At 41.4% G+C, this 57,671-nt stretch carries 58 protein-coding genes and 1 other annotated feature (1 of these 59 running past the window's edge); of the genes, 50 read left to right on the top strand and 8 right to left on the bottom strand.

What is annotated here, in order from left to right:
* Together ytvI and ABEQ24_RS14025 are read right to left on the bottom strand one after the other, a co-directional pair.
* Nucleotides 1–48: the start of a sporulation integral membrane protein YtvI gene (gene ytvI / locus ABEQ24_RS14030; protein WP_430007364.1), read on the bottom strand. Its footprint begins 1,011 nt before the window's first position; only the first 48 of its 1,059 coding nucleotides appear in the window; it begins with the start codon at nt 46–48; the stop codon falls past the left edge of the window.
* 174 nt (nt 49–222) lie between these two features.
* Nucleotides 223–579, bottom strand: coding sequence for a YugN family protein (locus ABEQ24_RS14025; RefSeq protein ID WP_430007363.1), 357 nt, complete (start codon nt 577–579; stop codon nt 223–225).
* A 190-nt stretch (nt 580–769) separates the two neighbouring features.
* On the opposite strand from ABEQ24_RS14025, the gene ABEQ24_RS14020 reads away from it, so the two are divergent.
* Entirely contained in the window at nt 770–1,201 is a 432-nt protein-coding gene (locus tag ABEQ24_RS14020; protein WP_430007362.1) for a CBS domain-containing protein, read from the top strand.
* 299 nt (nt 1,202–1,500) lie between these two features.
* Complete coding sequence (locus ABEQ24_RS14015) at nt 1,501–2,538, top strand: CAP domain-containing protein (RefSeq protein WP_430007438.1); 1,038 nt, start codon at nt 1,501–1,503, stop codon at nt 2,536–2,538.
* 384 nt (nt 2,539–2,922) lie between these two features.
* On the opposite strand, the gene ABEQ24_RS14010 is transcribed toward ABEQ24_RS14015, so the two are convergent.
* The gene (locus ABEQ24_RS14010) at nt 2,923–3,405 is read right to left on the bottom strand and encodes a PaaI family thioesterase (protein WP_430007361.1); all 483 of its coding nucleotides are present in this window, start codon (nt 3,403–3,405) and stop codon (nt 2,923–2,925) included.
* 175 nt (nt 3,406–3,580) lie between these two features.
* Here ABEQ24_RS14010 and ABEQ24_RS14005 point away from each other — a divergent pair, with 175 nt between their 5' ends.
* From ABEQ24_RS14005 to ABEQ24_RS13990, 4 genes are all read left to right on the top strand, one after another.
* The gene (locus tag ABEQ24_RS14005; RefSeq protein WP_430007360.1) at nt 3,581–3,976 is read left to right on the top strand and encodes a YlbD family protein; all 396 of its coding nucleotides are present in this window, start codon (nt 3,581–3,583) and stop codon (nt 3,974–3,976) included.
* Nucleotides 3,977–3,990: 14 nt separating this feature from the next.
* On the top strand, nt 3,991–4,230 hold the full coding sequence (locus ABEQ24_RS14000) for a YlbE-like family protein (RefSeq protein WP_430007359.1): 240 nt from the start codon (nt 3,991–3,993) through the stop codon (nt 4,228–4,230).
* 98 nt (nt 4,231–4,328) lie between these two features.
* Nucleotides 4,329–4,751: a hypothetical protein gene (locus ABEQ24_RS13995; protein ID WP_430007358.1), complete on the top strand. Its 423-nt coding sequence runs from the start codon at nt 4,329–4,331 to the stop codon at nt 4,749–4,751.
* A gap of 62 nt (nt 4,752–4,813) precedes the next feature.
* Nucleotides 4,814–5,263, top strand: a complete 450-nt coding sequence (locus ABEQ24_RS13990; RefSeq protein ID WP_430007357.1) for a YlbF family regulator — start codon at nt 4,814–4,816, stop codon at nt 5,261–5,263.
* A 143-nt stretch (nt 5,264–5,406) separates the two neighbouring features.
* Here ABEQ24_RS13990 and ABEQ24_RS13985 read toward each other — a convergent pair whose 3' ends face one another.
* Nucleotides 5,407–5,739 carry a hypothetical protein gene (locus tag ABEQ24_RS13985; protein WP_430007356.1) on the bottom strand — a complete coding sequence of 111 codons (333 nt, stop codon included), beginning with the start codon at nt 5,737–5,739 and terminating at the stop codon, nt 5,407–5,409.
* Between the two features lie 105 nt (nt 5,740–5,844).
* Between ABEQ24_RS13985 and ABEQ24_RS13980 the strand changes: the two genes are divergently transcribed.
* Complete coding sequence (locus ABEQ24_RS13980; protein ID WP_070879159.1) at nt 5,845–6,117, top strand: YlbG family protein; 273 nt, start codon at nt 5,845–5,847, stop codon at nt 6,115–6,117.
* A gap of 294 nt (nt 6,118–6,411) precedes the next feature.
* Here ABEQ24_RS13980 and ABEQ24_RS13975 read toward each other — a convergent pair whose 3' ends face one another.
* The gene (locus ABEQ24_RS13975; RefSeq protein ID WP_430007355.1) at nt 6,412–6,792 is read right to left on the bottom strand and encodes a DUF7147 family protein; all 381 of its coding nucleotides are present in this window, start codon (nt 6,790–6,792) and stop codon (nt 6,412–6,414) included.
* Between the two features lie 518 nt (nt 6,793–7,310).
* Between ABEQ24_RS13975 and rsmD the strand changes: the two genes are divergently transcribed.
* Both rsmD and coaD read left to right on the top strand, forming a co-directional pair.
* A complete protein-coding gene (gene rsmD / locus ABEQ24_RS13970; RefSeq protein ID WP_430007354.1) occupies nt 7,311–7,880 on the top strand; it encodes a 16S rRNA (guanine(966)-N(2))-methyltransferase RsmD in 570 nt (189 codons plus the stop codon).
* A gap of 1 nt (nt 7,881) precedes the next feature.
* Nucleotides 7,882–8,364, top strand: coding sequence for a pantetheine-phosphate adenylyltransferase (gene coaD, locus ABEQ24_RS13965; protein WP_070879061.1), 483 nt, complete (start codon nt 7,882–7,884; stop codon nt 8,362–8,364).
* Nucleotides 8,365–8,501: 137 nt separating this feature from the next.
* On the opposite strand, the gene ylbJ is transcribed toward coaD, so the two are convergent.
* Nucleotides 8,502–9,713, bottom strand: coding sequence for a sporulation integral membrane protein YlbJ (ylbJ, locus tag ABEQ24_RS13960; RefSeq protein ID WP_430007353.1), 1,212 nt, complete (start codon nt 9,711–9,713; stop codon nt 8,502–8,504).
* A 174-nt stretch (nt 9,714–9,887) separates the two neighbouring features.
* Here ylbJ and ABEQ24_RS13955 point away from each other — a divergent pair, with 174 nt between their 5' ends.
* Both ABEQ24_RS13955 and ABEQ24_RS13950 read left to right on the top strand, forming a co-directional pair.
* On the top strand, nt 9,888–10,688 hold the full coding sequence (locus ABEQ24_RS13955) for a patatin-like phospholipase family protein (RefSeq protein ID WP_430007352.1): 801 nt from the start codon (nt 9,888–9,890) through the stop codon (nt 10,686–10,688).
* Entirely contained in the window at nt 10,678–11,697 is a 1,020-nt protein-coding gene (locus ABEQ24_RS13950; protein WP_430007351.1) for a SepM family pheromone-processing serine protease, read from the top strand. Before ABEQ24_RS13955 ends, ABEQ24_RS13950 begins: the two co-directional genes overlap by 11 nt.
* A gap of 42 nt (nt 11,698–11,739) precedes the next feature.
* Here the strand turns inward: ABEQ24_RS13950 and ABEQ24_RS13945 are convergent, their stop codons facing one another.
* Nucleotides 11,740–12,969, bottom strand: a complete 1,230-nt coding sequence (locus tag ABEQ24_RS13945) for a nucleotidyltransferase (protein WP_430007350.1) — start codon at nt 12,967–12,969, stop codon at nt 11,740–11,742.
* Between the two features lie 230 nt (nt 12,970–13,199).
* Between ABEQ24_RS13945 and ABEQ24_RS13940 the strand changes: the two genes are divergently transcribed.
* The 4 genes from ABEQ24_RS13940 to ABEQ24_RS13925 all read left to right on the top strand — a co-directional run bounded on the left by ABEQ24_RS13940 (nt 13,200) and on the right by ABEQ24_RS13925 (nt 15,586).
* Complete coding sequence (locus tag ABEQ24_RS13940; protein ID WP_070879066.1) at nt 13,200–13,721, top strand: YceD family protein; 522 nt, start codon at nt 13,200–13,202, stop codon at nt 13,719–13,721.
* Between the two features lie 76 nt (nt 13,722–13,797).
* Nucleotides 13,798–13,971 (top strand): 50S ribosomal protein L32, encoded by a 174-nt coding sequence (gene rpmF / locus ABEQ24_RS13935; RefSeq protein ID WP_029285043.1) that lies wholly within the window; start codon nt 13,798–13,800, stop codon nt 13,969–13,971.
* Nucleotides 13,972–14,105: 134 nt separating this feature from the next.
* Nucleotides 14,106–14,864 carry an enoyl-CoA hydratase/isomerase family protein gene (locus tag ABEQ24_RS13930; RefSeq protein ID WP_430007349.1) on the top strand — a complete coding sequence of 253 codons (759 nt, stop codon included), beginning with the start codon at nt 14,106–14,108 and terminating at the stop codon, nt 14,862–14,864.
* 107 nt (nt 14,865–14,971) lie between these two features.
* Entirely contained in the window at nt 14,972–15,586 is a 615-nt protein-coding gene (locus tag ABEQ24_RS13925) for an RsfA family transcriptional regulator (RefSeq protein ID WP_430007348.1), read from the top strand.
* 48 nt (nt 15,587–15,634) lie between these two features.
* On the opposite strand, the gene ABEQ24_RS13920 is transcribed toward ABEQ24_RS13925, so the two are convergent.
* On the bottom strand, nt 15,635–16,114 hold the full coding sequence (locus tag ABEQ24_RS13920) for an N-acetyltransferase (protein WP_430007347.1): 480 nt from the start codon (nt 16,112–16,114) through the stop codon (nt 15,635–15,637).
* A 218-nt stretch (nt 16,115–16,332) separates the two neighbouring features.
* Between ABEQ24_RS13920 and ABEQ24_RS13915 the strand changes: the two genes are divergently transcribed.
* The 35 genes from ABEQ24_RS13915 to ileS all read left to right on the top strand — a co-directional run bounded on the left by ABEQ24_RS13915 (nt 16,333) and on the right by ileS (nt 57,359).
* Nucleotides 16,333–17,670 carry an acetyl-CoA carboxylase biotin carboxylase subunit gene (locus ABEQ24_RS13915; protein WP_430007346.1) on the top strand — a complete coding sequence of 446 codons (1,338 nt, stop codon included), beginning with the start codon at nt 16,333–16,335 and terminating at the stop codon, nt 17,668–17,670.
* 58 nt (nt 17,671–17,728) lie between these two features.
* A complete protein-coding gene (locus ABEQ24_RS13910) occupies nt 17,729–17,944 on the top strand; it encodes an acetyl-CoA carboxylase biotin carboxyl carrier protein subunit (RefSeq protein ID WP_430007345.1) in 216 nt (71 codons plus the stop codon).
* 16 nt (nt 17,945–17,960) lie between these two features.
* Nucleotides 17,961–19,502 (top strand): acyl-CoA carboxylase subunit beta, encoded by a 1,542-nt coding sequence (locus ABEQ24_RS13905; protein WP_430007344.1) that lies wholly within the window; start codon nt 17,961–17,963, stop codon nt 19,500–19,502.
* Nucleotides 19,503–19,777: 275 nt separating this feature from the next.
* Complete coding sequence (locus ABEQ24_RS13900) at nt 19,778–20,659, top strand: 2-dehydropantoate 2-reductase (RefSeq protein WP_430007343.1); 882 nt, start codon at nt 19,778–19,780, stop codon at nt 20,657–20,659.
* Nucleotides 20,656–21,048 (top strand): DUF3397 family protein, encoded by a 393-nt coding sequence (locus ABEQ24_RS13895; RefSeq protein WP_430007342.1) that lies wholly within the window; start codon nt 20,656–20,658, stop codon nt 21,046–21,048. The genes ABEQ24_RS13900 and ABEQ24_RS13895 overlap by 4 nt, the downstream gene beginning before the upstream one ends.
* 88 nt (nt 21,049–21,136) lie before the next feature.
* Nucleotides 21,137–22,765 (top strand): bacillithiol biosynthesis cysteine-adding enzyme BshC, encoded by a 1,629-nt coding sequence (bshC, locus tag ABEQ24_RS13890; RefSeq protein ID WP_430007341.1) that lies wholly within the window; start codon nt 21,137–21,139, stop codon nt 22,763–22,765.
* Nucleotides 22,766–22,888: 123 nt separating this feature from the next.
* Entirely contained in the window at nt 22,889–23,320 is a 432-nt protein-coding gene (gene mraZ / locus ABEQ24_RS13885; RefSeq protein WP_430007340.1) for a division/cell wall cluster transcriptional repressor MraZ, read from the top strand.
* 91 nt (nt 23,321–23,411) lie between these two features.
* Nucleotides 23,412–24,344 carry a 16S rRNA (cytosine(1402)-N(4))-methyltransferase RsmH gene (gene rsmH, locus ABEQ24_RS13880; protein WP_430007339.1) on the top strand — a complete coding sequence of 311 codons (933 nt, stop codon included), beginning with the start codon at nt 23,412–23,414 and terminating at the stop codon, nt 24,342–24,344.
* Between the two features lie 36 nt (nt 24,345–24,380).
* Nucleotides 24,381–24,746: a cell division protein FtsL gene (ftsL, locus tag ABEQ24_RS13875; protein ID WP_430007338.1), complete on the top strand. Its 366-nt coding sequence runs from the start codon at nt 24,381–24,383 to the stop codon at nt 24,744–24,746.
* A 2-nt stretch (nt 24,747–24,748) separates the two neighbouring features.
* Nucleotides 24,749–26,953, top strand: a complete 2,205-nt coding sequence (locus tag ABEQ24_RS13870; protein ID WP_430007337.1) for a penicillin-binding protein — start codon at nt 24,749–24,751, stop codon at nt 26,951–26,953.
* A gap of 186 nt (nt 26,954–27,139) precedes the next feature.
* Nucleotides 27,140–29,080, top strand: coding sequence for a stage V sporulation protein D (locus tag ABEQ24_RS13865; RefSeq protein WP_430007336.1), 1,941 nt, complete (start codon nt 27,140–27,142; stop codon nt 29,078–29,080).
* A gap of 229 nt (nt 29,081–29,309) precedes the next feature.
* Nucleotides 29,310–30,776 carry a UDP-N-acetylmuramoyl-L-alanyl-D-glutamate--2,6-diaminopimelate ligase gene (locus tag ABEQ24_RS13860; protein ID WP_430007437.1) on the top strand — a complete coding sequence of 489 codons (1,467 nt, stop codon included), beginning with the start codon at nt 29,310–29,312 and terminating at the stop codon, nt 30,774–30,776.
* A 105-nt stretch (nt 30,777–30,881) separates the two neighbouring features.
* On the top strand, nt 30,882–31,856 hold the full coding sequence (mraY, locus tag ABEQ24_RS13855; protein ID WP_430007335.1) for a phospho-N-acetylmuramoyl-pentapeptide-transferase: 975 nt from the start codon (nt 30,882–30,884) through the stop codon (nt 31,854–31,856).
* A 1-nt stretch (nt 31,857) separates the two neighbouring features.
* The gene (gene murD, locus ABEQ24_RS13850; RefSeq protein WP_430007334.1) at nt 31,858–33,207 is read left to right on the top strand and encodes a UDP-N-acetylmuramoyl-L-alanine--D-glutamate ligase; all 1,350 of its coding nucleotides are present in this window, start codon (nt 31,858–31,860) and stop codon (nt 33,205–33,207) included.
* A 63-nt stretch (nt 33,208–33,270) separates the two neighbouring features.
* Nucleotides 33,271–34,371, top strand: a complete 1,101-nt coding sequence (spoVE, locus tag ABEQ24_RS13845; RefSeq protein WP_430007333.1) for a stage V sporulation protein E — start codon at nt 33,271–33,273, stop codon at nt 34,369–34,371.
* A gap of 108 nt (nt 34,372–34,479) precedes the next feature.
* Nucleotides 34,480–35,565 carry an undecaprenyldiphospho-muramoylpentapeptide beta-N-acetylglucosaminyltransferase gene (gene murG / locus ABEQ24_RS13840; RefSeq protein WP_430007332.1) on the top strand — a complete coding sequence of 362 codons (1,086 nt, stop codon included), beginning with the start codon at nt 34,480–34,482 and terminating at the stop codon, nt 35,563–35,565.
* 168 nt (nt 35,566–35,733) lie between these two features.
* Nucleotides 35,734–36,645: a UDP-N-acetylmuramate dehydrogenase gene (gene murB, locus ABEQ24_RS13835; protein WP_430007331.1), complete on the top strand. Its 912-nt coding sequence runs from the start codon at nt 35,734–35,736 to the stop codon at nt 36,643–36,645.
* Between the two features lie 148 nt (nt 36,646–36,793).
* A complete protein-coding gene (locus tag ABEQ24_RS13830) occupies nt 36,794–37,633 on the top strand; it encodes a cell division protein FtsQ/DivIB (RefSeq protein WP_430007330.1) in 840 nt (279 codons plus the stop codon).
* Nucleotides 37,623–38,321, top strand: a complete 699-nt coding sequence (locus ABEQ24_RS13825) for a DUF881 domain-containing protein (RefSeq protein WP_070879161.1) — start codon at nt 37,623–37,625, stop codon at nt 38,319–38,321. Before ABEQ24_RS13830 ends, ABEQ24_RS13825 begins: the two co-directional genes overlap by 11 nt.
* Nucleotides 38,322–38,333: 12 nt before the next feature.
* On the top strand, nt 38,334–39,053 hold the full coding sequence (locus tag ABEQ24_RS13820) for a DUF881 domain-containing protein (RefSeq protein ID WP_430007329.1): 720 nt from the start codon (nt 38,334–38,336) through the stop codon (nt 39,051–39,053).
* The gene (locus ABEQ24_RS13815; protein WP_070879087.1) at nt 39,053–39,415 is read left to right on the top strand and encodes a small basic family protein; all 363 of its coding nucleotides are present in this window, start codon (nt 39,053–39,055) and stop codon (nt 39,413–39,415) included. Before ABEQ24_RS13820 ends, ABEQ24_RS13815 begins: the two co-directional genes overlap by 1 nt.
* Before the next feature lie 217 nt (nt 39,416–39,632).
* Nucleotides 39,633–40,928 carry a cell division protein FtsA gene (ftsA, locus tag ABEQ24_RS13810; protein WP_430007328.1) on the top strand — a complete coding sequence of 432 codons (1,296 nt, stop codon included), beginning with the start codon at nt 39,633–39,635 and terminating at the stop codon, nt 40,926–40,928.
* Nucleotides 40,929–40,972: 44 nt separating this feature from the next.
* Entirely contained in the window at nt 40,973–42,127 is a 1,155-nt protein-coding gene (ftsZ, locus tag ABEQ24_RS13805; RefSeq protein WP_133311252.1) for a cell division protein FtsZ, read from the top strand.
* Between the two features lie 507 nt (nt 42,128–42,634).
* The gene (locus tag ABEQ24_RS13800) at nt 42,635–46,954 is read left to right on the top strand and encodes a S8 family serine peptidase (RefSeq protein ID WP_430007327.1); all 4,320 of its coding nucleotides are present in this window, start codon (nt 42,635–42,637) and stop codon (nt 46,952–46,954) included.
* Between the two features lie 484 nt (nt 46,955–47,438).
* Entirely contained in the window at nt 47,439–48,368 is a 930-nt protein-coding gene (gene spoIIGA / locus ABEQ24_RS13795; protein WP_430007326.1) for a sigma-E processing peptidase SpoIIGA, read from the top strand.
* A 55-nt stretch (nt 48,369–48,423) separates the two neighbouring features.
* Entirely contained in the window at nt 48,424–49,143 is a 720-nt protein-coding gene (gene sigE, locus ABEQ24_RS13790; RefSeq protein ID WP_430007325.1) for an RNA polymerase sporulation sigma factor SigE, read from the top strand.
* Nucleotides 49,144–49,217: 74 nt separating this feature from the next.
* Nucleotides 49,218–50,066, top strand: coding sequence for an RNA polymerase sporulation sigma factor SigG (gene sigG / locus ABEQ24_RS13785; protein ID WP_249042921.1), 849 nt, complete (start codon nt 49,218–49,220; stop codon nt 50,064–50,066).
* A gap of 130 nt (nt 50,067–50,196) precedes the next feature.
* Nucleotides 50,197–50,460 (top strand): YlmC/YmxH family sporulation protein, encoded by a 264-nt coding sequence (locus ABEQ24_RS13780; RefSeq protein WP_133311249.1) that lies wholly within the window; start codon nt 50,197–50,199, stop codon nt 50,458–50,460.
* 94 nt (nt 50,461–50,554) lie between these two features.
* Nucleotides 50,555–51,394, top strand: coding sequence for a peptidoglycan editing factor PgeF (pgeF, locus tag ABEQ24_RS13775; protein WP_430007324.1), 840 nt, complete (start codon nt 50,555–50,557; stop codon nt 51,392–51,394).
* Complete coding sequence (locus ABEQ24_RS13770) at nt 51,391–52,059, top strand: YggS family pyridoxal phosphate-dependent enzyme (RefSeq protein ID WP_430007323.1); 669 nt, start codon at nt 51,391–51,393, stop codon at nt 52,057–52,059. Before pgeF ends, ABEQ24_RS13770 begins: the two co-directional genes overlap by 4 nt.
* Before the next feature lie 20 nt (nt 52,060–52,079).
* The gene (locus ABEQ24_RS13765; RefSeq protein ID WP_070879097.1) at nt 52,080–52,517 is read left to right on the top strand and encodes a cell division protein SepF; all 438 of its coding nucleotides are present in this window, start codon (nt 52,080–52,082) and stop codon (nt 52,515–52,517) included.
* A 6-nt stretch (nt 52,518–52,523) separates the two neighbouring features.
* Nucleotides 52,524–52,787 (top strand): YggT family protein, encoded by a 264-nt coding sequence (locus tag ABEQ24_RS13760; RefSeq protein WP_133311245.1) that lies wholly within the window; start codon nt 52,524–52,526, stop codon nt 52,785–52,787.
* A gap of 65 nt (nt 52,788–52,852) precedes the next feature.
* A complete protein-coding gene (locus ABEQ24_RS13755) occupies nt 52,853–53,623 on the top strand; it encodes an RNA-binding protein (protein ID WP_430007322.1) in 771 nt (256 codons plus the stop codon).
* Between the two features lie 99 nt (nt 53,624–53,722).
* Complete coding sequence (locus tag ABEQ24_RS13750) at nt 53,723–54,229, top strand: DivIVA domain-containing protein (RefSeq protein ID WP_430007321.1); 507 nt, start codon at nt 53,723–53,725, stop codon at nt 54,227–54,229.
* Nucleotides 54,230–54,286: 57 nt separating this feature from the next.
* Nucleotides 54,287–54,513: a binding site (T-box leader), on the top strand.
* Between the two features lie 74 nt (nt 54,514–54,587).
* Entirely contained in the window at nt 54,588–57,359 is a 2,772-nt protein-coding gene (gene ileS / locus ABEQ24_RS13745) for an isoleucine--tRNA ligase (protein ID WP_430007320.1), read from the top strand.
* The last annotated feature ends 312 nt before the right edge of the window (nt 57,360–57,671 follow it).

The following is a 57,671-nucleotide window of genomic DNA, read 5'->3' as shown; positions in this document are numbered from 1 at the left end:
AACAGATAGAATAATGAGGAAATTTCGCTTATTAAGTATAGTAGACAATCCCTTGCTCCTTTCAATGCTTCTCTTTAAATTATAGTACGAAAGTACGGTTTGCAGAAAGGTTTTTTAAAGATTTATGAAAATATCATCCTCATTATGAGAAGCAAGAGGGGGATTGTATAAATTGATCAAATAAAAAAGCAAAAGCAGTTCATGCTTTTGCGTGCAGAATCATTAAACGATGCGGCCGACATCTTCTTTGAGCTGTTTGAGCAGCTTCTGGCTTGTACTTAAAACGGCATTTGGGAACGTTTCGCCTTCGCCGTATTCTACTCCGTGCGGATAATAGTGCTTGCCGAGAAGAGGTGTCATTAACTTAACAACGGCATGCTTAGCGCCAATATCGCCTTCTACTGCATATCCAGGGATGCGGAGATAAAATATTTCTCCTTTGTTTTCGAATTTACGATCATATGTAACACGTTCATAATCCCACTGACCAGCCCGGACGATGCCAAGCTCATCCATAATTTCATCAAGTCTTGCTAATTCTACTGTCAGACCATCCAGTCCAGTGTTTTCTAATTTCATTATGTATTCCCTCCTAAAACCTTATAACGGCATTTTCATTAGTAAAGCGCTTTAATGAACTCCACTTCAATCATAGTACGAATGCATGGAACTTTCAATCTTTACCTGATAATTTACATCTTTATCTTTTTTTAGGTCAAACTATTTTAGCAGAAAGATGATTTTTATTTACTTCTAAGGAGGTTTTTTTATGCAGAAGGTTCGAGATATTATGTCTAATGACATCCAGGCATGCACACCGCTTGATAATGTTTACGAAGTAGCGGTTAAAATGAAAGAATGGAATGTGGGATCCATTCCGATCATTGAGAACGATCAATTGCTCGGGATGATTACGGATCGTGACTTGGTTGTTAGAGGGATTGCAGAAAAACACCCCGGTTCTTATCAAGTGACAAAAGTGATGAGCGATCACATATTCACAATCAGTCCGGATGCATCTGCAGATGAAGCAGCACAGCTCATGGCAGAGCATCAGATCAGAAGGCTTCCTGTTGTAGAAGATGGACATATCGTTGGAATGGTATCGCTTGGGGATCTGTCCTTGAATCAATTGACAGACCAGCAGGCTGGCTCTGCATTAACGACAATTTCTGAAAAGGATGATCATCAGCTTCACTAAGCTGTTAAAGAGCATGCCATCATAGGGCATGTTTTTTTGCTATTTTCGCAAACCATGTTTTTTGTGGGATAATGGTAAAAGCCATAAGCGGAATTCAAGTAGAAGGGATTTGACTCCTGCTGGAAATAGAACTTATAAAAGTTTAAAATGAACATCTTATTTGAAAAATGCTGCTATTTTTGATTAAATGACCTATAAAAGGATATACTATCTGCCAATATTGTGAAATACTGTTTAGTAGTATAATGAATCTAATGGTTCATATAATGGTAGAAATGAGTGGCCTGGAGGGATTTAAACTGAGCAGTATATTAAAAACCATTTTTTTATTGCTGATTATTTTTATTACTTATATTCTTTTTATTCAATATGGAAATAATGAACCGATTAAACAAATAGATGAAAATGAACAAATCGCAAATGAATCAAATGAAGAATTAAATATGCCGGATTCAGGCGTTCTTTCTTTTGTTGGAAAATCATCGGGTGAGATCCTTGAAACACTTGGGGAACCTGCAAGGAAAGATCCTTCATCCTATGACTACGAATGGTGGATTTATAACCAGAATGATCAGCAGTACCTTCAAGTGGGTGTGCTTAATGAGAAAGTCGTCACGGTATATGCAATCGGCTCTGAGGTGAATGTGAAGCCTTATAAACTTGGGCAGCCTGTCGGGGAGGTTTTTAAGACTAATTCGATTTCTTCCAGTATCTCCATTGATTTTGACGGCAATTCCTATCGATTTGAAATGTCTGAAGAGGATATGAACACAAGGCCAATCGTAAAAATGGGCAATGTGTATGTTCAGCTTTATTTAGATAAATTTGATGGCGAACTATCAAGTATCAGAGCTTTAGATGAAGAAACACTTGTTAAGCAGCGTCCGTATGAAGTTGTTTACCGCGGAGAACTGATTCAGCCTAAAGAGCTTAATGCAGAAGAATGGAAGGCTGTAGAAATGGGAGCAGAAAATCAAATTCTTGATCTTACTAATATGATTCGTAGCCGTCACGATGTTCCTCCCGTAGAATGGGATCAAATGACTTCAGAGGTCGCCTTTTCGCACAGCAATGATATGCTTTCCAATGACTATTTTTCACATGAATCGCCTACCGCAGGGTCGCTTGCAGACCGTTTAAAAGAAGGAGAAGTAGCTTATCAGACAGCTGGAGAAAACATTGCAGCCCAATATATCGATGGAATAGCGGCTGTTGAAGGCTGGCTGAACAGCAAAGGACACCGTGATACACTGTTAAATCCAGATTTTACAAGGCTCGGTGTTGGTGTAAATGAGCTCTATTATACACAAAATTTCATCAGACCATTTAATGAATGATAATCACAGCAAAAAGACATCCAAGCGGGTGTCTTTTTGCTGATTGACATTTTCTTTTTTTGTGAATGGATGCAGGCTGCTTATGCTTTTTATCAGGCGTTTTTATTAGATAAGAAAGTATGCGGTTAGATGTCTGGCGCAAGCGCCCAATTCCTCGGCCAGAACGGATCCGAAAGTATTGGCAGGCGGATCCTTATCTGTTCGTCGGAGCTAAACGGGCACTTGCGCTTTTCTTGTAAGCACGTCTCTCAGCATACCCTTTACAGAGATGACAAACTTGAATTTCAGCTTGTTTATCACCAATATACGTTTCTGTGTTCTTGGATTATTTCTTGCAGAAATAGCACGTCTTTTTAAAAAATGGGAACATTTCTTTCTCCTTACTTATCGTTTAGGACGATCGATGATAAAAAAGCTCGCTGTACAATGAGCCATCAATTTTCCGTCATCCCGAAAGACTTTTCCCTCAGTCACAACCGTTTTGCTGCCTTTATGGATTAGTGAGGCTACACATTTCAGTTCATTGCCAATTCCTGGAGCAACATAATTAATTTTCATTTCAGAAGTAACGGCGGCAAGGTGCTCAGGCAAAACGTGATGGACAAGCGATCCCATTGCTGAATCAAGCAGTGTAGCTGTAATTCCTCCATGTACGATATTCAGGGAGTTCTGAATAATTGCCGTGTTGGGGATGGTTAATAGAAATTGATTTTCGGAATATTCGCCTTGTGCATGAAGCAATGCACCTATGTATGATCCATTTTCTTTACCCGCTTTCTTTTTAAGGCCTTCAAGAAACAGCTTTAAAACGGGAAAATCTTCTTCATTTAATTCCGTAAATAAGCGCATCAGTTCTTCCTGTTCCATCTCTCACCCAATCCTTTCTATTCTCCACTTCATCTTATCAGTCCTTCCAAATATTGTGCAATCAGGATTTTATCAATAATCTGTGCAGAAAAGGGTAAAGAGCGAAAATGGGCGAACCGTTTTTAGACGATTCAATAAAATATAGTAGGCGAAGGTAAGCAGAGGTGATCAGTTAATGACAGAAAAAAAAGAACATCCTTCAATTGGACAATTTAAAGAATTTGTTAAAAAACATCCTAAATTGATTACTGAAGTCAGAAAAGGCGAGAAGAAATGGCAGGAATTATTTGAAGACTGGTATTTGCTTGGTGAAAATGATGTTTCATGGGAAAAGTACAGAGATGATGCAGATAAGGCGGAAACTGCAGCAGAGGAGAAGTCTGATTTTATGTCCAGGATGATGACGGCTGTAAAAGGCATGGACGCCAATCAAATGAATCAGCATTTGTACAACATGAACAACACCATTTCATCCATTCAAAATTTATTTTCAACCTTTGGGCTTACAAAAGGCTCATCATCTAATCAGTCGAAAACACCAGGCAATCCCTTTTCCTTCAGAAAAGATTGAGCAGGAGAGACAGCATGAGAAAAGAAATTCAGGAAATGATTGCAGCAGACAATGAATTAAAGAAATTTTTGCGTGAACAGCCCCAATGGTACAGAAAGCTTGCCAGAAATCCTCAAGATACCGAATCCATGAAGCTTGCGATGATGAATTATTATCAAAAAACCATACCGCATAAAGTAGCCCAATTTTCAAATTCAGTGCAGATGGCTTCCATGATGCTTGGGATGTTTCAGTCAATGAGACAGCAGGACTGACAAAAAAGAAAGTCACAGCCATGACTTTCTTTTTTAGTCTGCTGAAAACATATTTGGAATAAAACTGGTGAAACTACCTCCATAAGGAGGCGTTGTCATTGATGAAACACTTTTTAATGCTGATTTTGTTTCTTGTATTTTTAACAGCCTGCACAAATGAAAAACCACGTCCAGAGGGAGATGCCGTTCCGATGGAAATCAGCATTGCAAAAAGGGATGCAATGGAAGCGGGTGCTCAGACAGGAAGACAGCTTTATGTCAATCATCATATTAAAGGGCAAAATGTGTACATAGAGTGCTTTGTTCCCAATTTTACTTTTTCAAATGAACACGGGAAAAAAATAAATGGCGAAGGATATATGAATCTGTATGTTGACGGAAAAAAAACGGATGAAATACATACAGCAGCATTTATTATTAAAGGTTTAAAAACAGGGACACATACGATTTCTCTTGAACTGCTGCACAATGATTCTTCGAAATATCATTTGAAAAAAACGTGGAATGTTACGGTTCAGTGAGACGCTAGCATTTACCATTCCGGCAAAAACATGTTAAAATATAGCTGGAGGTGATGCCGTCTATGTTTGCTACTATAGAAAGCGTCAATTTAATCGACGAAGCTGAGCTTCTTGGGTCGTTAGTTGTTGAGTCACAAATTGCGGAAGACTATCGCCGCACTTTAAATACATTAAAGAAAGATAAATCTGCACAAAAGGTGATCGCCAAATTTATAGAAATCAAGGACTTATACGAGGATGTCCAGCGGTTTGGCAAATATCATCCTGATTATAAGGAAATCACCAAGGTCATGAGGGAAGCAAAGCGAGAGCTTGACCTTCATGAAGCAGTCATTGCTTTTAAAAAGGCAGAGAAGGAGCTTCAGTCGCTGCTGGATGAAATAAGCGTCCAGCTTGGCAGAGCCGTTTCACAGAATATCAAAGTGCCAACAGGCAATCCATTTTTCGATACCGGATCAAGCTGCGGGGGAGGATGCGGCTCAGGCGGGGGATGCGGCTGTAAAGCATCTTAAAAAACGAGGCCAGTCCTCGTTTTTTAAGTTCCTTTTTTACTGTGAAAAAGTGTCCAGCTCACTAGGTCAAATCCTCATTCAGAACAGCTCCTCCGGTAAAGTCATAAAGACGTCTTTTCTTCAGGAACATTATCTGTCTGAACTTAATGGCCGCTTGCGCTTTTCTTAAGACGGATACAGTCCTCGCACAAATTGCCGCAGCAGAACATTTTTTCCTGAGGCACATAAAACCGGTGCCTGAATACATATAGGTTCGTGTCTTCCCTGACAAAGATGCATTCAAACGTAAGCCGTTTCCCATTCATAGCATAACGGCATTCTTTCTCAATCTTGAGCTTAATGTGAGCAAGTGATTCTGCGAAATTCATCTGAACATAGAGAAACGGAATACCGGCAGACTTTTTTATCCAGCATGTAAGATTTTCATCTTCGTTCATTCTATCTATAAATAATTGGACAGTCTGACTCAGGCTCACAGCAATCAGCTCCTTATGCAGAAAGGTTTTCATAGTGCGTATTGTAAAAAAATTAGAAAATTGGTACACTTCAAGTGGAGAATATAAAAAGGGAGATTATTTATGATGTTTGATAAGCGTCAAGGCATTATCATCTGGATGCATTCCTTAAAGCAAATTAAAATGCTCCGTAAATTCGGAAACATCCATTACGTATCCAAAAAATTAAAGTATGTTGTCTTATATTGTGACATGGAACATGTTGAACATACAATAGAGAAGGTGTCATCTTTTTCATTTGTAAAGCACGCTGAACCGTCATATAAGCCCTTTCTTAAATTGGAATTTGAATCAAAAATCGATAAAGCAAAAGAATATGACTATAAACTTGGTCTTTAGAAGAAAAGCGCAATCCTTTTTAGGATTGCGCTTTTTTTATGTATTCACGTTGAGGGATTTTGGCAGGCGGATTCTTATCTGTCATGCCTGGGCTAAACAGGCGGCTCCGCTTTTCGTATTGTCTAGCTCCACCGCCCAACTCCTCGGCCAGAACGGATCCGCCAAGAAAGGCAAAAAGCGCCTTTCCTGTCGGATCCTTATCTGTCTGCCTGCGCTAACCGGGCGGTTCCGCTTTTCGTTATTGTCCAGCTCCATCGCCCAACTCCTCGGCCAGAACGGGCGATTCCGCTTTTCTTATTGCCAAGGCGGCAAATACCTGTTCATTCTCAGGATTCCTGTGAGGTATTGAAAATACAATTCTTTTTCGGCAAATTGAGAAGAAGATTTGACGTCAAGTTCTATAATTGATTTCTCAAGTTTTTTTGCAAGATCTTCAAATAATTCACGGCGTTTGCTTTCTCCTGCGGAAATACCTTCAAGGCAAAGGTAGATGGCCTGGAATTGACCAGGGTCAGTCGGGTTCATCGTGACTGCAAATGATGACATGTTTCTTTCGTTAATCGTTGTATTAAGGATTAAAAATCTTGAAACACGATGAGCATTCGCCTGTGTGGTTTCGATTAATTCATACAGATCCGAATAGCCGGCTCCAAGTTCGATAAAGCGCTGTATCAAACTGAATTCCTCCTGTTCTTTCTTTCTCATCATAATGTAACATGTTTAAAATCAGTTAGATAGATGATGACCTATTTTTTATCAAGAAAAAAGTTTATAGAAATGTATAGTGTGAACTCGATTGGTGGATAATGTATAGTAACAACATCGAATCGAAGATGTTGTTGCCAACCGCGGAGAAGACTTACGTTTCCCCATAAGTTCTTCCTCCGGTTTCTCCTCTCCCTTTGCCTTCTGCCCAAAAAAAGTCTCTTTTTTTGGATTAGAAGGACCCTGCAGGTTTCCTGCGGGGTTTTTTTATGGACGTCATTCAAAGCTCTTAAGTATGTGTCCATATTATCCGTCATTTTAGGTATTAAGCACACCTTACTGCAGCTCCATGCGAGCGAAATCCTGTTTCCGCAAGCGTGAAGGAAAGAGTAAGACCCGCTTTTCAATATTGTCTCTGTCCACGCTCTGTGATACGATAAAACAGGCTAAATTCTAGCAGTAAAGACAAAATAACAGTGGTGAGAAAGATGAGAGTAGTATCAGGCAGCTGTAAAGGGCGGCCATTAAAAGCGGTGCCGGGCATGTCGACACGCCCGACAACTGATAAAGTGAAAGAATCAATCTTTAATATTATCGGCCCATATTTCGACGGGGGTCTTGCAGTCGATTTGTTTGGGGGAAGCGGCGGTCTTGGAATCGAAGCTTTAAGCAGAGGAATTGATAAATGCATCTTTGTCGACCGGGAAGCGAAAGCAGTTGCAACCATACATAAGAATTTAGAAGCCTGTCATTTTCAAAGTCAGGCAGAGGTCTACCGCAATGATGCAGAGAGAGCATTAAAAGCCATTGCGAAAAGAGAGCTGTCCTTTAAGTTGATCTTTTTGGATCCTCCGTACAAGCAACAAAAATTGAAAGCGCTTATCGAATTGATTGATTCATTTCGTTTAGTGGAAGATGGGGGCATTATCGTGGCTGAACATGATGCCGGGATTACATTGCCGGATGAGATTGGCTCTTATAAGCTCTCCCGCTATGAATCCTATGGTATTAGCGCTGTGTCCATCTATATACATAAAGAACAAGGGACGGGGGAGTAAAATGGCAAGCATTGCTGTTTGTCCGGGAAGCTTTGATCCTGTGACGTACGGACATTTGGATATTATTAAACGCGGGGCAAAAGTATTTGATAAGGTGTATGTTTGTGTGCTGAATAATTCATCAAAAAACCCATTGTTTAATGTGGATGAGCGCTGTGAGCTCTTAATGGAAGTGACAAAGGATATGCCGAATGTTGTGGTTGAATCCTTTAAGGGTCTATTAATTGAGTATGCAAACAGCAAGAATGCAAGCACGATTTTGAGAGGGCTGCGCGCGGTTTCAGATTTTGAATATGAAATGCAGATTACCTCCATGAACAGGGTGCTTGATCCTAACGTAGAAACCTTATTCATGATGACAAACAACCAATATTCATTTTTAAGCTCGAGTATCGTAAAAGAAGTGGCCAAATACCGCGGCGATATTTCAGAACTTGTTCCAAAAGCAGTTGAAAATGCGTTAAAACAGAAATTTAACAGATGAAAAAAGTGACCTCCTTGGCGTGAATGCGTTCTAAGAGGTCACTTTTTTATATGATGATAAAAATTAAAAAACGGATAAATTAGCAGGTGAATTTTATGAACACACTGATATTCCAATTTTGGCTCTGCTTGCTTAAGCTAATTCCTTGAAATAACCCGGCCTGCATAGATGAAAATGTATATAAGCAAAGAGATGATCGTAATCATCGGTCCAATTTCAGTCAGCAGGCTCCAGATGTACGCTAGAAGAACTGGAGTATCCTCTGTGAGAAAAACCGGAAGAACTGATACATTTGAGCCGGAAAGCTCCAAATAAACAGGCTTCCAGAAGATCCAGGCGAAGAAGGCGGCGTATACTCCCTGCAGTATTCGGGCGATAAAAAACGGGCGAAAACGGATGTCCGTCTCTGCAAGGATGCTTGCAACCTGAGCCTGAATCGACAGCCCGCTGAAGCCAAGCAAAAAGCTTGTCACAATCGCTTTTTGCAGCAGATCGGCACTTGCTGTACTTGCAAGCTTGCTGCCGAGTGTCATCTCAAACATGCCTGATACAAGCGGAACGCTGAGTTCAGCAGATAATTTAAAAAGAGCAAGCAATAAAGAGAATGCGACAGCAATAAAATCTGTAATCGATAAAAGGGATAAGAGTTTATTTAAAACAGAAAATAAAATAATGAATCCGCCAACCATAAGCAGGGTTTGAATTGATGAGAGTACAGCGTCGCCAAGCATTTTTCCGATCGGCCTTGTGTCATCCGTCCGGGTCTGATGCATCTGTTTGAAAGCTTCTCTGACAGACGGTCTTTTATAGTCTGTTTTTATCGGCTTCTCCAGTTCGCGTCCATGAAACCTCATGGTCAGTCCTACGGCCAGGTTTCCGGTATAATGAGCAGCAGCTAGCAGAAGGCCAAGAGCCTGATTATTGAAAAATCCAATCGCGACGGCTCCGAAAATAAATAACGGATTAGAAGAATTCGTGAAGGACACGAGCCTCTCAGCTTCAAGAGCCGTCAGCTGCTTTTTTTTTCGCATCTCTGCCGTCAGCTTTGCGCCTGCAGGGGAGCCGGATGCCCATCCCATTGCCCAGACAAAGCCCCCGATTCCCGGAACTTTAAACAGGGGTCTCATCACCGGTTCTAAAAGCACACCAATGAACCTGACAATCCCAAATCCGATCAGCAGATGGGAAAGGATGAAAAAGGGCAGCAAAGACGGGAAAACCACCCCCCACCAAAGCTCAAGCCCTGCTTTAGAAGCAGTATAGGAAACTTTGGGGCTGATAATCATAGCAAACGCAAGGATCATCAATGAAAATCCAAGCAGAAGTGTTTTTAATTTAGCTGCGTTCAAAATATGTCCCCCTCTTGCTTCTTTCTATACTTTTTAAAGCGGATAATGATAAAATATAGTCAAACTTTTCCGCAGGGTTGTACACTCTTTGATAGTTCAATATACGAGAATAGGGGACCATTTTAGACCATAGAATTGACTAACGGATGAATTGACATTAGAGGAGGCATCTCTTTGAAAAGAGAACCTAAAATTGGTCTCGCCTTGGGATCCGGCGGAGCACGCGGTTTTGCTCATCTCGGAGTATTGAAGGTATTAAGTGAAGAGGGTATTCAGATCAGCATGATTGCCGGAAGCAGCATGGGTGCACTGGTTGGCAGTTTTTATGCGACAGGGCTCGGATTTGAGCATTTATATAAGCTTGCTACATTATTTAAACGCAAATATTATTTGGATTTTACTGTGCCCAAAATGGGCTTTATTGCAGGAAACCGCGTTAAGGATTTTATAAAGGTGTTCACAAGAGGCAAGCATATAGAAGACTTGGATATTCCGCTGTCCATAGTAGCGACAGATTTATACGAAGGAAAAAAAGTGGTCTTTACAAAAGGGCCGGTTGCTGATGCAGTGAGGGCAAGCATTGCCATTCCCGGTATATTTGTTCCTGAAAAAATTGATGGAAAGCTTCTCATTGACGGCGGAGTGATTGACCGGATTCCTGTTTCGGTTGTAAAAGAGATGGGAGCTGACCTTGTCATTGCAGTAGATGTTTCCCATGTGAAAAAGACGGAAGAAATCACGTCCATTTTTGATGTCATTCTGCAGAGCCTTGATATTATGCAGGATGAGCTTGTCCATCACCGCAAAATTGCCTCCGATATTATGATTCGGCCGCATGTAGAGCAATATAGTTCAAGAGCATTTAAAAACATAAAAGAAATCATTGAGATTGGTGAAAACGAAGCAAGAAAGCATGTTTTCGAAATAAAAGAGCTGATTGAAAGTTGGAAGGGGTCACAGCAAGATGAAGAATAACAAAGTAGTCAGAGCCATTTTAATAGGAGTAATCCTCGCTGCGGTCCTGAATTTTATTAAACTCCCTTATTATGTAACAAAGCCGGGCATGGCAACTGAGCTAGAGCCGATTATAGAAGTGGATGGCGGATATGATGAAGAAGGAAGTTTTTCGCTGACAACCGTCGGTTTTGGAAGGGCAAATCTATTTTCCTACGTTCTCGCAAATGTCCTTCCATATCATGAGCTTTTGCCGCTTGAAGATGTCGTTCAAGAAGGTGAATCAGATGATGATTATTTAAATAGACAAATGCATATGATGGAATCTTCTCAGGAATCTGCTGTTTCATTAGCGTATGAAAAGGCAGGCAAAAAAGTGGACTACAAATTCCACGGCATTTATGTCATGCAGGTTGTTGAAGGGATGCCGTCAGAGGGCAAACTTAAAACCGGAGACCGCATTTTCAGAGTCGACGGAAAAGAATTTAAAACGGCAGAAGAATTTATCGCATACGTCAGCCAAAAGAAAAAAGGCGATAAGATAGATATTACATATGACCGGAATGGAAAAGAAGGCAAAACGGAAATAACAGCGGCCCAGTTTCCGGATAACAAAAACAAAGTCGGGATCGGAATCTCTCTTGTAACGGACAGAGAACTAATAACAGAGCCTGAGATTTCGCTTGATACAAGCAATATTGGCGGACCATCTGCAGGATTAATGATGACACTTGAAATTTATAATCAGCTGACAAAGGAAGATTATACAAAAGGCTATCATATTGCAGGCACCGGGACGATTGATGAAAAAGGAACAGTCGGTCCAATTGGCGGGATCTCGCAGAAAATTGTAGCAGCAGATAAATCGGGTGCAGAGATCTTTTTTGCGCCGAATCAAAATGGCATTGCTGCCTCCAATTATAAAGAAGCCGCTGCAACGGCCGAAGAGATTGACACGGATATGAAAATTGTGCCGATCGACACATTTGATGATGCTGTAGCTTATCTAAAAAAATTAAAAGAAAAATAAAAAGGTGACTTCATTGCGAAGTCACTTTTTATTTTAAGCAGCCTACAAAAACAGTTTTTCTGCTTCGTTGTATTGAATAGGTCTTGTTGAATATTCGCTGTGCATAAATTGAGAACGGATCGGTTCAGGAAAAACCATGCCATACACTGATGCTGCTTTTATATCCAGATCAAGGAGCGGGTGGCTGAATGCAGACAAAGTTGAAACGATCGGTTTATCAACCGTTTTCTTTATGCTGTTTAAATAAGCCCGCCCCTGTGAAGACATGCCCAGCAGTCTTAAATAAGGGGCTCCTTTATCATCAAGCTTCATTTGATCTTTGGTCGTTCTAGTTAAAATATGAAGACAAAGCCGCTGAAGTCTTGTCCATGTGTACCGTTTTGTTTTCAGCTGCTCCATAAAATCTTTAAAAGTTGCAGCCTTATGAATGAGCGATTTCACCCGGTTTTCAAGGCCTTCTTCGACTTCATAAATCTGCTTCAGTTCATCATGCGTCATCGTGCAGATTGTATATTTAAGAAATCCAAAGTAATCTTCCCATTGATGAAAGGTGTCAAAATCATGTTTATACTTTTGTAAATTGACCCAGGTGGTTTCAGGTACAAATGATTGAATATCTTTGTTTTCTTCTGAAAAGATAGCCTTGCGTATGCTTGTCGCACTTGCAATGGAGGTTTCATTAAATTCTTCATCATGGTAGCCTGCGGATGTCCGTTTAATCGTAAGGGGGAATATGGCAGAGCCCTGTTTCTGAATAGCTTTAACATAATGATAGCCTAAAATGTTGTTTGGCATCGATAAATCAAGTGTATGTCCGCCTGTGTCCAGTGACTGATAGGCCCTTGTCTGGGCACTTGGATAACTTATTCCCTGTTTCATATAATACTTAATAGCATCCTGATAGTCTGAATCAAGGTCTGCAAGTGTCTTTGCCGTCTCAAGGAAAGGCGTGATTTCTCCATTTTCACTTCCAAAGCAAACGGAATTGCATTTTAAGGCATCCAGTATGGAGATGGCCCCATCTGCGAAAATTTCTGCTTTTTGGGTCGCAAATGAATATGGCAGTTCAACGACAAGATCTGCTCCCTGCTGCAGGGCCATTTTCGCCCGGCTCCATTTCGAGACAAGTGCAGGCTCGCCGCGCTGCAAAAAATGGCCGCTCATTACAGCAATGACTGTATCTGCTTCCGCCTTTTCTTTAGAAGCCTGAAGGTGATAGAGATGCCCATTATGAAATGGATTATATTCAACTACTAGCCCGACTGCTTTCAAGAACATTCCTCCCTGATTTATTTTTTTCATTATTTTTCTAATTAAATCATGAAACGTGGGGTTCACGAAGTCAAGTTTCTGCAATAAAAATGGCTGAAAAACCTTTAAAATCAGCGAGAACATTTTGCATTAAAACAATATTCATGTATACTAAACACTGTAAAGAAAAAATATTGACAAATATTATTGCGAAAGCTATAATTACCTTTGTTGCCTTGAGGTGATACCATATGAAATGGTCTATTAATCAACTGAACCAACTGCAAAACAAGGGACTGCAAATTGATGAAACCGTCCAATTGACAGATATGAAAGGCGCGCTTTCTGAAATCCGTGAAATTTCACCTGTTTCAGTAAAAGGCAGAGCAGATCTTGGCTCTTCTAAAGCAACTTTTCATTTGACGCTGACTGGCACGATGATTCTCCCTTGTGCAAGAACGCTAGTGGATGTTCCATTTCCGTTCGAAATTCATACAACTGAAACGTTCTTATTAAAACCGAATGCCGACTTCGAGATGGAGGAAGATGTCCATCACGTTCAAGAAGATATCGTTGACTTAATACCTGTTATTAAAGAAAACATACTTTTGGAAGTACCGATGCAGGTTTTTAGCGATTCTGTTGAAGGAAATGATCAGGCTGCCCCGCAAGAGGGAAAAGATTGGAAAGTTATCTCTGAAGAAGATAACAAAAACAAGATTGACCCGAGACTTGCCGGCTTATCGAAATTCTTCGATGATCAAGACAGCTAATGCTATTGTTTAGCACTTATATATAGGCTGTTTTAAACACAAAGTTTTAATGAAACTCTGTAAGGAGGTGGGAATAATGGCTGTACCTTTTAGAAGAACTTCTAAAACAAGAAAAAGACTACGTCGTACACACTTCAAATTGCAAGTGCCTGGTATGGTAGCATGCCCAAACTGTGGTGAAGTTAAATTAGCTCACCGTGTATGTAAAGAATGTGGAACATACAAAGGAAAAGAAGTTGTTAGCAAATAATAACTTCATTAAAAACGCAAGGATCTCTGATCCTTGCGTTTTTTTTATGAAGATTAATAATAATATGCTCTAGTGCTTATCCAGCCCTTTCTATAAAATAAAAGGTATTCATCTATTTCTTTAGGGGGATTAAAGTGGGAAAAGTATCAGCAAGCGAGAGAAACGGGATATTAGAGATTAAAATTAACCGGCCGGAGCGCAGAAATGCAATTGATTATGATGTGATGAATGAATTAGAAGCGATTTTGACTGGAGCAGAAGGCAATGAGAGACTGCTCGCTGCAGTCATAACAGGCAGCGGCAGCAAGGCGTTTTGTTCAGGCGGTGATCTTTCTGTTTTCGGGAATATCACCACTGCTGAAGAAGCTCTGTATATGCTCTCTAAAATGGGGAATCTATTATACAGAATCATGACTCTTCCTGTGCCGACATTTGCTCTGATAAATGGAACGGCTGTAGGGGGAGGAATGGAAATAGCTGCTTCAGCTGATTTCAGACTAGTAAATGAAGAAGCTTCACTAGGATTTATTCAGGGAAATCAAGCGATTACTACCGGCTGGGGCGGAAGTGCGATGCTGTTTGAAAAAATGCAGCATGATAAGGCCTTATACATGCTCACAAGCGGAGAGAAAATAAATGCACATAAGGCAAAAGAACTTGGATTTGCTTCGGATGTTTTTCATTCTGATACATTTGAAACAGATGCTTATGAGTACATAAGAAAGGCTCTTATCCCTTATCCTGATGTGATTAGAGCGTATAAAAAAGGTCAGATTAATAAATGGGTCAGCTCGGGTCTGGAAAAAAGAATGCAAGAAGAAATCGCCAAGTGTGCAGAGCTTTGGGCAGGCGAAGAACACTTGAATGCTGTCAGGAAATTCTTTCAAAAGTAGGCAGTGAAAAAACAGCTTGTATCCCTGGGAATTCTGTCACGTTCGGTAGTCTATCTATTCTAGCAGGCGCATATGTATGTAAAAAATGCGCATTAGGGGGAAGAGTTATGACGACTACACGTCAGGATGCCTGGACTCAGGATGAGGATTTGATGCTCGCTGAAATAGTTCTCAGACAGATTCGTGAAGGCGGCACGCAGCTTGCAGCGTTTGAAGAAGTAGGGCAAAAGTTATCAAGAACGGCTGCAGCATGCGGATTCCGCTGGAATTCTTATGTGAGAAAGCAGTACAAATCAGCAATTGAAATGGCAAAAGCTCAGCGAAAGAAAATCCGCAAACAAGAGCAGGAAGAATCAGCTGACCTGGTTAAGCCTTCTTTGGAGATTGAACCGCAGAAGAAAGAAGCATACGGATCCCTGACTTTTCATGAAGTGATTTCGTTTTTAAAAACCTATGAAAATTCAGGCAGCGCAGCAGAATTAAAAAGCGAAAATGAAAAACTAAGTAAGAAAGTAACCCATCTTGAGCAGCAAGTTGAAAAATTGCAGGCTGAAAAAGAGACCATCCACAGTAATCTGAAGCTCGTAGAGGAAGATTATATGATGCTGATTGAGATGATGGAACGTGCAAGAAATATGGCTGTTTTGAGAGATGATGAACGCAGCCGCAAGGTGAAGTTTCAGGTAGACCGCAATGGAAATCTCGAAAGAGCTGAAAAATAAAAGAATGACCGCTTGAGCGGTCATTCTTTTATTTAACTGAACATTTTTTTAAGCGGGTTCTCCTTTTTGTTCGGAAACGCCTTCAGGATACCAGACAAGAGGGTTTTCCCCTTTATCGCGATCCATGTCATATGTCACGGACTCAAATCCCATTCTTGACCAGAATTCACCCGACTTTACTCTTGGATTGGTTTTGATCGGAACACCGAAAGATTTTGCATATTCAACAAGTGCCGTGCCATAGCCTTTGCGCTTATAATCAGGAAGCACTTCAAGCTTCCAAAGCTCCAAATAATCCTGTTTTGGGTCGAAATATTCATCGAACTTTTTATCGACGCGGTAAAGGCTCATGCGGGCAACGAGCTTTTCGCCAAAGTAGATGCCGTAAAATGGTGAATTGCTGTCATTTTCGATAATGTTATCCTGAAGATCATCCAGCATGGACAGCTCCTGCAGTCCGTATTCTTTAAACTTTTTAAATTCCTCTAATGTTTTATAATTAATAAGCAGTTTTTCTACCTTAAACATTGTTTTTCCCCCTTGCAGCCTCTGATGGTTGTTTATCATGCAGGTTTAAGATAAGAATACAAAATCTTAACAACATTTTAAAACTTACATCTATTATACCACGCAGAGAAGATTAGAAAAGAGTTTCGTGAGCGTTTTCATTTTAAAGCAGGAAATTTAAAGTTTATGAAGAAATGTACTCTGTGGGGATATTCTTTTACACCTTGGGAGGGGAGAAATTGAAGAAGATTTTAATAGCAAACCGGGGAGAAATTGCGCTTCGGATTATCCAAACATGCAAAAAAATGGGGATTGAAACAGTCGTCATTTTTTCTGATGCCGATGCGGAGCTGCCATTTGTTAAAGAAGCAGACTATGCCTTTAGAATAGGGGAAGCTCCTGTAGCGAAGTCCTATTTATTAAAGGATGAAATTTTAAATATTGCCGTCAGGGAACAAGTGGATGGCATTCATCCGGGTTATGGATTCTTATCTGAAAATACGGAGTTTGCTCAGGCGGCAGAAGAAAAGGGCATTAAGTTTATTGGTCCTGATGCAGAGACAATGGCTCTTATGGGAGATAAAGTTGCTGCTAGAAAAACCATGAAGGAAGCCCTCGTGCCAGTTGTGCCAGGAAGTGTTACAGGTATTTCTGCTGTTGAGGACGCCTGCTCCTTTGCAGGGGAAATCGGATATCCGGTGATGCTTAAAGCAAGCGGCGGAGGCGGCGGGATCGGCATGCAGCGGTGTGACGATGAAGCGGCTCTGATAAAATGTTTTGACTCAACGAAAACAAGAGCAAAAGCATACTTCGGAAATGATGAGGTTTTTATAGAAAAATTCATTGCAGATGCAAGGCACATTGAAATTCAATTATTTGGAGATCATCACGGAAATGTTGTGCACATGTTCGAGCGTGACTGCTCTGTTCAGCGCAGAAACCAAAAAGTGGTCGAAGAATCTCCATCTCCGCACCTGTCTGATGAGACAAGGGCCAAAATGTGCGAAGCTGCTATTGCAGCAGCAAAGCATGTAGGATACATAAATGCAGGAACGATCGAGTTTATTGTAGATGATAAAGAAAACTTTTATTTCCTTGAAATGAATACTAGACTGCAAGTCGAGCACAGGGTGACAGAAGGCGTGACAGGCCTTGATCTTGTAGAGCTGCAAATCCGCACGGCGGAAGGAAACGCGCTTCCTTTTACACAGGAGGAAATTACGAAAAACGGTCATTCTATTCAATTCAGACTATACGCCGAAGATCCGGTGAAATTCATTCCGTCACCCGGTTTAATTAAAGCGTTTACATTCAGTAAAATGAATGGGGTGGTTGTGGATATTGCCTATGAAGAAGGCAATACTGTCACGCCTTTTTATGACCCGCTGGTGGCAAAAATTATTGTAAACGGAAATAGCCGGGAAGAGACCATTGAAAAAGCAAGGACATTTTTAAATGATATGAAAATCGAGGGAATTAAAACTAACCTTCCTTTATTTATTAATATTTTATCGAATGAACAATTTAACCGCGGAAGATACAGCACATCCTTTTTACAGACAGCTGTTTTCGCATAAGTCAGAGTTTGAAAATAATCAATTTGCTTCACCACATCAAGAATGGAGGATTTTAAACATGATCGAAATTAAAGCAAGTATGGCAGGAACGGTATTGAATGTATTAGTGGCAGCAGGGGACGAAGTAACGGCAGGACAAGATGTGATCATGCTTGAATCAATGAAAATGGAAATACCTTTAGACAGCCCGCAAAATGGTGTTGTGGAAGAAGTAAAAGCCGAAACGGGCGATTTTGTTAACGAGGGCGATGTATTAATTATTTTAAATGCGTAAAGAGGAGGTATTTCCAATGTTGAAAACGGATGAATTGGTCAAAATCCTTAAAGAAAAGACAGCAGAAATTGAGTCCGGCGGACACCCTAAATATCATGAAAAGCTGCAGCAGCAGGGGAAATTGTTTGTAAGAGAGAGACTAAACCGTCTATTCGATAATGGAAAGTACACAGAGGATGGGAAATTTGCGAATAACCAGGCAGGCGACCTGCCATCAGACGGTGTTGTTACGGCCATCGGGAAAATCAATAATCAAACTGTTTGCGTGATGGCAAATGATTCTACAATCAAAGCTGGCTCTTGGGGGGCAAGAACGGTCGAAAAAATCATCCGTATCCAGGAAACAGCTGAAAAATTAAAAGTTCCCTTGCTTTATCTGGTAGATTCAGCCGGAGCAAGAATTACAGATCAGATTGATATGTTCCCAAATCGCCGCGGTGCAGGAAAGATCTTTTATAACCAGGTTAAATTGTCAGGGATGATCCCCCAAATCTGTCTGCTATTTGGTCCATCAGCAGCAGGAGGAGCATACATCCCGGCATTTTGTGACATTGTGATCATGGTCGAAGGAAATGCCTCCATGTATTTGGGATCTCCTCGAATGGCAGAAAAAGTCATCGGTGAAAAAGTCAGCCTTGAAGAAATGGGCGGAGCGAGAATGCACTGCTCTGTGAGCGGATGCGGGGATGTTCTTGTAAAAACAGAAGAAGACGCTATATTAGAGGCTAGAAGATATTTAACTTACTTTCCGCAAAATTATCAGCATGCTTCGATGACAGTTGAAGCAGTTGCTCCAAAGCAGGGCAGAAGGCTGTCTGAAATTGTCCCGGAAAATCAGAATGCACCATTTGATATGTATGAGTGCATTGACTCTCTTATAGACGAAGGAAGCTTTTTTGAAATAAAACGCTTATTCGCACCGGAAATCATTACAGGATTTGCCCGGATGGACGGTAAAGTTGTTGCGGTCATTGCCAATCAGCCCCGGGTTAAAGGCGGAGTATTGTTCGTAGATTCAGCAGACAAAGCAGCGAAGTTTATGCAGCTTGCGGATGCGTTTCATATTCCACTGTTGTTCCTTGCGGATGTGCCTGGCTTCATGATTGGCACAAAGGTAGAAAGAGCGGGAATTATCCGCCATGGCGCTAAGATGATTGCGGCCATGAGCTCTGCTACAGTTCCAAAGATTTCGGTTATCGTCAGAAAAGCATACGGTGCCGGCCTTTATGCAATGGCAGGACCGGCGTTTGAAACGGATTGCGTAATTGCTCTTCCTACAGCTCAAATTGCTGTTATGGGGCCTGAAGCTGCAGTTAATGCGATTTATTCAAATAAAATCAATGAAATTGAAGATCCGAAGGAGAGAATGAAATTTGTCCTTCAAAAACAGCAGGAATATAAAGAGAACATCGATATTTATAAGCTTGCATCTGAAATGATAGTCGATGACATTGTTTCCGCAGATGACCTAAGAGAGGAACTTATTTCCCGTTTCTCTTTATATGAAACAAAACAGCTTTCATTCAGCGAACGGAAGCATCCGGTTTATCCGGTATAATGCAGGAGGTAAAGCCAGCTTTCAGAGCTGGCTTTTCTTAATGGTTAGGAAAGGATAAAATTTGGCGCTTTGATGTCGGGCTCCATCGCCCAATTCCTCGGCCAGAACGGATCCGAAAGTATTGGCAAAAAGCGCCTTAACTTGCGGATCCTTATCTGTCATGACTGAGCTAAACGGGCGATTCCGCTTTTCTTAATTCCTGGTAGTTATATATGGGAAATACTTCTTTTCTTTGGTATCATTAAAGAATTAAGGGAAAACGGTGGGATGCGCTTATGGAGATAGGAATTATCGGTTCAGGAGCAGTCGGATTACTCAGTGCCGCATATTTAAGCAAATATCATGAAGTGACATTGTATACAAGACGCAAAGAGCAAGCAGGTCTTATCAACGATTCAGGAATAACCCTCGTGCGGGGAGATTGTCGTGAGAAGATAACAAATAACCTCAGAGCAGAAGACAGCCCCTCCTATAAAGAACCTCTTCTAATTGTAACGGTCAAACAATATCAGCTGGATTCTATCTTTGATGCCTTAAAAACGAGTCCGTCCAAAATGGTGCTTTTTTTGCAGAATGGCATGGATCATATCCCTTTGCTTCAAACACTGAAAGGACACCGCATTTTTGTGGGAACTGTAGAGCATGGCGCATTAAAACTGAGTGACAACAGTGTTAAGCATACAGGATTGGGCTGCATTAAGGTCAGTCCGCTTTATTCTGAAGATCGTTTAAAAGAGCTGCCTATCCTGCAAATGCAAATGGAGCATTTTCCATTTGAATATGTTAGAGGCTGGAACGAAATGATGTCCCGGAAGCTGCTTGTGAATGCCTGCATAAATCCTCTTACTGCTTTATTGCGGGTGCCAAATGGCGAGCTTGCTTCAAATCCGATGTATAATAAAATGACAGAAAGCGTATTTCATGAAGCGGTGAAAGTTCTGGCGTTTCAGAAAGGCCAAGAAGAATGGGAGCATGTCATGGATATATGCAGAAACACGGCTCAAAATCGGTCATCTATGCTGAAAGATATAGAAGAAGGCAGAAAGACAGAGATTGATGGAATCATTGGCTTTTTAATCAATCAGGCAAAAGCTGAAAAGCTTGAAGTTCCTGTACTGCATTTCTTATATCAGGCCATCAGGGGAATGGAAGGATGATTATAATCGATTCTATGATCAGTATTTTTGCATTTGCTGTTACACTTCCGCTGCTTAGTTTTTTCCTTCTGTTTCTTCTTTTTATTGTTATGACTAGCAGCAAAAAAAGAGCCTTGCTGCTTGCTGCGGACATTTGCGTGGTTTTATTTATATTCTCAATTTACTTCAAATTGCTTACATTATCACAAACTGTTTTTTACGGCGGCTTATTTTTCATCTGCCTCCTCATCTTGTTTACTGTTCTGCTTATCCTGATCAAATCACAATCGTCCATTACATTAACCATTGCATTTAAAAAATGCTGGCGTTTCTCCTTTTTACTTTTGCTGCCGCTCTCGACGTTTCTTACTGTATATGGAATCATTTCCGGAATCCTTGAGTATCTGTAAGATCTCAGGCAAACTTTTTTTATTTTCGGTGCAATAAATGCTATACTCTTCTCGGAAGCTTACATAACCCGGAAAGGAAGTTACACTAATGGAGATTACTGAACTCTCCCTTCGCCACACGAACCGCCTTGTGGAAGATTTGGTTCATGCAAGGTTAAATACGGTGGATTACTTTGATTACAAAATTACAAATCATGATGTCTATGAAAAGAGAATGAACGATTTAAAAAATAGAACGTTTGCAAGGGAAGAATTATCGGATTACCTTTTATCCTATCACCGTAAACATTTCCCTGAGAATGCTGCAGTGACCGAAAACATTGAACGTCTTAAACAGCCTGAGAGTCTTGTAGTAGTCGGGGGGCAGCAGGCAGGTTTGCTTACAGGGCCGCTTTATACAATACATAAGATTATTTCCATTCTCGTCCTATCAAAGCAGCAGGAAGCAGAGCTTTCTGTTCCCGTCATCCCGGTTTTCTGGGTTGCAGGCGAGGACCATGATTTTGCGGAAATCAATCATTTATTTGTATCGCAAAATCAAGTCATAAAAAAGAAAGCGATCAAACACACGCAATCTGAAAAAATTCCTGTTTTTCATAAAGAGCTTGATCAGAAGGAATGCTGGAATTGGATCTGCTCCGTTTTTGAAACCTTCGGTGAAACTGATTATTCAAACATGCTGATGGAAAGTCTCAAACAAACATTAAGTACTTCAAAAACGTATACTCAATTTTTTGAAAAGCTTACATATGAAATGTTTTCTGACTACGGACTTGTTTTGATGAACTCAGCCGATCCTGATCTGAGAAAGATAGAATCGCCATTTTTCCAGCAGTTCATCAGAAAAAATGAAGAAATGTCAGAAGCGCTTGAAGCACAGCAGGAATTGATAAAAAAAGCGGGCTATCAGCCTATCATTGCATCAGAAAAGAACAGTGCCAATCTGTTTTATCATCATGATAATCATGAACGCTCTTTGCTTTTGCGTTCAGAAGATAAAACATTTTCAGTGGAAGATAACGTAACGTTTTCTGAAGAGGAACTGAGGCACCTTGCTGAACAATGTCCTGAAAGGCTGAGCAATAATGTTGTCACAAGACCGTTAATGCAGGAATGTCTCCTGCCGACCCTTGCATTTATTGCAGGACCAGGGGAGCTTGCTTATTGGGCGGAATTGAAGAAAGTGTTTCAAGTTTTGAATGTTGAAATGCCGCCTGTCGTTCCAAGACTGAACATCACCATTTTGGAACGCTCAATTGAAACAGACATAATGGATGTGGAGATGGGGATTGAAGATGTTTTTACTCGAGGTGTTGAAAAAACTCGTGAAGAATGGGTAGCCAAAAGAGAACCGTCCTGTATGTCACCAAAAATTGAAGACACCAAAAAGCAATTTGAACAGATTCACCGTGAACTTCGCGAGTCGGCTATGACAATTGACAAAAGCCTGGAGCCGTTTTTAATGAAAAACGCGTATTTTATTCAAGCTCAGCTCGATTTACTGGATTCTCATATCGACAAGAAGATTCAACAAAAACATCAGGTGGAAATGGAAAAATTCACAAGAATCGGGAAATCTCTTAAGCCTAATGACGGTTTTCAGGAGAGAACGTGGAATATTTACTACTATTTGAATAAATACGGTCCAAATTTTTTAGACGAAATCGTGCAGCTTCGCTATTCTTTTAACAATCAACATAAAATTGTCAAAATTTAAATAACGATTTTCTGAAATCCTGTGGAATACAGGGTTTTTTTTTATGAAAAGAACGTGTAGAATAAGAAGTGGGGAGAAGTGGGGGGAAGTGGTGACTGAGAGAAAGAAAGTGGGGCGACGGACATGTTCATGGGTGAATATCATCATACGATTGATGCAAAAGGCCGCATGATTGTTCCTGCCAAGTTCCGGGAAGAACTCGGAGAAACTTTCGTCATCACAAGAGGACTTGATCAATGTTTGTTCGGTTATCCAATGAGTGAATGGAAATTGATCGAAGATAAGCTTAAAGCTCTCCCGTTAACAAAAAAAGATGCACGTGCGTTCACCCGGTTTTTCTTTTCAGGGGCTGTTGAATGCGAGCTTGATAAGCAAGGCCGCATTAATTTAGCAGCACCGCTTTTGCACTATGCAAAGCTTGAAAAAGAGTGTGTTGTTATCGGAGTATCAAATCGGATCGAGTTATGGGATAAGGCAATTTGGGATACATATGTGACTGAACAGGAAGATTCATTTGCCGAAATTGCTGAAAATATGATTGGTTTTGATATATAATGGTCTCTTGTGCAAACAATGAGTAATAAGGCATTCCAACATCATATTTAAATATCCCAAACAATCGACTCTGATAAAGGTGGTAACAGCAATGTTTCAACATAAAACAGTATTATTGCGCGAAACAGTAGACGGATTAAACATTAAAGAAGACGGTGTATATGTAGACTGCACCTTAGGCGGAGCAGGGCACAGCTCTTATCTGCTGTCCAAGCTGTCTAAGGATGGCCGCCTCTTCGCTTTTGATCAGGATGATGCAGCCCTCTCGCATGCTAAAGAAATTCTTTCAGATTACGCGGGACAAGTTACATTTATAAAAAGCAATTTCAGGTATTTAAAAGAAGAACTGGAAGAATTAGGTGTAGCTGAGGTAGACGGCATTTTATTTGACCTTGGCGTATCATCGCCGCAATTAGATACACCTGAGAGAGGCTTCAGCTATCACCACGATGCACCTCTTGATATGAGAATGGATCAGCATGCCAGTATTTCCGCATTTGATGTAGTGAATCACTGGACATATGAAGAGCTGGTCAAAATTTTCTTTCGTTACGGAGAAGAAAAGTTCTCAAAGCAGGTAGCAAGAAAAATAGAAGCAGCAAGAGAAAAACAGCCAATCCAAACAACAGGAGAGCTCGTGGAATTAATTAAAGATGCAATTCCTGCTCCAGCAAGAAGAAAAGGCGGGCATCCTGCCAAACGGATTTTTCAGGCGATCCGAATTGCGGTAAATGATGAACTGAAAGTATTTGAAGAAGCGATTGGACAGGCAGTTGACCTTATCAAACCAGGCGGCAGAGTAAGTGTCATAACGTTTCATTCATTAGAGGACAGAATTTGCAAAACAGCGTTTAAACAAGCTGCTGCATTACCGGAATTACCTCCCAACTTGCCGGTTATACCGGATGAATTTAAACCTAAAGTGAAACTGATCACAAGAAAACCAATCGTGCCATCAGACGAAGAACTCGAAGAAAACAACCGGGCAAGATCAGCCAAGCTTAGAATTCTGGAAAAACTATAAAGAAATTTTTAAAAAAATCAGAGGGGGTTTTGGTTCATGAGTAATTTAGCAGTGAAATTACAGCAGCAAAGGCAAGAGCAGCACAAACAAATGCCCGAGCAGCAGCAAACGGTCGTCATTACAAGAAGACCAACCATAACAATAGGGGAAAAAGTGCTTATCGTCGCTTTCTTATCTGTCCTCTTATTTGCAGCCGTCCAAATTGTCTCAAACAGTGTCACTGTTTATCAGTCAAACATCGCGATTCAGAAGATTGAGGCTCAAATAACAGATCAGCAAAAGATTAATTCTGACTTGTCTGTTCAAGTCAAAGAATTAAGCACATACGAGCGAATTATGGCTGAAGCAAAAAAGCAGGGGCTTAACCTTAATCCAGACAATGTGAAAGCTGTTAACGAATAATCATGATACAGCCAAAAAATATCAATATGAACAGAGGAGCAGCAATATTAACTTTAATATTTGCATTGCTCTTTTTTGTCTTAATCATCAGATTCCTTTACTTGCAGACAACAGGAGAAGTAAATGGAGAAATTTTAGCTGCACGTGCACAAGAGCAGTATGAACGGAAACGCAGCATTGAAGCAAGCAGAGGGGCCATTCTTGACAGAAAAGGTGAAGTGATTGCTCAGGATACTTCTACTTATACGCTTATTGCGGTGCTTGACGACAGTATGACAACAAGCGCGAAGAATCCTAAGCACGTCGTTGAACCAGAAGAAACAGCAGAAAAGCTTGCTCCAATACTCGAAATGGAAGAAAGCGAAGTTGAAAAGATCTTAACTAAAGATGCATTTCAAGTAGAGTTTGGTCCTTCAGGCAGAAATATCAGCCATGAACTAAAAGTGAAAATTGAAAAAATGAAACTTCCAGGTATTGCTTTTACACGAGATACCCACCGTTATTATCCGAACGGCACTTTTGCATCACACTTAATTGGATATGCACAAAAAGATGAAAAAACCAAGAAAACAGTTGGGATGTTCGGGATCGAAAAAAGTCTTGATAAATATCTCCAGGATAAGGATGGCTATAAAGTTTATGAAGCGGACAAACAAGGTTTTACCCTGCCTAATGGTGATGAGAAAATTGTAGCTCCGGAAAATGGGAATACTGTTCATCTGACATTGGACCAAAAAGTTCAAACTTTCCTGGAAGATGCAATGAATGAAGCTGCACAGGAATATGAACCAGAGAAGATAATTGGGATTGTGGCTGATCCAAAGACTGGGAAAATTCTCGCAATGGGACAGCGCCCGAGCTTTGATCCGAATGTCCGCGATATCAACAATTATTACAATGATGCTGTTGCCTACCCATTTGAGCCAGGCTCGACGATGAAAATCTTCACGCTTGCAGCTGCCATTGAAGAAGGCGTATTTAACCGCAATGAATTGTATCAATCGGGAGCCTATAAAGTCGAAGGCGGAAGAATCCGCGACCATAATAAGACAGGCTGGGGAACCATTTCTTTCCTCGAAGGTGTTCAGCGCTCATCCAATGTAGCGATGGCCATCCTTGCAAAGGAAAAGCTTGGGCCTGATCGATTTATGCAGTATATGAGCAAGTTTGGCTTAAATGAAAAAACCGGAATTGATCTGCCGAACGAGGCAAATGGCAAGTTCAACTATAAATATGATATTGAAAAAGTAACGACCGCATTCGGGCAGGGTTCAACAGTGACTCCGATTCAGCAGGTGCAGGCAGCGACTGCAATCGCAAACGGCGGAAAGATGATGAAGCCCTATATCATTGATAAAATTGTGGATGTTGATCATGACAAAGTGATCAAACAAAATAAGCCGGAAGTGGCAGGCACACCTATTTCTGAAAAAACGTCAAAAGAAGTGCTCGACATTCTGGAAACCGTTGTCAGTTCGGAAAAAGGCACAGGAAAACCGTACCAGATTGAAGGGTATGAGGTAGCTGGAAAGACAGGAACAGCTCAAATTGCAGGAAGTGACGGGAAATATTTAAGCGGCCGGGATAATTTCATTTTTTCATTCCTTGGAATGGCGCCAAAAGAAGATCCGGAACTCCTTGTTTATGTTGCAGTACAGCAGCCTAAGCTGAAAGACACAGAAACAGGATCCATGCCTGTATCATCCGTTTTTAATACGGTTATGAAAAACAGTCTGCAGTATTTAAAAATCCAGCCTTCCGAAGAAGCGGAAGAACAGCCTAAGAAAACAGAAACTGAAATTGGGGCTGAAGTTCCGTCCTTTATTGGTGAAAATACAGCTTCAGCTGAAAAATGGCTGAAATCAAACAATATCCAGCCGCTGATCCTTGGGGCTGGCAATGAAATTGCCGCTCAATATCCTGAAGCAGGCACAAAAATGATCGTCAATGAACGTCTGCTTTTGAAGACCGATGGGAAAGTGACAATGCCCGATTTAAAAGGATGGTCATCCAGGGATGTTATGAAGCTTGCTAATTTCCTTGATCTTAATCTTAAGATAAATGGAAACGGCTATGTTGTATCTCAAAATCTCTCTAAAAATGAGACGGTTAAAGAAAACGATCAATTAATTGTCAAACTTGAAAGCCCCAAAAAGCCAAGCAGCGGAGAAAATGAACAGGCTGATGATGAAGAAGAAACTAGGTAGCATATCAAGCTTGGTCAACATTGTTGACCAAGCTTTTTAGATTGAAATTTAAACGGCAAAAGGCTGTGGCTAATGAAAGAAAGTTATCTGCGGCAAGTCACGGACTTCTCTCAATTCCAACAAGTTCTAGATGGTTCTGTACAAGCATATATTTGAACGAGCCTGAATAAGGAGGAGTATAAATATATGCGCGTTTCAAATGTGACTGTCAGAAAACGTCTGGCAATGGTGCTGCTATTTGGTTTTTTGATTTTTATTATCATCGATATCCGTCTTGGATACGTTCAGTTCTTTATAGGGGACAAATTAACTGCTCTTGCTAAGGATTCATGGAGCAGAAACATTCCGTTTGAACCTGAACGGGGAGAGATCCTTGACCGGAACGGCGTCAAGCTTGCAACGAATATGAGTGCTCCGTCCGTCCTTGTAGTGCCGAGACAGGTCGAAGATCCGGCAGATACGGCTGAAAAGCTTGCTTCTGTTTTAAATATGTCCAAAGAACGGGCTTATGAGCTTATAACAAAAAAGCAGTCCATACAGCGCATCAATCCTGAAGGAAGAAAGATCTCGCATGAAAAAGCTAAAGAGCTCCGCGCCCTCGGACTGAAGGGAGTATACATAGCGGAAGATTCCAAACGGCATTATCCATTCGGAAGCTACCTTTCACATGTGCTTGGCTTTGCAGGCATTGATAATCAGGGATTGCTTGGTCTTGAATCCTATTACGATGAAAAGCTGAAAGGCACGAAAGGATATGTGAAATTCTATTCGGATGCAAAAGGGAAAAGAATGCCCGAAGAAGCGGATGAATATACTGCTCCAATAGATGGATTAAATCTAAAATTAACAATCGATTCCAAAGTACAGACCATAATGGAGCGGGAGCTGGATAATGCACAGGCTGCATATAATCCTGACGGCATGATCGCTATTGCCATGAATCCGAAAAATGGGGAAATTCTTGGGATGTCAAGCAGACCGGACTTTGATCCTGCGGATTTCAGAAATGTAGATCCGCTGATATACAACCGCAATCTTCCGGTATGGAGCTCATACGAACCAGGATCAACCTTTAAGATTATTACACTGGCTGCTGCCCTGGAAGAGAACAAAGTAGATCTGCAAAAAGAACACTTTCATGACGGCGGATCTGTCGAAGTAGGCGGAGCAAGACTGAAGTGCTGGAAAAGAGGCGGCCATGGCAGTCAGACTTTTCTTGAAGTCGTTCAAAACTCATGCAACCCGGGCTTTGTGGAATTAGGACAAAGACTCGGCACAAATACGCTATTTAAATATATTCAAAACTTTGGTTTTGGGCAAAAAACCGGAATTGATCTGCAGGGAGAAGCGAGAGGAATCCTTTTTAATGTCAAAAATGTCGGACCTGTTGAACAGGCGACAACGGCATTTGGCCAAGGTGTATCAGTTACACCTATTCAGCAGGTGGCGGCCGTTTCAGCGGCGGTCAACGGAGGAACACTATATACTCCTTATATTGCCAAGGAATGGATTGATCCAATTACCGGAGACATTGTCAGTCAGACAGCTCCCGAGGCTAAGCGCCGCGTGATTTCAGAAGAAACGTCTAAACAGATTAGATATGCGCTTGAAAGTGTAGTGGCACAAGGAACAGGGAGAAATGCATTTGTCGATGGATATCGGGTTGGCGGCAAAACGGGAACCGCCCAAAAAGTCAAAGACGGAGTTTATTTGAAAAATAACTATATCGTATCATTCATTGGCTTTGCACCGGCAGATGACCCTGAAATCGTCGTCTATGTGGCTGTTGATAACCCAAAAGGAACTGTTCAGTTCGGGGGCACAGTAGCTGCGCCAATAGTAGGAAACATCATGGAAGACAGTTTAAGAGAGCTTGGCGTAAAGCCGAGAAAAGATCAAATCGAAAAAGAATATACTTGGCTAGACACAAAACTTGTAAATGTTCCGAATGTTTTAGGGCTGACGACAACAGAGCTAAGAGAGCAAATGGTAAACCTGAAGCTTGATATTGCAGGTTCCGGCGACACAGTTGTCCAGCAGTCTCCAGCAGCCGGAGTGAAAGTGAAAGAAGGTTCGACTCTCCGCCTCTATCTGGGAAAAAGCGAAAAAAAAACTGAGGACGAATAATAAACTCTTTTATATAGAAATAAAGGCGGCAATCACAAAACGTGTTTGCCTCGCTTTTATTTTATGGCAGGATAAAAGCAGTACCCGCATAAAGACATTTTTAAAAGCGGATATGGCTCTTTTAGCTAAGATGAGATAAAATAAGAACTGTGCGTTTTTTACTAAATGGATGATTTTGTATAAAAATAAGAAAGAAACTATTGTTGGTTTTTGAGAGGATTTGGTAATGATGAAATTACAGACACTGCTATCGCAGCTGCAAAATATGAAACTGAGTGTGAATGAAAATCCAGATATTCTCTCGATTGATATGGACTCAAGAGAAGTGAAGGAAGGAAGTTTATTTATTTGCATCAGCGGGTACACAGTAGATGGCCATGATTATGCAGAACAGGCTGTCCGCATGGGAGCTGCTGCTGTATTATCAGAAAAGCCGATGTCACTTCCTGTACCTGTTATTGTTGTGAAAAACACTAAAAGAGCTATGGCGCTCCTTGCAGACACATTTTACGGGCAGCCTACACATAATCTTCATTTAATTGGCGTTACAGGTACAAATGGCAAAACGTCAACAACACATTTGATTGAGAAGATTCTTCAAAATGCGAGCTTTGCAACTGGATTAATCGGCACGATGTACATAAAGATCGGAGATGAACAATTAAGCGTTAAAAACACCACTCCAGAGAGTCTGACTCTGCAAAAAACCTTCGGTGCGATGGTTGAAAAAGGAGTCAGTCATGCGATTATGGAGGTTTCCTCTCATGCTTTGCATATGGGACGTGTTCATGGCTGTGACTATGATGTTGCTGTATTTACCAATTTGACACAGGATCATCTTGATTATCATCAGACAATGGATTCATACCGCGCAGCCAAGGGCCTTCTTTTTTCACAGCTTGGCAACAAGTTCGATCAAAATAAGCCAAAAACAGCTGTCCTAAACGGCGATGACTCGGCTTCGTCCGAGTTTATGAACATGACGGCAGCACATGTTTTAACTTATGGCATTGATTCAGAGTGTGATGTGATGGCAAAAAATATTGCGATGTCCCCAAGCGGAACATCGTTTGATCTTGTTACTCCTCAGGGCAGCGAGAAGGTGAATATGAAGCTGATCGGCAAATTCAGCATCTACAATGCACTTGCTGCTGCAGCTGCGAGTCTTGCTTCTAATGTGCCGTTATCAATTATTGCGGCAACACTTGGTGAGATTGAAGGTGTTCGCGGCCGCTTTGAAGTTGTCGACGGCGGGCAGGACTTTTCTGTCATTGTTGATTATGCCCATACTCCAGACAGTCTGGAAAATGTTCTTTCAACCGTCAAGCAATTTGTTCTTGGAAAGACGTTTGTGGTTGTCGGCTGCGGCGGGGACCGTGACCGGACAAAACGCAAAATCATGGCACAGATTGCTGTTAAGTATTCAGATGAACCAATCTTTACATCCGATAATCCGAGAAGTGAAGATCCTAAAGCTATTTTGAATGAGATGGAAGATGGGGTCAGGGGAGAATACTATCACTCCATTGAAAATAGAGAAAAGGCCATCTATTTTGCCGTAGCCAATGCAAAGCCCGGAGACGTTATTTTAATTGCCGGCAAAGGCCATGAAACGTATCAGCAGATCGGAACGCAGATTTTTGATTTTGATGATCGCGAAGTAGCCTTGAAAGCAATTAAAGAACAGATTAGATAATCAATTCGCCGCAGCACATGAATTTAAGAGATTCACAAGCAAGCAGTTATGATGAATCCGTCAATAGAAACGGTCATCACGCAGTTATTCAGGGAGGATCTAAACATGCTAGAACAAATTATTTTATTTACAATTATTATGGGTTTTTTAATCAGCGTTCTGATATCTCCCATCTTTATTCCATTTTTAAGAAGACTTAAGTTCGGACAAAGCATTCGGGATGAAGGGCCGAAATCCCATCAGAAAAAATCAGGAACCCCAACGATGGGCGGGATCATGATTATTCTGTCTGTCATTGTGACAACGCTTGTCATGAGCTACAAATTTGCAGAACCGAGTGTGGAAATGTATTTGCTGTTATTCGTTATGTTCGGATACGGTCTCCTCGGTTTTCTGGATGATTTTATTAAGGTTGTGATGAAGCGCAATCTTGGTCTTACATCAAAGCAGAAACTGATTGGCCAGATTATCATTGCTGTCATTTTCTATATTGTTTTTAAACAATATGGGTTTTCTTCAGAAATCCGCATTCCAGGCACTGAATTTGGATTTGATTTAGGCTGGGCATATGTGATTCTGATCATCTTCATGCTTGTCGGCGGATCTAATGCTGTTAACTTAACAGATGGACTTGACGGCCTGCTCTCAGGTACCGCAGCCGTTGCATTTGGTGCATTTGCTGTTCTAGCCTGGAATCAATCTCAATATGATGTGGCTATTTTTTCAGTTGCGGTTGTAGGAGCGGTTCTTGGTTTTCTTGTCTTTAATGCACATCCGGCTAAAGTATTCATGGGTGACACAGGATCACTTGCACTCGGAGGAGCTATTGTTACGATTGCAATTTTAACCAAGCTTGAAATCCTTCTTGTTTTAATCGGAGGAGTTTTCGTCATCGAAACTCTGTCTGTTATTATTCAGGTTATTTCTTTTAAAACAACTGGGAAACGGGTGTTTAAGATGAGCCCGCTTCATCACCACTATGAATTAACCGGCTGGTCAGAATGGAGAGTTGTCGTAACATTCTGGTCTGTGGGACTTGTGTTCGCCATTCTGGGAATCTATATAGAGGTGTGGTTATAAGATGAAAAATATTCAAGATTTTACTCATAAACAAGTACTTGTATTGGGGCTTGCAAAAAGCGGTTTAGCTGCTGCAAAGCTCTTACATAAACTCGGCGCGGAAGTAACAGTCAATGATATGAAGCCATTCGAAGAAAACGAGTCTGCACAGGAACTGCAGGCTGCAGGGCTGAAGGTCATATGCGGAAGTCATCCGATAGAGCTTCTCGATCAAACAGAATACATTGTTAAAAACCCAGGCATTCCTTATTCCAATCCGCTGCTGGCAGCTGCTTTGGAGCGGGAGATTCCGATTGTCACAGAAGTGGAGCTCGCTTATTTAATCTCGGAAGCCGATATGATCGGAATAACGGGTTCAAATGGGAAAACAACCACGACTACTCTTATACACGAAATGCTCACAGCTGATCAAAAGAAGTCACTGATTGCCGGCAACATCGGCACAGTGGCGTGTGAGGTTGCTGAACATGCTGCGGAAGAAAATGTCATTGTGACTGAGCTGTCTTCTTTTCAGCTCATGGGAACAATCAAATTCAGACCGAAAATAGCGCTGCTGCTGAATCTATTTGATGCCCACCTGGATTATCATGGCACTAGAGAAGAATATGCCCTTGCAAAAGCGAAAATCTATGAAAATCAGCAGACTGATGATTATTCTGTCGTGAATTATGATGATCGCGATGTGCGCCGGGCAGCAGAAAAATCAAAAGGTCAAATCGTGTATTTTTCCGTTTCCGAGAAACTTGAAAAAGGCGCTTATATGAGTAATGGAGCGCTTTGGTATAACGACGAGCAGATTATTGAAATAAAAGATATTGTCCTGCCGGGCAAGCATAATCTTGAGAATATCCTTGCTGCAATCTGTGTGGTTAAACTATATGGAGCTTCAACTGGCGCCATACAACAAGTCCTGACTTCTTTTAAAGGTGTTAAACACCGTCTGCAGTTTATCAGCACGATTGACGGAGTGAAATATTATAACGATTCTAAAGCTACCAACATATTGGCAACATCTAAAGCGCTGCAGGCATTTGATGCGCCGACACTTCTGCTAGCAGGCGGCCTGGATCGCGGAAACGAATTTGATGAGCTTATTCCATTTCTCAGCAATGTGAAGGCCATCATCACATTCGGACAGACAGCGCCAAAACTTGAGAGAATAGCAGGAGATGCTGGAATAGAAGTGATCAAACGTGTCGATAATGTTGAACAAGCGGCTAATGCGGCGTTTGACTTATCTCAAGATGGTGACATCGTTCTCTTATCCCCTGCGTGCGCTAGCTGGGATCAATATAAAACATTTGAACAAAGAGGAGACATGTTTGAGAACGCCGTGCATAAGCTAAAGTAAAGGGCTCGTACACGCATTGCCACAAGCTTGAGCCCTAATTCCATAATATTGGGGTGTTCGGCGTTGACGGCAAAAAGATCTGCACCAGATTTCATTCTAGTCATCATTACCTTGCTGCTGCTGACGATTGGACTGATCATGGTATACAGTGCAAGCGCAGTGTGGGCAACTTATAAATTTGAGGATTCATTTTTCTTTGCAAAGAGGCAGCTGCTTTTTGCGGGTGTAGGTGTAATCGCCATGTTTTTTTTAATGAATGTTGATTACTGGACGTGGAGAACCTGGGCAAAAATGCTGATTATTATTTGTTTTGTGCTGCTTCTTGCCGTTTTAGTTCCAGGCATTGGAATGGAGAGGAATGGTTCCCGCAGCTGGATTGGAGTCGGAGCCTTTTCCATTCAGCCTTCTGAGTTCATGAAGCTTGCCATGATAGCTTTTTTGGCAAAATTTCTGTCTGAAAATCAAAAAAAAATAACTTCATTTAAAAAAGGTCTTTTTCCCTCACTTGGCTTTGTGTTTACCGCATTTGCATTAATTATGCTTCAGCCTGATCTTGGAACAGGAACTGTTATGGTCGGGACTTGTATCGTAATGATCTTTGTTGCCGGTGCGAGAATTACCCATTTTGGTTTGCTTGGTTTGCTTGGAGCTGCTGGATTCGTAGGATTAGTGCTATCAGCTCCCTATAGGATTAAGCGGATTACATCGTTTTTAAATCCATGGGAAGATCCCTTGGGCAGCGGATTTCAAATCATTCAATCCCTGTATGCAATTGGGCCAGGCGGACTATTTGGTCTTGGCCTTGGACAAAGCAGACAAAAATTCTTTTACCTGCCAGAGCCGCAAACAGATTTTATCTTTGCAATCCTCGCAGAGGAGCTGGGCTTCATCGGGGGCTCTCTGATCATTTTGCTGTTTGGCCTGTTATTGTGGCGTGGTGTAAGAATTGCCCTAGGCGCCCCTGATCTGTACGGTTCATTTCTGGCAATTGGCATTATCACAATGGTTGCCATTCAAGTTATGATTAATATTGGAGTAGTAACGGGACTTATGCCTGTGACGGGTATTACACTGCCATTTCTCAGCTACGGCGGATCTTCATTGACGCTCATGCTGATGGCGGTTGGTGTTCTTTTGAATATTAGCAGATATGCAAGATACTGAATATGCATTCTATAGTTGAAATAGACCCTGTTGAAAAACAGGGTTTATCATTTTTTTAAGCTAAAATTGAATATTTTTGAAAATGTTTCTAATTACTGGAGGATACATATGAAAATTTTGGTAAGCGGCGGCGGGACAGGCGGGCATATTTATCCTGCTCTTGCTTTAATAAATGAAATAAAAAGAAAGAATCCAAACGCGGAATTTTTGTATGTCGGCACTGATAATGGCCTGGAGTCTAAAATTGTTCCAAAAGCAGGAGTAGCTTTTCGCTCAATTAAAATTTCCGGTTTTAAAAGAAAGATCTCCCTTGATAATGCAAAGACAATTATCCGTTTTTTCAAAGGCGTAAGCGACAGCAAAAAATACATAAAAGAATTTAAGCCTGATGTCGTAATCGGCACTGGCGGCTATGTATGCGGACCTGTTGTTTATGCCGCTTCTAAACTGAATGTTCCCGCAATCATCCATGAACAAAACAGTCTGCCGGGAGTAACGAATAAATTCTTAGCACGGTATGTAGATAAGGTTGCGATTTGTTTTGAAGAGGCAAGAAGCTATTTTCCTCCTGAAAAAACAGTGCTGACAGGTAATCCAAGAGCGTCTGAGGTGGCAACGGATGACGTAAAGCACTATAAGGACCCTGCTCTTATGACCGATAAAAAAACAGTTCTGATTATGGGAGGAAGCAGAGGGGCAAAACCTATCAATGATGCAGTGATTGGCATGCTTGATGAAATGAAAAATAAAAATTATCAAGTTATCTATGTAACCGGTGAAGTTCATTATGATCACGTTATGGATCAAGTTAAGAATGTCCCCCATAATGTTGTAATCAAGCCTTTCATACATAACATGCCTGAAGTCTTAAAAGGAATTGATTTAATTGTTGCCAGGTCAGGTGCAACTACAATGGCCGAGATAACGGCGCTTGGACTTCCAAGCATCTTGATTCCAAGTCCTTACGTTACGGCAAATCACCAGGAAAAAAATGCACGTGCTTTAAGTGATCATGATGCAGCGGCTTTAATTCTTGAAAAAGACCTCTCAAGTGCTGTATTAATAAAAGAGATGGATGCAATATTGCTTAATGCTGATAATCTTCAAAAAATGGCAGCAGCATCTAAACAGCTGGGCATTCCAGATGCTGCTTCAAAGTTATATAAAGAAATACAGGTTCTTGCTGAAAAATAAATAAGCTTTTATCTTAATGCTGACATAAAATTTTAAAAAGATTGAAGTCATAGGGGTTTATAACATAACAGAAGAGGGTAACAGATTATTTGTGCCTATCGTACGCTAAATCCTATGAGCCTTCTTCAATGTCATACACAAAAGAACAATCTATTTTAGGAGGCTGTCATGGAACAGATACTAATGAAATTACAAGAAGCAGAAGTTGGGAAAGTTGTTCAAAATGAACCGCTGGCAAAGCATACGACGATTAAAATCGGAGGGCCAGCAGAGATTTTTGTGGAGCCGAAATCTATTGAAAATTTGAAAAAAACAATGGAGATCGTGACAGAAGGCGGAGTTCCCTGGAGAGCGATTGGCAGGGGATCAAACCTGCTTGTCGGGGATGCTGGCATTAATGGTGTTGTAATTAAACTAGGTAAAGGGCTCGATCATCTTGAAGTGGATGGAGATACCATTACAGCGGGCGGAGGCTACTCTCTTATTAAATTAACGACTGTCATCAGTAAACAAGGACTTTCAGGGCTTCAGTTTGCAGGAGGCATTCCCGGATCTGTTGGCGGAGCTGTTTACATGAACGCGGGTGCTCACGGTTCTGATATGTCTAAAATTCTTGTTAAGGCACATATTCTGTTTGAAGATGGAACAATGGAATGGCTGACTGCGGAAGAATTAGAGTTTTCATACCGTACTTCCCTGCTTCAGAAGAAGCGTCCTGGCATTTGTCTTGAAGCGGTTCTGAAACTTGAAAAAGGCAATCGGGAAGAAATTGTGGCGGAGCTTCAGAAAAATAAAGATTACCGCAGAGAAACCCAGCCTTGGGATCATCCAAACTGCGGCAGCGTTTTTAGAAATCCCCTGCCGCATTATGCCGGCCAGCTGATTCAGGAATCAGGCCTAAAGGGATATCAGATCGGCGGAGCGAAAATTTCGGACCTTCACGGGAATTTTATTGTGAATACAGGCAATGCGACAGCTAAAGATGTTCTTGATTTAATTGATTTTGTTAAAAAAACAATTTATGAAAAACATGCTGTCAAAATGGAAACAGAAGTTGAAATTGTCGGTGTAAATGAGTAGAGAATGCTTATCTCTTTTTCCTTTTATTGTGGTATACTATCTTTATTAAAGGAACAGTTGCTAAACGGCATACGATATGCCGTTTGTTTCTCTTTTAAAGATGATTTTACGCCCCCGAATGCGTTTCGGGATGAGGGGTGATTACAAGTTGGAAAAAGGCAAAGTCGTTTCGCTTGAAGATCGTGTACCAAAGCTCAAGGAGCATCGCAAACAAAAATCCAACCGCAGGTTAATTTTATTTTTATCCGTCTTTTTCATCCTCATATTATTGGTGATCTACTTTCAATCTCCGCTAAGCAAAGTATCTTCCATAGATGTTGCCGGAAATAAGACAGTATCAGATGAAGAAATAATAAATATGAGTGGAATTACGGAAAAATCAGGCTTTTGGAGCATCAATGAAAAGGAAGTAAATAGTGCCCTTTCCGATTTTGAACAGATTCAAAATGTGAAACTGGACAAGCAGCTGCCGAATAAGGTGACGATTGTGGTTGAAGAATATCACAAAGTGGCCTATATCGTGAAAGGCGATCAATACTCTCCCATCCTTGAAAATGGCAAAACACTTGCCCCTGTTGAAGGAACATTTCCAGACGATGCGCCGCTTCTGATTAATTGGAACGAGGCTGAGGAAATCGAAGAAATGGCTATGGAACTAATGAGTCTTCCTGATAGTGTAAAGAATGCGATTTCTGAAATCTACCATACACCTGAAAAAACGGATCCCTGGCATATTACGCTATACATGAATGACGGATTTGAAGTGCAGGCTTCAGTCCGCAGCTTCTCAAAAAAAATGATTGATTATCCAGCCATTGTCAGCAAGCTTGCTCCAAACTCCAAAGGCATCATTCATATGGAAGTTGGAACCTATTTTGAATCATACAATAAGAAAGATGAAGCTGCAGAAGAAGCGGCGGAAGAAGGAGCCGCATCAGAAGCAGAGCCGGAGGGGACAGAGCAAAATGAAAATGAAGATGAGAGGTAGATATGTTGTTCTATCTTTAATCATGCTTGTTCTCGGTTTTTTAGTTTCTTTTTCTTATCAGCTCACTAAAGAACAGCGTCCGAATAATGGAATATCTTCTGAACAGTGGAGCAAAGAGTATGAAACAAGACAGCTGCTGATCAAGCAGGAGGAGAGAAATACCGAGCTTCAAAAGGAACTATTTAAAAGCCAGGAGAAAGTAAGAGAAATTGAAGAAAATCTAAAGAATGAAAAGCAAATTTACTTTAATCTTGTTGAAGATGTCGAGAAGTACAGAATGTATGTAGGCGAACTGGGTGTAGCAGGGGAGGGGATTGAAGTGACTCTCGAGGATTCCTCCTATATTCCAGAAGGGGAAAATGTAAATAATTATATTGTTCATGAAGGCCACATTTTTAAAGTAATCAATGAATTGCTTATTTCAGGCGCAAGTGCCGTAGCCATCAATGGACAAAGATTATCACATGATTCGTATATATATTGTAATGGTCCTGTCGTCACTGTGGATGGAAATCAATTCCCAGCTCCGTTTGTCATATCTGCCATCGGTGAACCTGCTGTATTGGACCAGGCTTTAAATATCGCCGGCGGTATTGTCGAGCAGATTGCTTACGATAATATCGTAATAACCCTTGAGAAGAAAAACGAAATAAAGATGAATCCTTTATTGCAAGAAAAGAAATCTTGATGGGTGGTTGCCTTGAAGAATAACCTTAAGGGTGTCAGCTTTTCACTGCTGACCATGATATTTGGCTTAATGCTTGCCGTTCAATTTCAATCGATTCAGGAGCCGGCAGTAAGAGATACACGTGACATGTGGCAATTGAGAGAGGCGCTCAAGCAGGAACAAGAGACTCAGTCGAACCTTTTGCTTGAGATCCGCAAATACGAAGAGCTGATTGATACATACGAAAATGATGATAATCAAAGTGCAGAAAAAACGCTTAAAGAGACTCTTCTGGAACTTAAAGATGAAGCTGGCTTAACGGAAGTTACGGGGGCGGGTGTAGTTATTACTATTGAACCCCTGTTTGATGCAGCAGTTGCTCAGACTGAGGTTGAAAACATTGCGCCGGATTTGCTGAAACGATTGTTGAACGAGCTGAATTCATATGGTGCCGAGCATATCGCTATTTCAGAAAGAAGAGTTGTGAATACAACTGTCATCCGTGATATTAATGGCCAGACAAAAATGGACGGGTACAGTTTGAATTCATATCCAATTGAAATTAAAGTCATTTCAGAAGACGCAGAAAAGCTGTTCAGCCGCCTGAACGGGTCCACGACAATGGACACCTTTGCAATTGACAATCTGCGGCTTGCAATTTCAAAGCCAAAGAACCGGATTGTCATACCGCCGTATGATGATGCGATCCGGATAAAGAATATGAAGCCGGTTGAGGAAGGAGAGAAATCATAATGTGGCTTCCCATTTTAGGATTAATACTAGGAATAACATTGGGGCTGCTGACTGATTTCCGAATTCCCGGTGAATATTCGAATTATCTGTCCATTGCGATACTCGCGGCCCTGGATACATTACTTGGAGGAATTCGTGCTCATCTGCAAAACATGTACGATGAGATGGTTTTTGTATCCGGATTCTTCTTTAACATCATATTGGCTGCAAGTTTAGCTTTTCTAGGTGTTCATCTTGGTGTAGACTTGTATTTGGTAGCAATATTTGCTTTTGGAGTCAGACTGTTCCAGAATATTGCTGTGATTAGACGAATATTAATTTCCAATTGGACTCAATCGCGCCAAAAACTAAAAAAAAGTTGATTTTTTAAGAGGGAAAATCAAGGATTTGACGAATACTCACTTTAGTATGTATTTATTAAAAGGAGCCCTTATAATGGGCCGGAAAATAAATGTGACAATGAGAAGTCAATTATCACAATATTTTTCACCATTGTTACAAATATGTAAAACTAGATTCATTGTATTGTTGTTCCTCTAATAATAGAATGGAAATGATAAGTTAAGGAGGTGCCATAGAATGAACAACAATGAAATCTTTGTAAGTCTAGACATCGGTACATCCAGTGTTAAGGTTATCATCGGCGAAATGGCAGATGATAATTTAAACATTATAGGTGTAGGCAATGTGAAATCTGAAGGATTAAGAAAAGGGTCTATCGTTGATATTGACGAGACCGTTCATTCTATTAAAAAAGCGGTGGAGCAGGCAGAAAGAATGGTTGGCATACCGCTTAAAAGAGTCGTAGTAGGGGTGACTGGCAATCACGTTCAGTTGCAGGATTGTCACGGTGTTGTTGCCGTTTCAAGTGACAATCGTGAAATAGCTAATGAAGACATAAGAAGAGTCATAGAAGCAGCTCAAGTTATGTCTATACCTCCGGAACGAGAAATAATAGATGTAATTCCTCAGCAGTTCATAGTCGATGGTTTGGATGAAATCAGCGATCCGCGCGGAATGATCGGTGTCCGTCTTGAAATGGAAGGCACCATCATCACAGGATCTAGAACGATTTTACATAATCTGCTTCGCTGTGTTGAAAAAGCAGGCCTTGAAATAACGGATATTTGTCTGCAGCCGCTTGCATCAGGAGCCGTTGCTTTATCAAAAGATGAGAAAAACCTCGGTGTAGCATTGGTTGATATTGGAGGAGGCTCAACGACGATCGCAGTTTTTGATCAAGGGCATCTGCAAACGACAAGCGTTCTTCCAATTGGCGGAGAGAATATTACGAAGGATCTTTCAATCGGGCTTCGCACAACTACCGATGAGGCAGAACGGATTAAAGTGAAACATGGACATGCTTTCTATGATTATGCTTCTGAAGAAGAAGTGTTTGAAGCAGCAATTATTGGTACAGACCAAAAACAGCAATTCAATCAGCTTGAAATATCTGATATTATAGAAGCTAGACTTGAAGAAATGTTTGAACTAGTATTGCACGAGATTAAGAGACTTGGAGTAAGAGACCTGCCAGGCGGATTTGTTCTGACTGGAGGAACGGTCAGCATGCCGGGAGTTCTTGAGATCTCACAGGCTGTTCTGCAAAACAATGTCCGCATTGCAAGCCCGGATTATATTGGTGTAAGAGAACCTCAATATATGACTGGTGTAGGATTAATCCAATTTGCTTATAAAAATGCGAAGATTCAAGGCAGAAGCATCAGTTCGAATGTTGTTCCTGATAAGCTTGAGAAAACGTCTCAAAGAGAACCTCAGCATCAGCAGCATCAGCAGCAGCGTTCAAAGCCAAAAGAAAAAGAAGAGAAAAAAGAAAGCAAAGTAAAAAAATTCTTTGGTTACTTCTTTGAATAACCTGCATCAAGAGGAAGTCATTCGATGGATTAGGAGGATTTTGTATGTTGGAGTTTGAAAGCAATATTGATGGCATGGCAACAATTAAAGTAATAGGGGTTGGCGGCGGAGGAAACAACGCTGTTAACCGTATGATAGAACATGGTGTTCAAGGGGTAGACTTTATCGCAGTGAACACTGATGCACAGGCACTGAACCTGTCAAAAGCAGAAACAAGAATGCAAATTGGTTCTAAGCTTACAAGAGGTCTTGGCGCAGGTGCTAATCCTGAAGTTGGAAAAAAAGCAGCTGAAGAAAGCAAAGAACAGATTGAAGAAGCTTTAAGAGGCGCGGATATGGTCTTCGTTACAGCTGGAATGGGCGGAGGAACTGGAACTGGGGCAGCTCCGGTTATTGCCCAGATCGCTAAAGACTTAGGTGCTTTAACAGTAGGTGTTGTCACTCGTCCATTTACATTTGAAGGACGCAAGCGTGCAATGCAGGCTGCAGGCGGAATTTCTTCTATGAAGGAATCAGTTGATACACTAATCGTCATTCCAAATGACCGTCTTCTTGAAATCGTAGATAAAAATACGCCTATGCTTGAAGCTTTCCGCGAAGCGGACAATGTTTTACGCCAAGGTGTACAAGGTATTTCTGACTTGATTGCTGTACCTGGATTAATTAACCTTGACTTTGCAGATGTTAAAACAATCATGTCCAATAAAGGATCTTCATTAATGGGCATCGGTGTTGCAACTGGAGAAAGCAGAGCTGCAGAAGCTGCTAAGAAAGCTATCTCAAGTCCCCTTCTTGAAACATCAATTGATGGTGCTCAAGGTGTCCTGATGAACATTACAGGCGGATCAAACTTAAGCTTGTATGAGGTTCAGGAAGCTGCTGATATTGTAGCAACTGCATCTGATCAAGATGTAAACATGATTTTCGGATCTGTAATTAACGAAAACTTAAAGGATGAAATTGTCGTGACCGTTATTGCAACTGGTTTCAATGAAGTTGAAATCAACCACAGCAAACCGGCATCAAGACCTTTTGGTAATAATACATCGGCAAAACCTATGCCGAAGCCTCGAGATGTAAGAGAAATGAAGCGTGAGCGGGAAGAACCGGCACAAGAAATGACAAACCGTTCTATGCAGCAAGGTGAAGATACACTCGATATCCCAACATTCTTAAGAAACCGCAACAAACGCCGATAAAAATACAAAGACATGGCCCAAGAGCCATGTCTTTTATTTTTTTTTGTCCATGCTACATTTGCCTCAAGTCCTCTACCCGGCTTGTCCTAAAAGTCCTCTGGCATCCCCGGCCAATCTTATAAACTCAACCATATTCTATTACTATAGCCGCAGTTTGTTAAATTAATTTCACCTAATAAAAGTTAATAGAGGTAAAATATGTTTATTTTTTTCATTGAAGTTTTTTATCTGAATAGTTTGGCCCTCTTTAATATCAACTAATAAACCCTGGCAGCTAGCGTCATCAAGTGCCTCTATAATCAGCTGACATGCTTTAGCCCCAGATTGATTTCCAGAAATATGCTACTAAACTCTTGTTTTTTAAACAGGAAGAATTTGGCTACATAAAATGACAAAATTTTCTAAAAATGTTCTTTACATTTAATGTAACAGCCCAGAACTGACAGAGATTTAAGCAGAAAGGAGGATCGTTTACGGGGTATTACAAATTAAGGGGGAATTTAAGGAATGCGGAAGAAACATGCGAAATGGGTCAGTATTTTGTCAATATTTATCCTGCTGCTTACTTTGCTTGCTCCGAGTGTTTCAGTTGCAAGCACAAGCGTCAGCACATCCGTAAAGGATCAAAAAAACATAACTGCTGAAAAAGTTTCAAAGAAGCTTACTGAGTCTTTTAAAAAGGAAGAGAAGGTAACGTTTCTCATTAAGCTGAAAGACCAGGTTGATACAGCAAAAGTCGCAAAGAATGCCGCAAAAGCCGCATCAAAAGAACCTGCGGCACAAGCAAAGTATGAGAAGCGTTCGGCTGTTGTTTCCTCTCTTCGCGCAACAGCCATTGAAACTCAGCAGAACCTGAAAACGTACTTAACGAAACAAGAAAAGGCAGGCAATGCCAAAGACATCCGATCATACTACATTGTAAATGGAATGGCCGTTACAGCTACTAAAGATGTCATGGAAAAGGTTGCAGCATTTCCTGAGGTGGACAAGGTCCTTCCAAACGAAGTCCGGCAGCTGGCAGCAGGGACTGCGGTGAAAGAAAAAAATTCTGGGAAAAAGGCTGATGTAAAACCATCTCCTGCTGCAACTGAGTGGAACATCAATCAGATTGGTGCTCCGGCAGCATGGGAGATGGGCATTGACGGAAGCGGAACAGTCGTTGCTTCCATTGATACCGGAGTTCAGTGGGACCATCCGGCATTAAAAGAAAAGTACCGCGGCTTTAATCCAGCTTCACCAAGTTCGCCCGATCATGAATTTAGCTGGTTTGATGCAACGGCAAACCAGGCCGTGCCATATGATGATCAAGGGCACGGAACACATGTAACTGGAACCATGGTAGGAGCAGAACCGAATGGCAATAATCAAATCGGTGTTGCACCGGGAGCGAAATGGATTGCAGTCAAAGCTTTTACTGCTAATGGCGGAACAGATGCTGATTTGCTTGAAGCAGGCGAATGGATTCTGGCTCCCAAAGATGCAGCCGGAAATCCTCATCCTGAAATGGCTCCGGATGTAGTCAACAACTCATGGGGAGGCGGAGCAGGGCTTGATGAATGGTACAGACCAATGGTAAATGCATGGAGGGCTGCAGACATCTTCCCAGAATTCTCTGCGGGGAACACGACGTTATTTAACCCGGGCGGACCAGGGTCCATTGCTAACCCTGCAAACTATCCGGAATCGTTTGCGACAGGAGCAACTGACATCAATAACCAGTTAGGAAGTTTTTCACTTCAGGGACCATCGCCATATGACGAAACAAAACCTGATATTGCAGCACCTGGAGTAAACATTCGCTCATCTGTTCCGGGAAGTGCATATGAAGGCGGCTGGAATGGAACGTCGATGGCAGGTCCGCACGTTTCGGCTGTAGTTGCTCTGCTGCGGCAGGTTGATTCTTCTATTACAGTGGATGAAATTGAAAATGTGCTGACAACAACGGCAACGCCTCTTACTGATTCGACGTTCACGAGTTCACCTAATAATGGATATGGACATGGCCTGGTGAATGCGTACGACGCAGTTTCTTCTCTTTTGACAGGTCTCGGCAAAGTGAAAGGACAAGTTGCTAAGGAAGGGGAAGATACCGAGGCACCGGTTATGGAGCACACGGCACCTTCTGAAACATTTGAAGGTATGGATTTTCCGCTTACAGTGTCTGTAAGCGATAATATAAGCGTCACGAATGTTGCTCTTCACTATCAAAGCAACGGCGGCGATTGGCAGACAGCTGAAGCTGCGAGAGTTTCAGGAGATTTCCTTGATGGAACGTACGAAGCAGTGATCCCTGGTGAAGCAATTGCAGAAGGAACACTTGCCTATAAGTGGAAAGCAGTTGATTTTGGAGCAAATGAAGTAGTTTCTGACGAGTATGAAGTTACAGTTCAGCCTGGCATTACGACAGGCTATGAGCAGGATTTTGAATCAGGTGCAGCAGGCTGGTCTTCTTATGGAGTGAAAAACAGCTGGGAACACGGGAATCCCGTTAACGGGCCTGGCAATGCAGCTTCAGGTGAAAAGGTCTTTGCTACAAACCTTGACGGCGATTATGAAAATGGAGCAAATATGAATTTGCTCATGCCTCCAATTGATTTACCTGTAGAAGGAGCAGCCTTCCTTCAATTTAAGCAGTGGCATGAACTTGAAGCGCGATATGACTATGGCCATGTTTTTGTTTCAACTGATCAGGAAACATGGACTCAGGCGCTGCGGGTTAATGGGAACACAGCCGGCTGGATAGACGGCCAGGTTGACCTCACCCAGTATGCGGGACAGCGGATTTATGTTGCATTCAATGTAACCTCAGACGGAAGTGTTGTAAAAGACGGCTGGTACATCGATGATATTAAATTATCTGATACGGCGATCGAAATTCAAAACAAAGCAAAAGTGGGCTTAGAAAGTAAATCAGCAAGTACGGATAAAGCAGCCCAGGAGAAAAAGGAAAAAGTTTATCCAAATAAAATTCAGCCTGCACCATACAGCGGGGCTGTGAAAGGATCTCAGGAAACTGCTTTGCCAGCTGCACTTCCTATGAGAGCAGAAGTGAGCATCGTTGAAACCGGAAGATCCACATACTCAAGTCTCGAGGATGGCAGTTATGAAATTGTTCACGGTGCAGGATCATTTACACTCAAAGCAGAAGCCTACGGATATGCTGCAGAAACGCAGCCGATCACGATTGAAAACGACGGCATTACAGAAGCGAACTTTGTACTTGAGGAGCTGCCTCAGGGAACAGTCATCGGAGTAGTAACAAACGAAGCAACAGGCGAGCCTGTGGCCGATGCAACACTTCTCCTGATTGAAGATGCAGCTGTGACACCTGTTCAAACAAATGAACAAGGGGAATATTCGATTGAAGCATATGAAGGAGACTATACGTTAAAAGCGATGGCACCTTCCTATTATGCCAAGGATACAAGCATCGTGATTGATGCAGAACAGCCAACTGTTCAAAATATTACGCTTAAGCCATTCATCGGGTATCCTGGTGAAATTGGATATGACGACGGTACAGCTGAAAACGCGAGAGCCTTTAATGCAGCAGGCAATGGCTGGGCGGTTAAAATGTCTCTTGCTGAAGGAAACGAACGAGCAATGGTAACAGGCGGACTGTTCAGGTTCTGGGATACAGAGTGGCCAGTACCTGGAGGCACGGAGTTCCAGGTTGCGATCTACGATGCATCAGGAACTGACGGAGCCCCGGGAAAAAAGCTTGCAGGACCAATCAATGCAACGGCTTTACGCAACGGAGAATGGACAATGGTTGATTTGCTTAACCAGGGTGTAGTCGTCGATGGAGACTTCTATATGGTATACATCCAAACAAAAGCAAACCCTAACTCACCTGGACTTGCAACAGATGAAGATGGTGAAAATGCCGGCCGCAGCTGGCAAATGGTAAGTGGAGGCTGGTCACCGTCACCTGCTGAGGAAGGAAACTATATGATCCGGGCCATTGTGGATTATGAGGTGACAGCACCTGAGATTACCTCTCCAAAAGACGGTTCATTCACAAATAAAGAAACGTCTGTCGTAGAAGGTAAGGCTGCACCGACAACAACTGTCCACATCTATAATGGAGAAACAGAAGCAGCGTCTGTACAAGCTTCTGAAAACGGGACATTCCGTGCAGAAGTAACACTTCATGCAGGTGAAAACGTACTGACTGCCAAATCCAGCACAGATGCAGGCATGACTGATGCGTCTAATGCGGTAAAAGTTACTTTGGACAAAACAAAACCGCAGTTTACTATTGAGAATCCTAAAGACGGCCAAAAACTGAATACAGAAGCATTGACTGTGAGCGGAACCGTTTCAGACGACCATCTGGACTGGATTAAAGTCAATGGTCAAAAGGCAGCAGTCAAAGACGGCAAATTCTCAAAACGGATCTTGCTTGAAAACGGAGAGAATGTGATTACCGTTCTTGCAGCTGACAAAGCAGGAAATCGTTTAAAGAAAACCGTTAAAGTATATGTAAAATACGATGCACCCGTTATTGAAAATTTAAAACCTTCTGAGGACAAATACATCAAGTCAGGTGAAAGTGTGAAAATAGAATTTGACAGCGAAGAAGACTTAGATGCAACTTTCGTTATCCATATGCCGCTGACTAATGCGGGCATTCAAAATGCAACAGAGCTTCCGCTGAGAGAAACGGCACCAGGTCATTACGAAGGATACTACACGGCAACATCCAACATGAAAGCTGACGGTGCGAGAGTCGAAGTCATTGCAAAAGATGATTTTGGCAACGAAACAAGAGCCGTAGCAGATGGAAAGCTGTTTATAGGCAGCAAGAAGCCTGCGAAAAAATAAAGACAGAAAAACCCTCATTCCCGCAAAACAGGAATGAGGGTTTTTTCGTGTTCCCTCCCTTTTAAGAAAGGCTGTTTTCGCATAGATTGTTGTTTTTGATTACCCTCTGTAAAGTTGGTTATTATGCAGAAAAAGAGAATCAAATGCACGCTAAGATTCCACGATTAAGGTTTTTGCAACGAAAAGTGGAATCAGCTATTTCCCTCTATTCTTCAGAAGAAGTCAAGTTCTTTCAGCTGCACCACTTATGGCTAAGAAAAGAGCCTTAAAAAAAGACCATAGCTGATCTGTAAACAGAATTGCTTATGCTTTTCCACCCTTTTCCATCGACAAATAGCAGCGATATCTATCAAAAATACTCTATTTTATCGGCAGTAACTGACAGACTTCACCGGGTTTGCTCAGCTATACTATTACTATCCAATCGGACAGTGCCTTTATCTTTTTTATTTGTAATGTGAAAACCTTCAGAAAGGAGTTTCACGTGGCCATTTATTTGGATGTGATCTGGTTTTTGAATTTTTCGTTTGATTTGCTATTGCTTCTTCTTACAGCGCTTTTGCTGAAAAGGAAGATTATGAAGCTTCGGATAATTGTTGGAGCCTTCATTGGATCGAGTATCGTTGTTCTGCTTTTTACGCCGCTTGCTCCTTTAGCTATGCATCCATTTGGAAAGCTGTTTGTATCTATTCTTATGGTGCTCACGGCATTTGGTTTTAAGCGGTTTAAGTTTTTTTCACAGTCACTGTTCACTTTTTACTTTGTCACCTTTATGGTAGGCGGGGGGATGATGGGAGCACACTATTTTATTCAAACGGAAATTGGATTTGCTGACGGGATCCTCATGACAAATTCCGGTGGCTTTGGTGACCCTGTCAGCTGGCTGTTCGTGCTGGCAGGTTTTCCGGCAGCCTGGATTTTTTCAAGAAAGCGGCTAGATGATCTGGAAATGAAAAAAATCCAATATGATCAGATTGTCAGTGTCTTCATTAAAATTGGGGACTTGACTATTCCTTTAAAAGGTCTTATCGACAGCGGAAATCAGCTTTATGATCCGATTACAAAGTCTCCCGTAATGATTGCAGATGCAGGCAAGCTAAGAGGAATTCTGCCGGATGCACTCCTGAACATCGTTTTTCAGGAAGATGTCATGACGGCATTATCATCTTCTGTGGAATCACATTCTCTAGAGAACAGGGTGCGGATTATTCCGTTCCGTGTAGTTGGAACATCAAATCAGTTTTTAATTGGCCTTAAACCTGATGAAGTGATAATCACAACAAAAGATGAAACCATACTTGTTCCAAAAGCCATTATTGGATTGAACCGAACAAGCCTGTCGCCTGAAGGGGAATACGACTGCATTGTTCATCCAAAGATGCTTCAGAGCGGAGCTGTTCAGGACGTTTCGTGATCATCATCCTGTAGTAGTGTACTCAGATCAATCGGAAAATAGAAGGGGGAGAACCATGAAAAAACTAAAATTGCACATGACGTATCTATGGTATAAATTACTGATGAAGCTTGGCCTGAAAACGGATGAAATTCACTACATAGGGGGAAGTGAAGCTCTCCCGCCCCCGCTCTCAAAGGATGAGGAAGAAGTTCTGCTCAAAAAACTGCCGGGCGGCGATCAGGCGGCGCGTTCGATTCTTATTGAAAGAAATCTCCGTTTAGTTGTATATATTGCCAGAAAATTTGAAAACACAGGCATCAATATTGAAGACCTGATAAGCATCGGCACAATCGGTTTAATCAAAGCAGTAAATACCTTTAATCCGGAAAAGAAAATTAAACTTGCCACATATGCTTCAAGATGCATCGAAAATGAAATCTTAATGTATTTGCGCCGCAATAATAAAATTCGTTCAGAAGTTTCTTTTGATGAACCATTAAACATTGATTGGGATGGAAATGAACTCCTCCTATCTGATGTGCTTGGAACAGAGGAAGATATTATAACAAAAGATCTTGAAGCAAATGTTGACCGCAAATTGCTGCTGAAAGCTCTTCAGCAGCTGAATGACAGGGAAAAGCAAATAATGGAACTTCGCTTTGGGCTTCAGGGAGGAGAAGAAAAAACCCAAAAAGATGTCGCAGATATGCTCGGTATATCCCAGTCCTATATTTCAAGACTTGAAAAAAGAATTATCAAAAGATTGCGCAAAGAATTCAATAAAATGGTCTGAAAAAAATTTTATCCGGATATTTTCCAGAATCTGCGTGGTTTTGGACAATTATAGATGATTTTGTCCGCTTGGACATGTGCATATTTTTCCCACCTAAGGAGATACTTAACTCTGTACAGCAGCTCCTGTTAGGAGGGAAAGATGTGGCAAGAAATAAAGTTGAAATTTGCGGAGTAGATACTTCCAAACTTCCAGTCCTAAAAAATGAGGAAATGAGAATTTTGTTCAGGCAAATGCAAAGCGGTGAACTATCTGCCAGAGAAAAGCTGGTAAACGGCAATTTACGCCTGGTGTTAAGCGTCATTCAGCGTTTTAACAATCGGGGAGAGTTTGTTGATGACCTGTTTCAAGTAGGCTGCATTGGACTTATGAAATCAATTGATAATTTCGATCTTGGCCAAAATGTAAAATTTTCAACTTATGCTGTACCGATGATAATTGGGGAGATCAGACGATATTTGCGGGACAATAACCCAATCCGCGTATCAAGATCTCTTCGCGATATTGCCTACAAAGCTTTGCAGGTCAGAGAACAATTAATGAGCAAAACCTCAAGGGAACCTACCGCTGAGGAGATCTCGAGGGTGCTTGAAGTTCCTCATGAAGAAATTGTTTTCGCATTAGATGCTATACAAGATCCCGTTTCTCTGTTTGAACCGATTTACAATGACGGGGGCGACCCGATATATGTAATGGATCAGCTGAGCGATGAGAAAAACCGAGACTCTCACTGGATAGAAGAAATCGCTTTAAAAGAAGGAATGAGACGGCTGAATGACCGTGAAAAACTGATCCTCAGAAAGCGGTTCTTCCAAGGGAAAACTCAAATGGAAGTAGCAGAAGAAATCGGTATATCTCAGGCACAGGTTTCAAGACTTGAGAAAGCTGCAATCAAACAAATGAATAAGAACATACAAAATTAGGACTGTTCATCTGAACAGTCCTTTTTATCTGTACTGCAGTCACCATTTTTGAGAAAATCCTGTGTAAAAAGCTCGAATAGATTAAGGATGTACAATCATATAGTTAATATAAGAACAGGGGGCGGTTTCTGTGATGAATATATCTGAATTTCAGACGAAAGATGTTGTCAATGTTTCCGATGGCAAGAAGCTTGGGATTGTTTCAGATTTTGATATAAATGTGACAACTGGTAAAATTCAGGCCGTGATTATTAGCGGAACTGGCAAAGTGCTGGGTTTTTTCGGGAAGGATGAAGAGCTGGTCGTGCCCTGGAGAAATATCGTGAAAATCGGAGAAGATGTTATTTTAGTGCGTGTAAATAGGGAGATAGACCAAAATAACGAATTAATTTAACAATCTTTCTGTCGGAATGGGAAAGATGTGGTAAAATATAGTCGTGTATATCAAAAACATGCAGCAATCTGTAAACAAAAGGAATGAACATTTTATGACTCAGCAGCCGTTTCAACTGCAGCATGAAACCCATTTGAACAGCCCGGTCTGGGAAAAATTAAATGATGAGCTGATTGTCGGTTTTACTACAAAAAACGGAGGCATAAGCAGCGGGGATTTTCATTCGCTGAATCTTGGCCTTCATGTAAAAGACAAGCCTGAACATGTCGTTTTAAATCGAAAACGGCTGGCAGAAGAATTAAATATGCCCCTTGAAAATTGGGTTTGTGCAGATCAGATTCATGACTGCGGCATTCATAAAGCAGCGCAATCCGATAGAGGGAAAGGAATACTCGATTATCATTCAGCAATTCCTGGAACAGACGGACTCTATACAAAAGAAGAAAATTTGATGCTTGCACTATGCTATGCTGACTGTGTTCCATTGTATTTTTATGAACATGATAAAAAGCTGATTGGAACGGCACATGCCGGCTGGAAGGGCACTGTCAAAGACATAGGCGGAAAAATGATCCAAACATGGATAAAGGACGAAGAAGCTGATGTAAACTCAATCTATGCCATGATTGGACCATCAATCGGAGCCTGCTGCTATGTAGTTGACGATTACGTCATTGACCGGGTCAATCAAGTTATCCCGAATACGGATCCTCTGCCATATCAAAAAGTATCTGAAGGACAGTACTCACTTGATTTAAAGCAGCTGAACAAACAATTGCTGATCAATGCAGGTGTAAAAGAAGACCGGATATTGACGAGTTCTTTCTGTACAAGCTGTGAATCTTCCATGTTTTTTTCACATCGCAAAGACGCGGGATCGACTGGGAGAATGTTCGGTTTTATCGGTTTGACGAGGAGGCACAAGCAGCTATGAGCGTAGCAGACAACTTAAATGAAATTTATGCCAGAATTGAAAATACATGTTCGAAAACAGGACGCAATCCTAATGAAATTCAAATCATTGCGGTTACAAAGTATGTGGATATTAATCGTGCTAAAGAAGCGTTGAGTGCTGGGATCAGTCATCTTGGAGAGAACAGGAATGAAGGGCTTAACGAAAAATATACAGCAATTGGATCAGAGGCCAAATGGCACTTTATCGGAACACTTCAAACGAGAAAAGTGAAAGATATCATCGGGAAAGCGGATTATATTCATTCGCTTGACAGACTTTCACTGGCAAAAGAAATCAGCAAACGTGCCGATAATAAAATAGACTGCTTTATCCAGGTAAATACATCAGGGGAAGAATCCAAGCATGGTATGGCTTCAAATGAGGTTTTGCCATTTGTTAAAGAACTTGAAAGCTTTCCGTACATAAATGTGGCAGGATTAATGACAATGGCCCCTCATACAGACGATACAGCTGTTTTAAGGCAATCATTCCGCAGATTAAGGGAGTTAAGCGAGGAAGTAAGAGCGCTTCACTTGCCTTATGCCCCGTGCAAAGAGCTTTCTATGGGCATGTCGAATGATTTCGAGATCGCAATTGAAGAAGGCGCAACCTTCATACGAATAGGTTCTGCCCTGGTAGGATAAGAAATCGGAGGTGTCAGAAGTTGAGTATTAAAAATAAGTTTAAAAGCTTTTTTGCCTTGGATGAAGAAGAGTATGAGTATGTTGAGCAGGATCGTTATCAGGAAGATGACTATGAAGACGAGCAGCCGTTTGCCGCCAAACCGCAAGCAAAACAGAATGTTGTAAGTTTGCAAAGTGTTCAAAAATCATCTAAAGTGGTATTATGTGAGCCCAGAGTTTATGCTGAAGCTCAGGATGTAGCCGATCAGCTTAAAAACCGCAGAGCTGTTGTTGTCAATCTGCAGCGGATTCAGCATGATCAGGCGAAGCGGATTGTAGACTTTTTAAGCGGAACTGTGTACGCTATAGGTGGAGACATTCAAAAGATAGGGGCAAATATTTTTCTTTGCACTCCTGATAATGTGGATGTGGCAGGATCGATATCTGAAATTGTAACTGAAGAAGATCAGAGGTGGTAAGTCTAGATGGGCATAGTAGCTGATGTATTATTTACATTATTGCAGATTTATTCGTATGCGATTATTATTTATATTCTGCTTTCCTGGTTCCCTAATGCAAGAGAAAGCGGTTTTGGCCAATTATTAGCTAAAATCGTTGAACCTTACCTGGAGCCATTCCGCAGATTCATTCCGCCTCTTGGAATGATTGATATTTCCCCGATCGTCGCGCTTCTTGCACTTCGATTTGCGGGATACGGGCTGAATTCAATATTCAGCATGATTGGATAAAGTTGTCCTGCTAGTGCCGTTTATGCGGCACTGTTTTCATTTAGAACGGTTTGGAGCTGTATGAAGTGAACCATGTTTATCAGCATTTTAGACAAGAAGAGCGTCACTTTATTGATCAGGTGATGGAGTGGAAAGAAAATGTACTGAATCAATACAGTCCTAAACTGACCGATTTTCTTGATCCGAGAGAGCAGGAAATGGTACAGGCAGTAGTCGGTTCAAACGGGGAAGTAAACGTCATGTTCTCAGGAGATGACATGGAGAGAAAGCGAGCTCTCCTCTACCCGGATTACTTTACACCTTCCTTGGAAGATTTTCAGTTATCCCTGATTGAAATTCAATATCCGGTTAAATTTATTTCTCTCGAGCATCGCCATATCCTGGGATCACTTATGTCTCTTGGACTGAAGCGGTCTAAATTTGGAGATCTTTTGTTCTTTGGAGAAAGGATTCAGCTTGTGGCAGCTGGTGAGGTTGAGGATTTTATTTTAATGAATGTAACCGAAATCGGCAGAGCCAAGGTTTCACTGCGCAAACTTGACTGGTGTGATAGAATTCAGCATGCTGAAGAAATCCAGGAACTGTCTGCAACTGTCAGCTCATTAAGACTGGATGCTGTTGCAGCTTCTATTTATAATGTATCCAGACAAAAAATCGGCATGCTCATTCAAAACGGACAAGTAAAAGTAAACTGGAAAGTGATTGAGCAGACGTCATTTGAATGCCGCGCGGGAGACACCCTTTCTGTCAGAGGGTTTGGGAGATCCAGGCTTTTGTCGATTGATGGAAGAACTAAGAAGGATAAATGGAAACTGACCATAGGAAAACAAAAATAATTTTATGGATTCAGCAGGAATTATGACATTTCTGTCTAATAATGAATTATACTGTTTAAAAAGAAACGTTTCATTTAATACATAATGGAGGTGGCACAAGTGCCCTTAACACCGTTAGATATTCATAACAAAGAATTCAACAAAGGCTTCCGCGGCTATGATGAAGATGAAGTGAACGAATTCCTTGATCAAGTTATAAAAGATTACGAAATGGCGATTCGCGAACGAAAAGAACTTGAAACAAAAGTAGGGGACTTAACCGAGAAGCTGGGTCATTTTGCAAACATTGAAGAAACACTCAACAAATCGATTCTAGTTGCTCAAGAAGCAGCTGAAGAGGTTCGCCGCCACGCTCAAAAAGAAGCGAAATTAATCGTAAAAGAAGCTGAAAAGAACGCAGACCGCATTATTAATGAATCGCTTTCTAAATCAAGAAAAATCGCAGTTGAAATTGAAGAACTCAAAAAGCAGTCAAAAGTTTTCCGCACCAGGTTCCAAATGCTGATTGAAGCACAGCTTGATCTCCTTAAAAATGACGACTGGGATCATTTATTAGAGTATGAAGTAGAAGCACTTTACGAAGAACGCGAAGAATCTAAAGTGTAATCTTGACTTGCGTACATAGTTTCACATATAATACGATCACTACTACAATTATCATAAATTGAAACGATGAGAGGGAGAGTAGCTCATTTTATCCTTTTTAAGCGAGCCGGAACTGGTGAAAGCCCGGCAAAGGAGAATGTGTGAAAATCACCCTTGAGTTTTTTGCTGAAACAAGATAAAAAGTAAGCAAAGACGCGTTATTCACGTTACGAATGTCGAGAGGATAACCTGTACGCCGGTTATCTAAAAGGGTGGTACCGCGAGAAAACCTTCTCGTCCCTTATGGGATGAGAAGGTTTTTTGTGTTTTCTGATTTAATGTCTAAAAGCCTATTTAAAAATTGTTTGGAGGAATACACATGGAGTACAAAGATACACTGCTAATGCCAAAAACTGAATTCCCGATGCGCGGAAACTTGCCGAACCGCGAGCCTCAAATGCAGGAAAAATGGGAAGAAATGAATATTTATCAAAAAGTTCAAGAGCGCACGAAGGATCGTCCAATGTTCATCTTGCATGATGGTCCTCCTTACGCAAATGGCGATATTCATATGGGGCATGCACTTAACAAAGTGCTGAAAGATTTTATCGTCCGCTACAAGTCGATGACGGGCTACAATGCACCATACGTGCCAGGCTGGGATACACACGGTCTTCCGATTGAAACAGCTTTAACTAAAAACAAAAAAGTGAACCGGAAAGAACTGAGTGTCGCTGAGTTCCGCAAGCTTTGCGCTGATTACGCATGGGAGCAGATCAATAACCAGCGTGAACAATTCAAGCGCCTTGGCGTTCGGGGAGACTGGGAAAATCCATATGTGACATTAAACCCTGAATATGAAGCACAGCAAATTAAAGTATTTGGTGAAATGGCGAAAAAAGGCTATATCTACAAAGGGTTAAAACCTGTTTATTGGTCTCCGTCAAGTGAATCTGCTTTAGCAGAAGCAGAAATTGAATACTATGATAAACGATCTGCTTCTATTTATGTAGCGTTTACCGTTACCAAAGGAAATGATGTATTAAACGGCGGAGAAAAAATTGTTATTTGGACGACAACACCTTGGACGATTCCTGCCAACCTTGGAATTGCCGTTCATCCTGACTTGGAATACAGTGTGGTATCTGTAAATGATGATTCTTTCATCGTTGCATCTGCTCTTTTAGAAGCTGTTGCTAAAGAACTTGAATGGGAAACTTATTCGGTTTCAAAAACACTTAAAGGTGCACAGCTTGAAAAAGCGGTTGCGAAACATCCTTTATATGACCGCGAATCGCTTGTTGTTCTTGGCGAGCATGTAACAACAGAAGCTGGTACCGGATGTGTACACACGGCTCCCGGACACGGGGAAGATGACTTTATTGTCGGTCAAAAATATGGACTTGGCGTTTTATGCCCTGTTGATGAAAAAGGCCATATGACAAATGAAGCACCTGGCTTTGAAGGCATGTTTTATGATGCAGCAAATAAACCAATTACAGAACAGCTTGATGAAGCAGGTGCATTGCTGAAGCTTTCATTTATTACTCACTCATACCCGCATGACTGGAGAACAAAAAAACCGACGATTTTCAGAGCAACAGCTCAATGGTTTGCATCCATTAAAGATTTCCGTGAAGAGCTGCTATCGGCAGTCAAGGAAACAAAATGGGTTCCTGCATGGGGAGAAACAAGATTATTCAACATGGTCCGCGACCGCGGCGACTGGTGTATTTCCAGACAGCGTGCATGGGGCGTTCCAATTCCAGTATTTTATGCTGAGAACGGTGAACCAATCATCACAGATGAAACAATCAATCATGTTTCAGACTTGTTCCGTGAACATGGTTCAAATATCTGGTTTGAACGTGAAACAAAAGATTTACTTCCTGAAGGATTTACTCATCCAGGCAGCCCAAATGGATTGTTCACGAAAGAACAGGACATTATGGATGTATGGTTTGATTCAGGTTCATCCCATCAGGCTGTTTTATTGGAAAGAGATGACCTGCAGCGTCCGGCTGATCTTTATTTAGAAGGATCTGATCAATATCGCGGCTGGTTTAACTCTTCCTTATCAACAGCAGTTGCTGTAACGGGGAAAGCTCCTTATAAAGGTGTACTGAGCCATGGTTTTGCTCTTGACGGGGAAGGGCGAAAAATGAGTAAATCATTAGGAAACGTCGTTCTGCCTTCAAAAGTCATGAATCAGCTTGGAGGAGACATCCTTCGCCTATGGGTAGCATCTGTTGACTATCAGGCAGACGTAAGAGTTTCTGATAATATCTTAAAGCAGGTTGCTGAAGTATACAGAAAAATCCGCAACACGTTCCGTTTCCTTCTTGGAAACCTTGCTGATTTTAATCCGGCAAAAGATGCTCTATCTTATGACGAACTGCGCGATGTAGATCGTTACATGCTTGTAAAGCTGAATAAATTAACAGATAGAGTGAAAAAATCTTATGAAGAGTATGAATTTGCAGCGATTTTCCATGCGGTTCATAATTTCTGTACGATTGAACTCAGCTCATTTTATCTTGATTTCGCAAAAGATGTTCTGTACATCGAAGCGCCAGACAATAAAGAGCGCCGTGCGATTCAAACCGTCTTGCATGAAACCCTTCTTTCTTTAGTGAAGTTAGTAACGCCAATCCTTCCACATACAGCTGATGAAGTTTGGGCACATATAGATTCTGTAACCGAAGAAAGTGTTCAGCTTGTGGATATGCCTGAAGTGAAAACACTTGATAATGCAGATGCATTAGAAGAAAAATGGGATGCTTTCATGGAACTTCGCGATGATGTGCTGAAGGCTCTTGAAGTGGCAAGAAACGAAAAAGTAATCGGCAAGTCATTAACAGCAAGCATTGAGCTTTATGTTGATGCTGAAACGAAGCAATTGCTTGATTCAGTAGAAGAAAACCTCAAGCAGCTGTTTATCGTATCAGGCTTTACACTGGCTGGTGACTATGATGCAGCGCCAAGTGATGCTCATGTATTTGATCATGTGAAAATTGCCGTTAAACCGGCCGAAGGTGAAACATGTGAACGTTGCTGGGTTGTTACAACGGATGTTGGCAGCAGCGAAAACCATAAAACCCTGTGCAGCCGCTGTGCAGCCATTGTGGATGAAAATTATACAACTGCATAATTGCTGGGGACCGCTGACTTTGGTCAGCGGTTTTTACATTTAAAAAGCGCCTTTTCTGTCGGTTCTGCATTTCATTGTGTCTAACACCATCCCCCAACTCCTCGGCCAGAACAAATTCCTCCAATTAATTCGGAAACCCCATGAATTAATTCCAAAACCCCTCCAATTAAATTGGAAACCCCATGAATTAATTCCAATACCCCTTCAATTAAATTGGAAACCCCATTAATTCGGTATTGACTCCCGGATTTGAACAGTCGGTTCAGCATTTACACAGTGTCCAGCTCCACCTCCTAGCCCCTCGGCCAGAAC

The sequence above is a fragment of the Metabacillus idriensis genome (assembly GCF_050483325.1).
GTDB classification, from domain to species: Bacteria; Bacillota; Bacilli; order Bacillales; family Bacillaceae; genus Bacillus_P; species Bacillus_P idriensis_A.
The sequence above is the reverse complement of the archived record's forward strand: the minus strand, read 5'-3'. Positions and strand labels throughout refer to the sequence as shown.

Bases quoted from the DNA above. Each gene is read 5' to 3' on its own strand.
- ABEQ24_RS14025 (WP_430007363.1), bottom strand. From the start codon at position 579: ATGAAATTAGAAAACACTGGACTGGATGGTCTGACAGTAGAATTAGCA.
- ABEQ24_RS14020 (WP_430007362.1), top strand. From the start codon at position 770: ATGCAGAAGGTTCGAGATATTATGTCTAATGACATCCAGGCATGCACA.
- ABEQ24_RS14010 (WP_430007361.1), bottom strand. From the start codon at position 3,405: ATGGAACAGGAAGAACTGATGCGCTTATTTACGGAATTAAATGAAGAA.
- ABEQ24_RS14005 (WP_430007360.1), top strand. From the start codon at position 3,581: ATGACAGAAAAAAAAGAACATCCTTCAATTGGACAATTTAAAGAATTT.
- ABEQ24_RS14000 (WP_430007359.1), top strand. From the start codon at position 3,991: ATGAGAAAAGAAATTCAGGAAATGATTGCAGCAGACAATGAATTAAAG.
- ABEQ24_RS13990 (WP_430007357.1), top strand. From the start codon at position 4,814: ATGTTTGCTACTATAGAAAGCGTCAATTTAATCGACGAAGCTGAGCTT.
- ABEQ24_RS13980 (WP_070879159.1), top strand. From the start codon at position 5,845: ATGTTTGATAAGCGTCAAGGCATTATCATCTGGATGCATTCCTTAAAG.
- rsmD (WP_430007354.1), top strand. From the start codon at position 7,311: ATGAGAGTAGTATCAGGCAGCTGTAAAGGGCGGCCATTAAAAGCGGTG.
- coaD (WP_070879061.1), top strand. From the start codon at position 7,882: ATGGCAAGCATTGCTGTTTGTCCGGGAAGCTTTGATCCTGTGACGTAC.
- ABEQ24_RS13950 (WP_430007351.1), top strand. From the start codon at position 10,678: ATGAAGAATAACAAAGTAGTCAGAGCCATTTTAATAGGAGTAATCCTC.
- ABEQ24_RS13940 (WP_070879066.1), top strand. From the start codon at position 13,200: ATGAAATGGTCTATTAATCAACTGAACCAACTGCAAAACAAGGGACTG.
- rpmF (WP_029285043.1), top strand. From the start codon at position 13,798: ATGGCTGTACCTTTTAGAAGAACTTCTAAAACAAGAAAAAGACTACGT.
- ABEQ24_RS13925 (WP_430007348.1), top strand. From the start codon at position 14,972: ATGACGACTACACGTCAGGATGCCTGGACTCAGGATGAGGATTTGATG.
- ABEQ24_RS13920 (WP_430007347.1), bottom strand. From the start codon at position 16,114: ATGTTTAAGGTAGAAAAACTGCTTATTAATTATAAAACATTAGAGGAA.
- ABEQ24_RS13910 (WP_430007345.1), top strand. From the start codon at position 17,729: ATGATCGAAATTAAAGCAAGTATGGCAGGAACGGTATTGAATGTATTA.
- ABEQ24_RS13905 (WP_430007344.1), top strand. From the start codon at position 17,961: ATGTTGAAAACGGATGAATTGGTCAAAATCCTTAAAGAAAAGACAGCA.
- ABEQ24_RS13900 (WP_430007343.1), top strand. From the start codon at position 19,778: ATGGAGATAGGAATTATCGGTTCAGGAGCAGTCGGATTACTCAGTGCC.
- ABEQ24_RS13895 (WP_430007342.1), top strand. From the start codon at position 20,656: ATGATTATAATCGATTCTATGATCAGTATTTTTGCATTTGCTGTTACA.
- bshC (WP_430007341.1), top strand. From the start codon at position 21,137: ATGGAGATTACTGAACTCTCCCTTCGCCACACGAACCGCCTTGTGGAA.
- mraZ (WP_430007340.1), top strand. From the start codon at position 22,889: ATGTTCATGGGTGAATATCATCATACGATTGATGCAAAAGGCCGCATG.
- rsmH (WP_430007339.1), top strand. From the start codon at position 23,412: ATGTTTCAACATAAAACAGTATTATTGCGCGAAACAGTAGACGGATTA.
- ftsL (WP_430007338.1), top strand. From the start codon at position 24,381: ATGAGTAATTTAGCAGTGAAATTACAGCAGCAAAGGCAAGAGCAGCAC.
- ABEQ24_RS13870 (WP_430007337.1), top strand. From the start codon at position 24,749: ATGATACAGCCAAAAAATATCAATATGAACAGAGGAGCAGCAATATTA.
- ABEQ24_RS13865 (WP_430007336.1), top strand. From the start codon at position 27,140: ATGCGCGTTTCAAATGTGACTGTCAGAAAACGTCTGGCAATGGTGCTG.
- ABEQ24_RS13860 (WP_430007437.1), top strand. From the start codon at position 29,310: ATGAAATTACAGACACTGCTATCGCAGCTGCAAAATATGAAACTGAGT.
- mraY (WP_430007335.1), top strand. From the start codon at position 30,882: ATGCTAGAACAAATTATTTTATTTACAATTATTATGGGTTTTTTAATC.
- murD (WP_430007334.1), top strand. From the start codon at position 31,858: ATGAAAAATATTCAAGATTTTACTCATAAACAAGTACTTGTATTGGGG.
- murG (WP_430007332.1), top strand. From the start codon at position 34,480: ATGAAAATTTTGGTAAGCGGCGGCGGGACAGGCGGGCATATTTATCCT.
- murB (WP_430007331.1), top strand. From the start codon at position 35,734: ATGGAACAGATACTAATGAAATTACAAGAAGCAGAAGTTGGGAAAGTT.
- ABEQ24_RS13825 (WP_070879161.1), top strand. From the start codon at position 37,623: ATGAGAGGTAGATATGTTGTTCTATCTTTAATCATGCTTGTTCTCGGT.
- ABEQ24_RS13815 (WP_070879087.1), top strand. From the start codon at position 39,053: ATGTGGCTTCCCATTTTAGGATTAATACTAGGAATAACATTGGGGCTG.
- ftsA (WP_430007328.1), top strand. From the start codon at position 39,633: ATGAACAACAATGAAATCTTTGTAAGTCTAGACATCGGTACATCCAGT.
- ftsZ (WP_133311252.1), top strand. From the start codon at position 40,973: ATGTTGGAGTTTGAAAGCAATATTGATGGCATGGCAACAATTAAAGTA.
- ABEQ24_RS13800 (WP_430007327.1), top strand. From the start codon at position 42,635: ATGCGGAAGAAACATGCGAAATGGGTCAGTATTTTGTCAATATTTATC.
- sigE (WP_430007325.1), top strand. From the start codon at position 48,424: ATGAAAAAACTAAAATTGCACATGACGTATCTATGGTATAAATTACTG.
- sigG (WP_249042921.1), top strand. From the start codon at position 49,218: ATGTGCATATTTTTCCCACCTAAGGAGATACTTAACTCTGTACAGCAG.
- pgeF (WP_430007324.1), top strand. From the start codon at position 50,555: ATGACTCAGCAGCCGTTTCAACTGCAGCATGAAACCCATTTGAACAGC.
- ABEQ24_RS13770 (WP_430007323.1), top strand. From the start codon at position 51,391: ATGAGCGTAGCAGACAACTTAAATGAAATTTATGCCAGAATTGAAAAT.
- ABEQ24_RS13760 (WP_133311245.1), top strand. From the start codon at position 52,524: ATGGGCATAGTAGCTGATGTATTATTTACATTATTGCAGATTTATTCG.
- ileS (WP_430007320.1), top strand. From the start codon at position 54,588: ATGGAGTACAAAGATACACTGCTAATGCCAAAAACTGAATTCCCGATG.